General features: G+C 57.0%; 39 protein-coding genes, 3 pseudogenes and 1 riboswitch (1 of these 43 running past the window's edge). Of the genes and pseudogenes, 24 read left to right on the top strand and 18 right to left on the bottom strand.

Annotation, left to right across the window (positions count from 1 at the left end; translation table 11 throughout):
• The first annotated feature begins 503 nt into the window (after positions 1–503).
• From A7P96_RS02725 to A7P96_RS02715, 3 genes are all read left to right on the top strand, one after another.
• On the top strand, positions 504–1,013 hold the full coding sequence (locus tag A7P96_RS02725; RefSeq protein ID WP_067439742.1) for a TIGR02594 family protein: 510 nt from the start codon (positions 504–506) through the stop codon (positions 1,011–1,013).
• A 28-nt stretch (positions 1,014–1,041) separates the two neighbouring features.
• Positions 1,042–1,539 (top strand): lysis system i-spanin subunit Rz, encoded by a 498-nt coding sequence (locus A7P96_RS02720; RefSeq protein WP_067524558.1) that lies wholly within the window; start codon positions 1,042–1,044, stop codon positions 1,537–1,539.
• A 174-nt stretch (positions 1,540–1,713) separates the two neighbouring features.
• On the top strand, positions 1,714–2,514 hold the full coding sequence (locus A7P96_RS02715) for a DNA adenine methylase (RefSeq protein WP_067439747.1): 801 nt from the start codon (positions 1,714–1,716) through the stop codon (positions 2,512–2,514).
• Positions 2,515–2,563: 49 nt separating this feature from the next.
• On the opposite strand, the gene A7P96_RS02710 is transcribed toward A7P96_RS02715, so the two are convergent.
• The 3 genes from A7P96_RS02710 to xerC form a co-directional block, all read right to left on the bottom strand.
• Complete coding sequence (locus tag A7P96_RS02710) at positions 2,564–2,989, bottom strand: type II toxin-antitoxin system HicB family antitoxin (RefSeq protein ID WP_067439751.1); 426 nt, start codon at positions 2,987–2,989, stop codon at positions 2,564–2,566.
• Positions 2,990–3,072: 83 nt separating this feature from the next.
• Positions 3,073–3,264 (bottom strand): type II toxin-antitoxin system HicA family toxin, encoded by a 192-nt coding sequence (locus A7P96_RS02705; protein WP_067439754.1) that lies wholly within the window; start codon positions 3,262–3,264, stop codon positions 3,073–3,075.
• 84 nt (positions 3,265–3,348) lie between these two features.
• A complete protein-coding gene (gene xerC / locus A7P96_RS02700; protein ID WP_346265216.1) occupies positions 3,349–4,296 on the bottom strand; it encodes a tyrosine-type recombinase/integrase in 948 nt (315 codons plus the stop codon).
• Positions 4,297–4,675: 379 nt separating this feature from the next.
• Here xerC and dusA point away from each other — a divergent pair, with 379 nt between their 5' ends.
• Complete coding sequence (gene dusA, locus A7P96_RS02695; protein WP_067524572.1) at positions 4,676–5,629, top strand: tRNA dihydrouridine(20/20a) synthase DusA; 954 nt, start codon at positions 4,676–4,678, stop codon at positions 5,627–5,629.
• Between the two features lie 326 nt (positions 5,630–5,955).
• On the opposite strand, the gene yccS is transcribed toward dusA, so the two are convergent.
• Complete coding sequence (gene yccS / locus A7P96_RS02690; protein ID WP_067524555.1) at positions 5,956–8,151, bottom strand: YccS family putative transporter; 2,196 nt, start codon at positions 8,149–8,151, stop codon at positions 5,956–5,958.
• Positions 8,152–8,602: 451 nt separating this feature from the next.
• Between yccS and pnp the strand changes: the two genes are divergently transcribed.
• Together pnp and A7P96_RS02680 are read left to right on the top strand one after the other, a co-directional pair.
• Positions 8,603–10,708 (top strand): polyribonucleotide nucleotidyltransferase, encoded by a 2,106-nt coding sequence (pnp, locus tag A7P96_RS02685; protein WP_067524553.1) that lies wholly within the window; start codon positions 8,603–8,605, stop codon positions 10,706–10,708.
• A gap of 360 nt (positions 10,709–11,068) precedes the next feature.
• A complete protein-coding gene (locus A7P96_RS02680; RefSeq protein WP_067448929.1) occupies positions 11,069–11,563 on the top strand; it encodes a winged helix-turn-helix transcriptional regulator in 495 nt (164 codons plus the stop codon).
• Between the two features lie 330 nt (positions 11,564–11,893).
• On the opposite strand, the gene ampD is transcribed toward A7P96_RS02680, so the two are convergent.
• From ampD to orn, 4 genes are all read right to left on the bottom strand, one after another.
• Positions 11,894–12,496 carry a 1,6-anhydro-N-acetylmuramyl-L-alanine amidase AmpD gene (gene ampD / locus A7P96_RS02675; protein ID WP_067524551.1) on the bottom strand — a complete coding sequence of 201 codons (603 nt, stop codon included), beginning with the start codon at positions 12,494–12,496 and terminating at the stop codon, positions 11,894–11,896.
• A 269-nt stretch (positions 12,497–12,765) separates the two neighbouring features.
• A complete protein-coding gene (gene pgi / locus A7P96_RS02670; RefSeq protein WP_067524549.1) occupies positions 12,766–14,415 on the bottom strand; it encodes a glucose-6-phosphate isomerase in 1,650 nt (549 codons plus the stop codon).
• 71 nt (positions 14,416–14,486) lie between these two features.
• A complete protein-coding gene (locus A7P96_RS02665) occupies positions 14,487–14,822 on the bottom strand; it encodes an energy transducer TonB (RefSeq protein WP_067524548.1) in 336 nt (111 codons plus the stop codon).
• 116 nt (positions 14,823–14,938) lie between these two features.
• Positions 14,939–15,526, bottom strand: coding sequence for an oligoribonuclease (gene orn / locus A7P96_RS02660; RefSeq protein WP_067524546.1), 588 nt, complete (start codon positions 15,524–15,526; stop codon positions 14,939–14,941).
• 129 nt (positions 15,527–15,655) lie between these two features.
• On the opposite strand from orn, the gene A7P96_RS02655 reads away from it, so the two are divergent.
• The 8 genes and pseudogenes from A7P96_RS02655 to A7P96_RS11130 all read left to right on the top strand — a co-directional run.
• Positions 15,656–16,294 carry an MBL fold metallo-hydrolase gene (locus A7P96_RS02655; protein ID WP_067524545.1) on the top strand — a complete coding sequence of 213 codons (639 nt, stop codon included), beginning with the start codon at positions 15,656–15,658 and terminating at the stop codon, positions 16,292–16,294.
• Between the two features lie 260 nt (positions 16,295–16,554).
• Complete coding sequence (locus A7P96_RS02650) at positions 16,555–16,992, top strand: MliC family protein (RefSeq protein WP_067524543.1); 438 nt, start codon at positions 16,555–16,557, stop codon at positions 16,990–16,992.
• 245 nt (positions 16,993–17,237) lie between these two features.
• Positions 17,238–17,933: a tRNA (N6-threonylcarbamoyladenosine(37)-N6)-methyltransferase TrmO gene (gene tsaA / locus A7P96_RS02645; RefSeq protein WP_067440278.1), complete on the top strand. Its 696-nt coding sequence runs from the start codon at positions 17,238–17,240 to the stop codon at positions 17,931–17,933.
• A gap of 325 nt (positions 17,934–18,258) precedes the next feature.
• Positions 18,259–18,936: a response regulator transcription factor gene (locus A7P96_RS02640; RefSeq protein WP_067439781.1), complete on the top strand. Its 678-nt coding sequence runs from the start codon at positions 18,259–18,261 to the stop codon at positions 18,934–18,936.
• Positions 18,937–19,119: 183 nt separating this feature from the next.
• The gene (locus tag A7P96_RS02635; protein ID WP_067524570.1) at positions 19,120–20,559 is read left to right on the top strand and encodes a cell wall metabolism sensor histidine kinase WalK; all 1,440 of its coding nucleotides are present in this window, start codon (positions 19,120–19,122) and stop codon (positions 20,557–20,559) included.
• Between the two features lie 189 nt (positions 20,560–20,748).
• Positions 20,749–21,999 carry a cell division protein ZipA C-terminal FtsZ-binding domain-containing protein gene (locus A7P96_RS02630; protein WP_067524541.1) on the top strand — a complete coding sequence of 417 codons (1,251 nt, stop codon included), beginning with the start codon at positions 20,749–20,751 and terminating at the stop codon, positions 21,997–21,999.
• Positions 22,000–22,106: 107 nt separating this feature from the next.
• Positions 22,107–23,189, top strand: coding sequence for an iron-sulfur cluster carrier protein ApbC (gene apbC, locus A7P96_RS02625; RefSeq protein ID WP_067524540.1), 1,083 nt, complete (start codon positions 22,107–22,109; stop codon positions 23,187–23,189).
• Between the two features lie 192 nt (positions 23,190–23,381).
• Positions 23,382–23,518, top strand: a pseudogene (locus tag A7P96_RS11130) (IS1595 family transposase); the annotation flags it as partial.
• 53 nt (positions 23,519–23,571) lie between these two features.
• Here A7P96_RS11130 and A7P96_RS02620 read toward each other — a convergent pair.
• From A7P96_RS02620 to A7P96_RS02610, 3 genes are all read right to left on the bottom strand, one after another.
• Positions 23,572–25,593 carry a UvrD-helicase domain-containing protein gene (locus A7P96_RS02620; RefSeq protein ID WP_067524538.1) on the bottom strand — a complete coding sequence of 674 codons (2,022 nt, stop codon included), beginning with the start codon at positions 25,591–25,593 and terminating at the stop codon, positions 23,572–23,574.
• Positions 25,594–25,775: 182 nt separating this feature from the next.
• Positions 25,776–26,069, bottom strand: a complete 294-nt coding sequence (locus A7P96_RS02615; RefSeq protein WP_067524536.1) for an RnfH family protein — start codon at positions 26,067–26,069, stop codon at positions 25,776–25,778.
• A complete protein-coding gene (locus A7P96_RS02610) occupies positions 26,062–26,499 on the bottom strand; it encodes a type II toxin-antitoxin system RatA family toxin (protein WP_067524534.1) in 438 nt (145 codons plus the stop codon). Before A7P96_RS02610 ends, A7P96_RS02615 begins: the two co-directional genes overlap by 8 nt.
• 224 nt (positions 26,500–26,723) lie before the next feature.
• Here A7P96_RS02610 and dprA point away from each other — a divergent pair, with 224 nt between their 5' ends.
• The 3 genes from dprA to topA all read left to right on the top strand — a co-directional run bounded on the left by dprA (position 26,724) and on the right by topA (position 30,921).
• Positions 26,724–27,965: a DNA-processing protein DprA gene (dprA, locus tag A7P96_RS02605; protein ID WP_067524532.1), complete on the top strand. Its 1,242-nt coding sequence runs from the start codon at positions 26,724–26,726 to the stop codon at positions 27,963–27,965.
• A complete protein-coding gene (locus tag A7P96_RS02600; RefSeq protein ID WP_067524530.1) occupies positions 27,962–28,432 on the top strand; it encodes a DUF494 family protein in 471 nt (156 codons plus the stop codon). The genes dprA and A7P96_RS02600 overlap by 4 nt, the downstream gene beginning before the upstream one ends.
• Before the next feature lie 188 nt (positions 28,433–28,620).
• Positions 28,621–30,921 (top strand): type I DNA topoisomerase, encoded by a 2,301-nt coding sequence (gene topA, locus A7P96_RS02595; RefSeq protein ID WP_067524528.1) that lies wholly within the window; start codon positions 28,621–28,623, stop codon positions 30,919–30,921.
• Between the two features lie 246 nt (positions 30,922–31,167).
• On the opposite strand, the pseudogene A7P96_RS02590 reads toward topA, so the two are convergent.
• The 6 genes and pseudogenes from A7P96_RS02590 to A7P96_RS02565 form a co-directional block, all read right to left on the bottom strand.
• Positions 31,168–31,405 (bottom strand): annotated as a pseudogene (locus A7P96_RS02590) (GlsB/YeaQ/YmgE family stress response membrane protein).
• Between the two features lie 158 nt (positions 31,406–31,563).
• On the bottom strand, positions 31,564–32,529 hold the full coding sequence (locus tag A7P96_RS02585; RefSeq protein WP_067524526.1) for a S49 family peptidase: 966 nt from the start codon (positions 32,527–32,529) through the stop codon (positions 31,564–31,566).
• A 244-nt stretch (positions 32,530–32,773) separates the two neighbouring features.
• On the bottom strand, positions 32,774–34,153 hold the full coding sequence (gene accC / locus A7P96_RS02580) for an acetyl-CoA carboxylase biotin carboxylase subunit (RefSeq protein WP_067524525.1): 1,380 nt from the start codon (positions 34,151–34,153) through the stop codon (positions 32,774–32,776).
• 60 nt (positions 34,154–34,213) lie between these two features.
• Positions 34,214–34,672 carry an acetyl-CoA carboxylase biotin carboxyl carrier protein gene (gene accB, locus A7P96_RS02575; protein ID WP_067524523.1) on the bottom strand — a complete coding sequence of 153 codons (459 nt, stop codon included), beginning with the start codon at positions 34,670–34,672 and terminating at the stop codon, positions 34,214–34,216.
• Positions 34,673–34,708: 36 nt separating this feature from the next.
• Positions 34,709–35,164 carry a type II 3-dehydroquinate dehydratase gene (gene aroQ, locus A7P96_RS02570; protein WP_067524568.1) on the bottom strand — a complete coding sequence of 152 codons (456 nt, stop codon included), beginning with the start codon at positions 35,162–35,164 and terminating at the stop codon, positions 34,709–34,711.
• A 264-nt stretch (positions 35,165–35,428) separates the two neighbouring features.
• Complete coding sequence (locus A7P96_RS02565) at positions 35,429–35,647, bottom strand: YdcH family protein (RefSeq protein WP_067439820.1); 219 nt, start codon at positions 35,645–35,647, stop codon at positions 35,429–35,431.
• A 141-nt stretch (positions 35,648–35,788) separates the two neighbouring features.
• Here A7P96_RS02565 and A7P96_RS02560 point away from each other — a divergent pair, with 141 nt between their 5' ends.
• The 4 genes and pseudogenes from A7P96_RS02560 (at position 35,789) to A7P96_RS02550 (ending at position 38,912) form a co-directional block, all read left to right on the top strand.
• Positions 35,789–36,373 (top strand): DNA glycosylase, encoded by a 585-nt coding sequence (locus tag A7P96_RS02560; protein WP_067524521.1) that lies wholly within the window; start codon positions 35,789–35,791, stop codon positions 36,371–36,373.
• Positions 36,374–36,535: 162 nt separating this feature from the next.
• Positions 36,536–36,630: riboswitch (TPP riboswitch) on the top strand.
• 213 nt (positions 36,631–36,843) lie between these two features.
• Complete coding sequence (locus A7P96_RS02555) at positions 36,844–37,782, top strand: DMT family transporter (RefSeq protein WP_067524519.1); 939 nt, start codon at positions 36,844–36,846, stop codon at positions 37,780–37,782.
• Positions 37,778–38,135, top strand: a pseudogene (locus A7P96_RS11125) (tryptophan synthase subunit beta); the annotation flags it as partial. The gene A7P96_RS02555 and the pseudogene A7P96_RS11125, both read left to right, overlap by 5 nt.
• Before the next feature lie 291 nt (positions 38,136–38,426).
• A complete protein-coding gene (locus A7P96_RS02550; protein ID WP_067524517.1) occupies positions 38,427–38,912 on the top strand; it encodes a hypothetical protein in 486 nt (161 codons plus the stop codon).
• A 78-nt stretch (positions 38,913–38,990) separates the two neighbouring features.
• On the opposite strand, the gene purB is transcribed toward A7P96_RS02550, so the two are convergent.
• On the bottom strand, positions 38,991–40,358 hold the full coding sequence (gene purB / locus A7P96_RS02545) for an adenylosuccinate lyase (protein ID WP_067524515.1): 1,368 nt from the start codon (positions 40,356–40,358) through the stop codon (positions 38,991–38,993).
• On the opposite strand from purB, the gene A7P96_RS02540 reads away from it, so the two are divergent.
• From A7P96_RS02540 to rmuC, 3 genes are all read left to right on the top strand, one after another.
• A complete protein-coding gene (locus A7P96_RS02540; RefSeq protein WP_067524513.1) occupies positions 40,357–40,794 on the top strand; it encodes a hypothetical protein in 438 nt (145 codons plus the stop codon). The two genes, purB and A7P96_RS02540, sit on opposite strands and share 2 nt — an antisense overlap.
• Before the next feature lie 66 nt (positions 40,795–40,860).
• Positions 40,861–41,205 carry a barstar family protein gene (locus tag A7P96_RS02535; RefSeq protein WP_067524512.1) on the top strand — a complete coding sequence of 115 codons (345 nt, stop codon included), beginning with the start codon at positions 40,861–40,863 and terminating at the stop codon, positions 41,203–41,205.
• A gap of 77 nt (positions 41,206–41,282) precedes the next feature.
• Positions 41,283–42,319, top strand: partial view of a DNA recombination protein RmuC gene (gene rmuC, locus A7P96_RS02530; RefSeq protein WP_067524510.1) — the 5' portion only. It continues 811 nt past the right edge of the window; only the first 1,037 of its 1,848 coding nucleotides appear in the window; the start codon lies at positions 41,283–41,285; its stop codon lies off the right edge, out of view.

Genomic DNA, 42,319 nt, shown 5'->3' with positions numbered 1-42,319 from the left:
TACCGGCCAAGACAAGGCCGTGGAACTGCTGACCCAATCCCTGCACACCGCCGCCGTGTACACCAAAAGGCTGGAAGAGTTTGCCGACAGCTGCCGCGCCAATCCCGCCTTCAAGGCACGCCGCTAGACGGCAGAATTTTAGGCTACCTGAAAGACTGCAGTCTGAAAGCTGAAATAAACCTTATAAACAGTAAATTGGAATTTAACCTGGTGTAAAACCACCAAATTAAAACGTTTCCAGGCAGCCTGGAAACCAGTTGTCAAAGGATTTTTGACAACTCTTAATTCCCCCGAATTCGTGGGTTTTAGGCTACCTGAAACCAGTTGTAAAGTAATCCTTTACAACTGAAACAAGGCTAGCTGAATCGCAAGAAATATCCTGTTTTAAAACAATGGGATATTTTTTAATTGGGTGTAAAAATACCCAATATGCGGCTAGCTGGAAAATCAATGACTTACATTTCTGCCCGCCATTGCGCGGGCTTTTTGTTTGGAGAAAGAAAATGGCATTGCAAGAATTGCCGTGGATTGACGAAGCCCGCAAGCATTTAGGCTTGGCGGAAATCCCGGGTAAGCAACACAACAAAATCATCATCAACTGGCTAATCGCTCTGGGCGCGTGGTGGCGGGACGATGAAACGCCTTGGTGCTCCACTTTTGTAGCGCATTGCTGCCGCACTGCCGGACGAGATTTGCCGAAACACTGGTATCGCGCCAAGGGATGGCTGGAAACCGGCACACGCTTATCGAAGCCGGCCTACGGCTGCATCGTGGTATTCGAGCGGCAGGGCGGCGGGCATGTGGGCTTCGTTATTGGCATTACCAAGGATGGCTGTCTGATTGTTATTGGCGGCAACCAAGGCAACCGCGTGAGCATTGCCAAATTCAGCCGCGACCGCGTGATTGCCTACCTGTGGCCGAACAAGGGCGGTAAACCTGCTTATCCGGTGGCGGAGCGCTATGTGCTGCCGGTGTTGTCCGCCAGTGGTCAAGTCAGCAGGAACGAAGCGTAATTATGGCAGACTGCAGAAAGAGTAAAAAATGTGGATTATGAAATACTGGAAACCACTTGCCCTTGCCGCGCTGTTGGCGGCGGTGGTAGGCGGGGAATATTGGTATGGTAGGCAACGCTACAGCGCGGGCTACCGTGCCGCCGAGACCAAGCTGAAGCAGCAGCAAACCGAGGCGCTGGCGAAACAAACCGGCGCAGTTTTGGAAAAAGAAAGGCAGGCGCAGGCAGAATTGGCCGCCGCGCAGGCCGAAGTGGAAAAGGAAAGAGAAAATGCAAAAATTGCTGTGGATAATCTGCGCGGCGAGCTTGAGCGCGTGCGCGCCTACGCCGCTGCCCGTAGTCGCCCCCTGCCCCAAGCCACCGGCCCCGCCGGCGCGGCTGATGAAGCCGCTGCCCGAGGCTGGCAGTTATTCGGCAACTGCGCGAAAGAATATGCAGGATTGGCAGAAATAGCCGACACCCAGCGCAACGACCTGGCCGAGTGGCAGGCATACGGGCGCGTGGTGGCCGGTACGGCAGATAAGTAAAACCCCGCCGATTTGTGCGTGCCCGGATACAGCGGGCAGAGGCATAGCGGGCGTATTGGGCAGATTATAGCCGATTTGCCGCCGCTTTGCGGCGGTTTCCTCGCCCTCCTTTGTGTGGGCATTATTTTTTAGCAGGCTTGCCCGCAAGCAGGCTTGCTGCTTTGGAGCCTGCAAATGAGTGATGCAACACAACCGATTATTCCGTGGATGGGTGGCAAACGCCGCCTTGCCGACCAATTATTACCGCTATTCCCGCCGCATGAGTGCTATGTGGAGCTGTTCACCGGTGGCGCGGCCTTGTTTTTTATGCGCGAGCAACCGGCAAAAACTGATGTGATTAACGACATCAATGGTGAGCTTGTTAATTTGTATCGGGTGGTGCGCTGTCATTTTGACGAGTTTTGCCGACATTTTGAGTTTATGCTTGGCAGCCGTGAGGATTGGGATTGGTTTCAGGCGATCAATTTAAAAACTTTGACCGATATCCAGCGCGCGGTACGTTTCTTTTTTTTACAGCAACACGCCTTCGGCGGCAAAATTGACGGGCAGAATTTTGGCTATGCCACCACTGGCCGGGCTTTTGATATTGCTATGGTGCACGAAAGACTGGCGGCGGCACACCGACGTTTGTCTGGTGCGTATATTGAGCATGGTGATTGGCTGACTTGTGTGGAGCGATACGACCGGCCGCACACGTTTTTTTATGCCGATCCGCCATATTGGGAGACAACCGGCTATGGCGTGGATTTTGAATGGTCGCAATTTGAGAGACTGGCGGCGGCTATGCGCAATATGAAGGGTAAGTTAATGTTGAGTATCAACGACCACCCGGATATAGCCGCGCTGTTTTCGGAGTTTTGGATGCGGCGGCTGGAGATTAAATACACGGTATCCAACAACACTGATTTAAAAACCAGCGGGGAATTAGTGATTTGCAACTTTACGCCAGTGGAAAAACAAGCAGCATTGTTTTGATTTCAGACTACCTGAAAAAGCTGCCTAAATTTTTGGGCAGCCCCCAATATTAAATCGCTGCTTTTGTTTTTCTTTCAATCTCTGCCAGCGCCGCCTTAGCTAAAAATCCGGAACGGGTATCATGATTTTCGGCGGCATATCTATCCACCTGGGCCAGCAGGTATTCCGGCCAGCTGACGTTAAAGCGGGTTTGCTTGGCGGATAGGTTGCTCTCGTCGATTTCGGCAATGCCCCATGCTATGGCATCGGCATAATCGGCATTGGCTCGTAATTCTTCAATCGAGTGCGTGGTTAAGTCTACTTCTAAATCGTTCTCCAGCATAAATTCAATATGCGCTTTGATGGCTGCCTTGCTGTCCTCAATGGCGGCCTCGATGGTGTCGCCGCAGGGATAACAGCCCGGCACATCCGGCACGACTACGCCGTAAGTGGGATTGTCTGCATCTTTATAGATGGCTAATGCAAATGCTTTCATTTTTTGCTCCTGTTTTTTTGAATTGGTGTAGCAGCTTAGACAATTTTGAGGCGGGTGCGACCGCCCCCTTCGGGGCAGTGCTATTATCTTAGTTTTAGTCCTGATTTCCTTTCTGCATCCTTTATCTGGCCTATCGATAGATTTTTATTTGGGTGGGATATGGTGATTGGGAATTTTTCGCCTGGTTTATAAAATATATGGTGGCTACCGTTTACTCTTTTCAGTTCCCACCCGTCGGCTTTCAGGGCTTTGATGATTTCGTGGCTGTTTTTCATTAAGTGCCTCCTGCTGTCTAAGTGTGTGTATTATTACACACGATAAATTATTTGTCAAGTATTTTATGTGTATTTGTGTGTATTTTACAGATATACCTTTTTCGCATTAGCGATTGCCTCGGCAAAGTCCAGCCTGTCGCCGCGCCGCCGCAAATTGACATAGCGTTGCAGGCTGCCCCACGAATCATGCAGGGTGTATTGCTGGATTTGCGGAATGGTTGCCCCATCCTCAGCTAGTCGTGTTGCTCCCTCATGTCGTAAATCGTGGAAGCGTAGGTCGTGGATGTCCAGCACTTTGCAGGCGCGGGTAAATTGGGCGCTGATGCTGGTGGCTTTGAGCGGCACAAGGCTGCCTGGCCGCTCAGTAATGCGTGCCATCCGTTGCTGCACGTCATCCTGCAGCAGCTCATCGATTACGGATAGTGCGGCCGGACTAACGGCAAAAGCTTTGTCGTTGCCACGGCTGCCATCCGGGTGTTTGATGTCACGGATCATCCACTCACCGGCAGCACGATCAAAATTAGCCAGCATCATGCGGCATATCTCATCTTGGCGGCGGCAGGTGTAAATCGCCAGCCACATAATCAAGTGCATGGGAATCACCGTGCTTTTGATAACGGCATACATCTTGTAAAAATAGTTGGTGAGCCGTTGCAGCTCGTCGCCTGTAGGCAGCCTGCTGCGGCGCGTTGCCTGCGCAATAATCCTACTTCTCCTCAGCCCCTCGAGGGCAAATTCAATTTCCTGCCAGCTAACTTTCAAATTCCACACATAAAACGCATGTTTTAAGACAATGCGGATATACTGTATATCCTGCATGATTGTGGGCGGTTGTACTGGCGGTAATCCCATTTCCGGTATACCGTTATGCCGCTGCTGTGCAAACAAGGCTACCTGATCGCGCGTGATTTTATCCAGCGGCAGCGCAGCAATCGGAAAACCACGTAGAAATAACAGCCCCTGCTTTTTACTGCGCCCAACTGCCGGCAGCTCGGCTAGGTAGCTATCAATGGCTGCGGCAAGTGTCGGCATCCGATTCTTTTTGATGCCAAGTATTAAATCTGGGTTTGCCTCAATCTCAGCTTCGCGCCGCTTGAGCCATTCGGCGGCTAGAGCTTTTTTCGTAAATGTTTTAGACTCGCTATAAGCGGGCGCATCCGCCTTTTTTATGCGGACTTGCGCCCGATACACCACAGCCCCGCTGGGGTTTGTGCGCCTTATGATCGTTCCCATGTTTGCACCATCGGTAAAAAATCAAAAAATGGTGCATTTATGGTACAACAAATAAACGGAAATAAGCAAAAATAAACCGAAATAATCCGAAATGATACAAACCGAAAACCCAGAAAAAGCAAATACAAACAAGCAATATACTGATTATATTGGTACACACCGCCTTTCGATTGCGCCGATGCTGGACTGGACAGACCGGCATTATCGCTACATGGCACGCCAAATCAGCCGCCATGCCTGGCTCTACACCGAAATGATTCATGCCGGCGCCATCATCCATGGCCAGGCCGAGCGTTTTTTAGGCAAAGACGAAAGCGAAAACCCGGTTGCCCTGCAGCTGGGCGGCAGCAACCCGGCCGATTTGGCCAAGGCCGCCGCCATCGCAGCAGGCTGGGGCTATGACGAAATCAACCTCAACTGCGGCTGCCCCAGCCCGCGCGTGCAAAAAGGCGCGTTCGGCGCCTGCTTGATGAACGAAGTGGATTTGGTGGCCGATTGCCTCAACGCCATGCAGGAAGCCGCGCCCGATTGCGCCGTAACCGTGAAACACCGCATCGGCATCGACCGCCAAACCGAATACCAAACCGTATGCGATTTTGTGGGCACGCTCGCAGACAAAACTGCTTGCCGCACCTATATCGTCCACGCCCGCAATGCCTGGCTGGAAGGCCTTTCGCCCAAAGAAAACCGCGACGTACCGCCCTTGAAATACGACTATGTTTACCGCCTCAAACAGGATTTTCCCCAGCTGGAAATCATCATCAACGGCGGCATCAAAACCAATGCCGAAATTGCCGAACACCTGCAACACGTCGACGGCGTGATGATTGGCCGCGAGGCCTATCACAACCCTATGCTGATGCAATCGTGGGACAGGCTGTTTTACGGCGAAAGGCTACCTGAAACCGATTTCGACACCCTGATTCACGCGCTCTACCACTATATGCAGCGCTCGCTCGCTGCCGACCCAGGCCTCACCATCCGCCACATGCTGCGCCACTACCTCGGTCTGCTGCACGGCCGCAACCATGCCCGGGTGTGGCGGCAGATGCTCTCCGATGCCAGCCTGCTGCAAAGCAACCGCCCCGAATTGATTTTGGAAGCATGGGAGAAAGTTTCCGCCGGGGTTTAACTGCATAAAAGGCTACCTGAAAATTCAGGTAGCCTTTTGCTTGGGCGAGTGTTTGAATAGCTGCATGATGCAAAACCGCATGGCTAGGCTGCCGGTTCAGGCTACCTGAAAACTCTATAACGTGGCCTCCGATGGAAGCCGCGTTTTAACTGCGTGGCAGCGGCACTTCGCTGTGCGGAAAATCTGCTGCGTTTTTGGCCTCGCAGAAACTCCGCTTCGCTCCGTTTTAACTCCGTTGAAGCTTACGCTTTAGCTTTGCAGAAACTCAGCCTTGGCTACGCCAAGACATCGTTTTCAGGTAGCCTTTTTAGGACACAAAGCATTGCCTAACCGCTGGTGTTCGCTGTGGCTGCCTCCTGCGTTTCGGTTTGGGTGTCATCCGCGTCTTGCAAGGCTTGGTAGGCGGGGAACAGGAGTTTAGCGATCAGGGAGAGCTGCTGCCAGAGGGTGTGGGCGTGGCGGCTGGCGCTGCTATCGGGACGCAGGGCGGTGAGTTGTTGGCGTAGGGCGCTGTAGGCTACCTGAAATTCGGCTTCGGTCAGGCCGGGCAGCTGTTCGAGCAGGCGGGCGGTTTCGTTAGCGGCCCGGGCGAAGGCGACTTTGAAATCGGGCTCGATTTGGTCGGGGCTGAGGCGGCTGCGGTAGGCGCCGAGGGCGGAGATGTAGCCGTTGACGGCGTAAACGGTTTTGAGCAGGGTGAAGCCGCCGGGCAGTTGGGCGGCATATTTTTTCGGTTCGCCGGACATATCGGAAAGGGTGCTGCTCAGTTGGGCGGCGCGTTCGTGGGCGCGGCGGCGTTCGACGCGGTAGGCGGCATCGTCGCAATGGCCGCCGTATTGGAGCTGGCCGGTGATGCTTTTCAGGTAGCCTGCGTTGCCGGCAAGGGCACGTTGGGCGGTGCGGGCAAGGGAAAGATAGCGCCAGTCGGGCCAGAGCATGGATACGGCCCACCAGGCCAGTGCGCAGCCGACGATGGTATCAAGCAGCCGCCAGGGCAGGGCGTCGGTGCCGTGCAGGCCGGCGATGTTGAGGTTGGTGAGGGCTTGGATGGTGATGAAGAAGGTGGAGTAGCTGTATTTGTTGGTGCGGAAGAAGAAAAACAGGGTGCTGGAAACAGCCACCACTGCCAGCTGGGTGGCAAGCGAGGGGGTGAAATAAGGCAACAGCGAGCCGACGGCCACGCCGGCCATCGTGCCGACCACGCGCTGGATAAGGCGGCTTTTGGTGGCGGAATAGTTGGGCTGGCACACGAATACGGCAGTGAGAAGCACCCAGTAGCCCATGGGCAGCTTGAGGCTTTCCACTAGGGCGATGCAGAGGAACACCACTATGGAAAGCCGCACGGCGTGGCGGAATACGCCGGATTCGAAGCTGAGGTGGCGGCGCAGGATATTGAGATGGCTGCGCCAACTGCCGGCATCTTCGCGCACGATGCGGGTTTGCTCGTTGGCTTCGGTGTAGTCTGCTTGCTCGCCGGCTAGGTGGGTGAGCTGGTAGTTGATGCCGTAGAGGTTGTCGATGAGGCGGCGCAGGCTGCGCGGGCTCTTATCGGCTTGGGCGGCTTGGTGGTGCTGGAGCGAGCGGCGGATGCCTGCGGCCAGTTTGTCTAATTTGGCATTGTCCGGCGCCGTGCTGCCGCGTTGCAGGCTGTGCGCCACGTCGCGGCAGGCCTGCGCCTGCCATTCGATCAGCCGCTGGATGCGGAAGATGAGGTCGCTGTGGCTGAGCTCGGCCACAAAACGGCGGTATTCGCCGATGTAGCTGGAGCTGGCGCGCTCGTGGATGTCTTGCGCGGCAAAGTAGTAGTGCAGCATGCGGGCGGTGCGCGGGTGGCGGTGCTGGCCGCGCATGCGGTAAAACAAGGCGCTGCGCACTTGGTTGAAGGCGGCGATTACTTTGCCGTTTTGCATGGCCAGCGCGATTTGCCGCTGCTCGAGCTGGTCGGGGTCGTCGGGGTCGAAAAATTGGGCTTTGATGTCGAGATAGCCCGCCAGCTCGGTATAGGCGGCGGCCATGCTGTCTTGCACGGGGCGGTGCGGCAAAATAAGATGCAGCAGCAGGGTGTTGCCGCTGTAGAGCAGCGTGCCGCACAAAATAAGCAGGGTGTTGGCATACCAAACCATGCTGTGGTTGATGGTGAGGATGGTGTAGAGCGCCACTACCAGCGTGCCGAAGGAGACGGTGCGGTAGCGCAGGCTGATGGCGCCGGACAGGGTAAACACGAAGGTGAGCAGCGTCATCGCGGGCAGAAACAGCAGCGGCTGGCCGAACGTAAATTGCACGGTGAGCGAGGAAACGCTGAAGGCGGCAATGGTGGAGAGCAGGTTTTGGATGCGGCCGGTGAGGCGGTTGTCTAAATCCACCAGGCCACCGGCAATCACACCGAGCACCAACGGCATACACATCAGCGGCTTCTGCCAATACCACACGGCCAGCACGGCCATGCATACGCTAACCAGCATCGGCAGCGCGGCCAGCACGCGCGCGGAAAGCCATTTGAGCCGAGATGGAATAAGGGGCATGGTGGAATAAATGAGGGATGAGTGGGAAAGGGCTGTATTTTAGCGCAGGGCGGATGATTTGGCTCGACAGAAGGGCTTGGATTTTAACTTCGTTGAAACTCTCGCTTTCAGGTAGCCTGTATGGTTGAGGCTACCTGAAAAACAGATTATCTTGACCGATAGCCCAAGTACTTTTTATTTACGCAGCTCTACCTCATCTTGCGGTATTACACGCTGCTTGCAACTCGTCGCTTGGCAAGAAAAAATAATTACTTTTAGCTATATACGGTGCAATCGTTCCGGCAGCGTGTTAGAATGCGCGCCGGTTTCGGGCTACGCTTTCAGGTAGCCTCAAACCTTTGTTTTATTTCCAACCTGCCCTGCCTGTCTGAAACCCTAACCATGCGCCTGCGCCCGTGCGGGCTTATGCTTAGTGTTTTAGCGGCAGCGGCCTTCTTCTAAAGGAATCTTAATGTTTAACAAACACGTCAAATCCTTCCAATACGGCCAGCACACCGTAACCATCGAAACCGGCGAAATCGCCCGCCAGGCTGCGGGTGCGGTGAAAGTATCCATGGGCGAAACCGTGGTGCTGGTGGCTGTTACTGCTAACAAAGAAGTGAAAGCCGGGCAGGATTTCTTCCCGCTCACCGTGGATTATCTGGAGCGCACCTATGCCGCAGGCAAAATCCCCGGCGGCTTCTTCAAGCGCGAAGGCAAACAGAGCGAAAAAGAAATCCTCACCAGCCGCCTGATCGACCGCCCCATCCGCCCGCTGTTCCCCGAAGGCTTCTTCCACGACATCCAAATCGTGGCCACGGTGGTATCGGTTGATCCGGAAATCGATTCCGACATCCCCGCCATGATTGGCGCTTCCGCCGCGCTGGTATTGAGCGGCGTGCCTTTCGCCGGCCCCATCGGTGCCACCCGCGTGGGCTACCTGAACGGCGAATACGTGCTGAACCCGACCAAAACCCAGCTGGCCAAATCGCAGCTGGATTTGGTGGTGGCCGGCACCGCACAAGCCGTGCTGATGGTGGAGTCCGAAGCCCAAATCCTGCCCGAAGACGTGATGCTCGGCGCCGTGGTATACGGCCATGAGCAGATGCAGGCCGTTATCCGCGCCATCAACGAGCTGGCCGATGCGGTCAACCCCGAAGTGTGGGACTGGAAAGCGCCCGAAACCGATGCCGCCCTGGTGGCCAAAGTGCAGGAAATTGCCGGGCAAACCGTGTCCGAAGCCTTCAAAATCCGCCAAAAACAGGCGCGCACCGCCAAGCTGGACGAAGCCTGGGCTGCCGTGGAAGCCGCGCTGATCACGGAAGACACCGACACGCTCGCCGCCAACCAAATCAAAGGCATTTTCAAACATTTGGAAGCCAATGTAGTGCGCAGCCAGATTCTGGCCGGCCAACCACGCATCGACGGCCGCGACACCCGCACCGTGCGCCCCATCAACATCCAAACCGGCGTGCTGCCGCGCACCCACGGTTCCGCCCTCTTCACACGCGGCGAAACCCAAGCCCTGGCCGTGGCCACCCTCGGCACCCAGCGCGACGAGCAAATCATTGATGCCTTGAGCGGCGAATACACCGACCGCTTCATGCTGCACTACAACTTCCCGCCCTATTCCACCGGCGAATGCGGCCGCATGGGTGCGCCCAAACGCCGCGAAATTGGCCACGGCCGCCTGGCCAAACGTGCCCTGCTCGGCGTGCTGCCCTCACCCGAAGAATTCAGCTACACCATGCGTGTGGTATCTGAAATTACCGAGTCCAACGGCTCTTCTTCCATGGCTTCCGTGTGCGGCGGCTGTTTGAGCCTGCTCTCCGCCGGTGTGCCGCTCAAAGCCCATGTGGCCGGTATCGCCATGGGCTTGATTCTGGAAGGCAACAAATTCGCCGTGCTCACCGACATCTTGGGCGACGAAGACCACCTCGGCGACATGGACTTCAAAGTGGCCGGTACCACCGAAGGCGTTACCGCCCTGCAGATGGACATCAAAATCCAAGGCATCACCAAAGAAATCATGCAGATTGCCCTGGCACAGGCCAAAGAAGCCCGCCTGCACATCCTCGAGCAGATGAAAGCCGCCGTGGCCGGCCCACAGGAGCTCTCGCAGCACGCGCCGCGCCTCTTCACCATGAAGATTAACCAAGACAAAATCCGCGACGTTATCGGCAAAGGCGGCGAAACCATCCGCGCCCTTACCGCCGAAACCGGCACCGAAATCAACATTGAAGACGACGGCACCATCACCATCGCCGCCGTGAATGTGGAAGCCGTGGAAGCCGCCCGCAAACGCATCGAAGAAATCACTGCCGAAGTGGAAGTGGGCCAGGTGTACAACGGCGTGGTGATTAAGATTTTGGACAACAACGTCGGCGCCATCGTATCCGTGATGCCCGGCAAAGACGGCCTGGTGCACATCAGCCAAATCGCCCACGAGCGCGTGAAAGACGTGAACGACTACCTCAAAGTCGGCCAAAACGTGCGCGTGAAAGCGCTGGAAGTGGACGACCGCGGTCGCGTTCGCCTTTCCATGAAAGCCCTGCTGGATCAAACCCGCGAGCAATAAGCGCAGGCTGCCCAGGGTCTGTCGGCATTCAATAGTTTCCGTGTCTTTTTGCCCCCAAGCCAGCATCTTCCACGTTGGAAATCCTCGCAAGGTATCCAACCTTGCTGCAGTTTCCGCCTTGAATCTGCCGCCTTGGGAGCAAAAATCTATTTGGAAAATTAAATGTCAACAGACCCTAGAGAAAGCAAAGGCTACCTGAAAACTTTTCAGGTAGCCTTTATTTGAAACTACAGAGAAGTGCTTTCATAAGCGAATTAAAATAAGAATGGGACGAGGCGACTGGCTGCAGACGAGGCCTATGTACGGCCAGGCAACGCAGCAGCATTCTTATTTCAATCACGATAATGATAGGAGAAGCCCATGCCCAACCGCCCCACTTTCAAAGAAGCCGACAGCATCGACCACCACATCCTCAAGCTCTTGCAGGAAAATGCCCGCCTGAGCATGACCGAGCTGGCCGAACGCGTCGGCCTGTCCGCCACCCCCGTAACCGAACGCGTACGCCGCTTGGAGCGCGACGGCTACATCAGCGGCTACCACGCCCGCCTCAACCCCGCCCGCTTGGGCTACGGCTTGCTGGTATTTGTGGAAATCAAACTGCATTCTAAATCCGGCGATATTTTTGAAGAATTCCGCCGCGAAGTGCTGAAAATCCCGCAAATCCTCGAATGCCACCTCGTGTCCGGCGAGTACGACTACCTCATCAAAGTGCGACTGCAAAATATGTCCGCCTACCGCGATATGCTCGGCAAAATCCTGCTGCAACTGCCCTCCGCCGTGGAAAGCCGCAGCTATGTGGTGATGGAGGAAGTAAAGGAAAACGGGCCGCTGGCCTTGGAAGATTGGGAAGGGTAAACCAAAGGCTACCTGAAAGCGTAAGCTTCAACGGAGTTAAAACGTAGCGCAGCGAAGTTTCTGCGTAGCTAAAATTTCAGGTAGCCTTTTTGAATGTCCGGGCCGGGGTGAAATGCCGGTAGGCACGGATAGGGAATCTGTGCGGACTTGGCATTCACGCCGATATTTAGGAGGGAATACGCGGCGGCACGGCAACGCAGCCCTGCGGCTAGGGTAGGGTGGTATTGGCATCCTGCCGTTTTGCCGTCCTATTTTGGCGAAATTCACTGCGTTCGTTTTCACTCCGTTGGCACAGCGGGCATCGTTTTAACTGCGTTGAAGCTTACGCTTTCAGGTAGCCTGTATTGCGGCTGCGGCTAGGGCGTTTTGTCCATCCGTTATCCCTTCCGCCAGCACCACGCCTGCGGCGGCTAGGCGCGGCCAGTCGAAGAAGTGGCCGGGGTCGCTTTTGCGGCCGGGGGCGATGTGTTGGTGGCCGGTTACGGCTTCGATGGGGTAGTACGCCGCCATGCTGTGCAGCAGCGGAATCAGGGCTTGGTATTGCGCCTCGGTGAAAGGTTCGAAATCGCAGCCTTCCAGTTCGATGCCGAGCGAAAAGGCGTTGCAGCCGCTGCGGCCGCGATATTGTGACACGCCGGCGTGGTGCGCCGCGTCGTTGCCCGACACAAACTGCACCACCTGCCCGCTGCGTTCAATTAGAAAATGGCTGGACACGCGCAAATCCACCAGCTGCGGGAAGAAGGGGTGCGCCTGTGGGTTGATGCGGTTGGTGAACAAATCGCGGATGGCGCTGCCGCCGTATTCGAAGGGCGGCAGGGAGATGTTGTGCAGCACCACCAGCGAAACGGTTTCGCCGGCGGGGCGGGGCGAGAAGTTGGGCGAAGGGCAATGCACCGCGCCCTGCCACCAGCCGTTGTGCCAAGTTGTGGTCATGATGGGGTTCCGAAGGGGAGAGAAGGGGATTATAGCGGGTTGGCGGGGAAGGCTACCTGAAAAATGTGTTGGTATGTGCAGGTATGGCGGATTGACTGAATGTCCGATATGGCGTTGGCTCGCCTTGCTGTATGTGTGAACGGCATTCGGTTCGCCAGCCTGCATTTTGATTGGCCGCAAACACAACAGAGGGCAGTATTCGCCCGCAGCAAAGAAAAAGGCTACCTGAAAATGCCCGCTTGGCTTTCAGGTAGCCTTCTCTTTGGCTGTTATGGCTGTTTGTTGCCCATCTGCTGCCGGTAGCGTTGGATCAGGGCGGCGGTGGAGGCGTCGTGCCCGGCGGGTTCGGCGCCTTGCAGTTCGGGCAGGATGGTTTGGGCGAGTTCTTTGCCGTATTCCACGCCCCATTGGTCGAAGGAATTAATGCCCCACACGGCACCTTGCATGAAGACTTTATGTTCGTACATGGCGAGAATCAGGCCGAGGGTGTAGGGCGTGATGCGTTCGACGAGGATGGTGTTGCTGGGGCGGTTGCCGAGGAAGCTGCGCTGGCTGGCAAGGGCGGCTTGTTCGCTTTCAGGTAGCCCTTTCCCGGCTGTTTCGGCGCGGGCTTCGGCTTCGCTTTTGCCGCGCATGAGGGCTTCGGCTTGGGCGAAGGCGTTGGCCACGAGCCGGAGGTGGCGGCCGTCGTCTGCCCCTTCGCCGTTGAGGGGGGCGATGAAATCGACGGGAATCACCTGCGTGCCTTGGTGGATAAGCTGGAAGAAGGCGTGCTGGCAGTTGACGCCGGCTTCGCCCCAAATGGCGGCGCCGGTGGCGAAATCCACGGGCTTGCCGTGGCGGTTGCAGCTTTTGCCGTTGCTTTCCATATCGAGCTGCTGGAGGTGGGCAGGCAGGCGGCGCAGGCCGTGGCTGTAGGGGATAACGATATGGCTGGTGCTGCCGCAGAAGTTTTGCTGCCAGATGCCGATGAGGGCGAGCAGGGCGGGGATGTTGCGCCGCCACGGGGCGTGCAGGAAGTGCTCGTCCATATCGTACCCGCCGCGCAGAAATTCGTGGAAATGTTCGCGGCCAATGGCGCACATCACGGGCAGGCCGATGGCCGACCACACGGAATAGCGCCCGCCCACCCAGTCGAACATGCCGAACACGTTTTGCGGGGCGATGCCGAATTCGGCAGCGGCTTCCACATTGGCCGATACGGCGGCGAAGTGCCGGGCGATGTCGGCTTCGCTGCGGCCGGATTGCAGAAACCAGCGGCGCGCGGCTTGGGCGTTGAGCAGGGTTTCGGGGGTGCGGAAGGATTTGCTGGCCACGATAAACAGCGTGGTTTCGGGCGCTACGCGGCGCAGGATGCCGTCTAAATCGGCACTGTCGAGATTGGCGGCGAAGTGTACGTTTAGGTTTTGCCGATAGGGCGCAAGGGCTTGCGCCACCATGCGCGGGCCCAAATCCGAACCGCCGATGCCGATGTTCACCACGTCGCGGATAGGCAATCCAGTGCAGCCCGTGTGCGTGCCGTTTTGTAGGCGTTCGGCGAAATCGAGGGCGCGGTTTAGTTCGGCGTGTACCTGCGGCACGATATTGATATCGTCCACATACACGGGGGCGGCATTTTCAGGTAGCCTCAGGGCGGTGTGCAGCACGGCGCGGTGTTCGCTCAGATTGATTTTCCCGCCGGCATACATTTGGCGGCGCAGTTCGGCCGCGCCGGATTCGTCGGCCAAGCGGCAGAGCAAATCCAAGGTGTCTTCGCCGATGAGGTTTTTGCTGTAGTCGAGCAGGAGGCCGTTGAGTTCGGCGTGCATGCGCTCGAAACGGTTCGGCTCGGCGGCGAAGCGCTCGCGCAGGTGGAGGTGCGCAGTGGCGCGGCGGTGTTCGGCCAGGGCTTGCCAGGCGGGGAGGGAGGTGGGGAGCATGGTGGGATTAGCGTGTGGGAAGGGGTGTTTAGATCGGATTGTGGAGTGTTTTCTGGAAGTATCGGTCTGTTTTACGGGCTGCGGAATAAAAAGGTCTGATAAATATTAGATTCTATTGTTTTCCCGTTGTGTTTGGCGGGGGTAAAGCGATATTGTTCGGCGGCACGGGCGGCGGCGTGACCGAATAATTGGTGGGAGGCGGAGAGTACCCGTACATTACTGACGCTACCTTGGGTGTTGACACGCATTTGCACGCGGGCAATGCCGTTGACACCTATTTCTTCCAGCTGCGGCGGGTAAACCGGTTGCACAGAGTGGACGAGCATGGCCGGTTCAAACGAAGGCTTGGCGGCGCAGGCAGCCAGCAGCAGGGCGGCGAGGGCGGGAAGGAGGAGTTTGCGGGGCATGGTCTTCTTAAATAGGGATGGATGGGCTACCTGAAAACATGGGGGAAGGCTACCTGAAAGCGCAGGCTTCAACGGAATCCAAACGGGCGGGCTGTTGCGGCTTCGCCGCGTCTGTTTCAGCTAGCCTCTTGGTTTGTTCCGTTGGCCTCGGGCAGGCGCAGGAAGGTTTGGCGGTAGTGGCGCAACTCTTCGATGCTCTCCAAAATGTCGTCCAGCGCGCGGTGCGAGCCTTTTTTGCTGAAGCTTTTGTAAGCAGCGGGATGCCAGCGGCGGGCGAGCTCTTTGAGGGTGGATACGTCGAGGTTGCGGTAGTGGAACCAGGCTTCCAGGCGGGGCATGTAGCGCTGCATGAAGCGGCGGTCTTGGTGCACGGTGTTGCCGCACAAGGGGCTGGCGCCCTGCGGAATCCATTGGGCAATAAAGTCGAGCAGGCGTTGCTCCACTTCGGCTTCGGAAAGCGTGGAATCTTTCACGCGCCGGGTGAGGCCGGTGCGCTCGTGGGTGCTGGTGTTCCAGGCATCCATGCCTTTGAGCAGTTCGTCGCTTTGGTGGATGGCGTAGGATTCGGATTGGGCGAGGATGTTTAAATCGGCATCGGTAACCACCACGGCGGCTTCGATGATGCGGTCGTGCTCGGGGTTGAGGCCGGTCATTTCCATATCGAGCCAGCAGAGGTTGGCGGGGTCGGGTTTGGGCGTGTGCATGAACTTGCTCGCAAAGGGGATAAATGATGCATTGTAGCGGATACACCAAACCTTAAAAAGGTTTACCTTTGGCGCGCGCGGCGGCACAATGCTGGCTACCTGAAAACTTTATCTATAGAAAGCCTGCTCATGCCGCTCAACCTTACCGTGTTCGCCGTTACCCCCTTCCACCAAAATTGCTCACTTTTGTGGGATGAAGAAAGCAAAGAAGCCGCGTGGATAGACGTGGGCGGCGATGTGCCATGGCTGTTGGAAGAAGCTGCCAAGCTCGGCGTGCAGCCCAAGGCAATCTGGCTCACCCACGGCCACCTCGACCATGCCGGCGGCGTGGCCGAGATGATTCAGCATACCCCGTTGCCCGTAATCGGCCCGCACCGAGACGACCAATGGCTGCTCGACAACCTGCCCGAAATCACCGCCAACTTCGGTTTCCCCGTGTCTGCGCCGGTGAGCCCGAGCCGCTGGCTGGAAGAGGGCGACGAGTTGAACGTGGGCGCATACCGCTTCCAAGTGCTGCACATACCCGGCCACACGCCCGGCCATGTGGTGTTTTACTGCGCCGAACAAAACCTGCTAATTGCCGGCGACGTGTTGTTCTATGAATCCATCGGCCGCACCGATTTCGAACGCAGCAGCCATGCCGATTTGCTGCGCAATATCCGCGAGAAACTGCTGGTGTTGCCTGAAGATACCATAGTGTTGCCCGGCCACGGCCGCAGCACCACCATCGGCCACGAAAAACAACACAATCCGTTTTTGCAGGATTAAAACAGCAGGCGGCAGGGCAATCGATACATACAGCCTGTCTTATAAAGAGGCTACCTGAAAAACACAAAAACCAAAGCTTAGGCTTGCCAAAACAAAGGCTACCTGAAAGCGGCCAAACACTTTCAGGTAGCCTTTTCGCCAGAATAAGGGGATATTGCCGTAAATCTTGGTTAACCCCCCTTTTTATGCCGCACACTTTGGGCTAAGATGTTCTCGCCGCCGGCTATGGCGGTATTTTCTCATTTTATAGGAAATACACAATGAAAGTACGTACTTGGGCTGTACCGGCCTCTTTGGCTTTGTTGCTGACCGCCTGCGTGGCGCCTGCCCCGCAAGACGACGGCCATCGTCATCACCATCACCAACGCCATGAAAACAGCATGCAAGACCAGGGCAACGAGCCCGCTCCGCGTCACGAGCGCCGTGGCGAGCGCCGCACAAGTGTTGAGCGTTTCAGCTGTGAAAACGGCCTGTCTGTAACCGTGCGCCAGCAAGGTACCGACCGCGTGAGCCTGCAACTGGACGACAAACGTGCCGTGCTCAACCGCGCCACTTCCGGCTCCGGCGAGCGCTACACCTCTAACCGCGGCCTGTTCGGCAGCGGCGCCGAGTGGCACCGTAAGGGCAATGAAGCCGCGTTCAGCTTCAAAGACCCCTATGGCAACAGCGTAGAAACCGCTTGCCAACGCCAGCAGTAAGCTGATTTAAATTCAACGCCGCATTAGTGAAATCAGGCCGGCAGCCCGAGAATTCCGAGGTTGCCGGTTTTCATTGGGGGGCAGAACATGGAGGACGCAGTAAGGCGGCGTTGTGATGCCATCACCTTGCTGCTTTGCCAAAACTTAATTTCAGCTTCGCAGAAACTCAGCTCCAGCTTTGTTGAAGTTGGCGTTTTCAGGTAGCCTTTTATCTCACTCTATGCTCATATTGATTGCTCCAAGCCATGCCAGCCACCCATATCCTGCAAGCCATCGCCTACGTTCGCTCTCCTTATAAACAGAAATTCGGTGTGCCGCGCCAGCCCGGCTTGGTGCCTTCCGCCCAGGTGTATATCGAGCTGCTGCCCGAGTTTCCTGCCGATTGCGTGCGCGGGTTGGGAAGCTTCAGCCATATTTGGGTGCAGTTCGTGTTTCACGGCGTGGCCGGGGCAGGCTGGCAGCCTTTGGTGCGGCCGCCGCGTTTGGGCGGTAACCGGAAAATGGGCGTATTTGCCACGCGCAGCCCGTTCCGGCCCAACCCGTTGGGGCTTTCCCTACTCAAGCTGGAGCGCATTGAAACCGATGGTGGAGTACGGCTATGGTGTGGCGGAGCGGATTTGCTCGATGGCACGCCGGTGTTAGATATCAAGCCCTATCTGCCCTTTGTGGAGGCTCAGCCCGATGCTGCTTCAGGCTTCGCCACCGTTCCGCCCGTGCCGCTCGAAGTAGCTTGGCTAGATGAGGAAACAGCTGCCACCTTGCCATCAACTATCCGCCTGTTGCTTGAACAAAGCATCGCTCAAGACCCGCGCCCGGCTTATCAGGATACGCCGCAGCGTGTATATAAGATGGCAGTGGAAGATTGGGAAGTGGCGTTTCGAATTGAAAACGGAACAGCTTTAATTGAAGCAGTGATGGAGGCAGAAGGCAAGGCTACCTGAAAGTGTCAGCTTCAACGTAGTTCAAACGATGTCTTGGCACAGCCAAGGCTGAGTTTCTGTGAACTAAAATAAAGCTCAATCCCCTGCCAGGCTTAAATAAGCATAACATCCGTGATATCCCGTCCGGCTTACGCAAAGATTCGCAAAAGAATTTGGCTTGTTCGCCTGTATCAGGCAAAGTGTTAAGACGCTTGAAATTCAACAGTCAACCAGCCTAATTCCGGCTGCTGAGATTGAAAAATCACGTTAGTTGGTCATATTGCCGGGTTTGCCCCGGCGGCAAAATTCCGTGCTGCAACGGCACATAAAATACTAAGGAGTAAGTATGAACCGTGTTTTATTGGTAGACGATGACGCCCTGCTCACCGAGCTCTTAACCGAATACCTGAGCGCCGAAGGGCTGGAAGTTAGCAGCGTGCCGGACGGCGAAGCCGGCGTAACCGAAATCCTCACCGGCAACTACAACGTGGTGGTGCTGGATTCCATGATGCCCAAGCTCAGCGGGCTGGATGTGCTCAAAACCGTGCGCCAGCAGAGCAAAATCCCCATCATCATGCTCACTGCCAAAGGTGATGACATCGATCGCATCATCGGCCTGGAAATGGGCGCAGACGACTATGTGCCCAAACCCTGCCAGCCGCGCGAACTCTTGGCGCGCATCAATGCTATTCTGCGCCGCACCCGCCTGGCCGAGCCGGACAACAGCACGCCCAATGTGATTTCCGTGAGCGGTGTAACCCTCTACCCAGCCAAACGCCAAGCCACCATTAACGAAGCCCCGCTGGAACTTACCAGCACCGAGTTCAACCTGCTGGAAGTGCTGATGCGTCACGCCGGCCAGGTGGTAAACAAAGAAACCCTCTCTCTCGAAGCACTCGACCGCAAGCTAGCCAAGTTCGACCGCAGCATCGACGTGCATATTTCCAGCATCCGCCATAAACTGGGCGATGCCTCACTCATCCAAACCGTGCGCGGCCTAGGTTATTTGTTTGTGAAAAACTGATGTTTTGATTTTAACTTGTGTTGAAGCTTACGCTTTCAAGTAGCCTCCATCGAACGAGATAAAGGCTACTTGAAATACCGCTTCTTCATTTGCGCCATTCACCCAACGGCCGCCGCCAAGCCCAAACCGACTGATGGCGGCATTGTTTTGTGGCCTGCCAAACCTTCCCGCCAAAGCATATTCATGAAACTGTTCCAGCGGATTTTCCTCACCTTTTTTTTCGTCATCATCGCCGCCATTTTCGTGGCCAGCTTCTCCTTCTGGCTGGTGCAAGACAAAATGGCTGAAAGCCGTTTCAAACAGCAGCGCGCCTTTGAAACCGGCCTGCTCAACAGCACTGTAACCGTGTTCCAAACCCGCGGCCTCTCCGGTGTACGCGAAACCCTGCAAGACTGGAACAATACCCCCACCTTCGACAATATCCTAGTAATTTCCGGCGACAGCAAAACCGATATTTTTCAGCGTCAGATTGAGCCCTCGCGCATCCTCGCCGCACGCAAATTCGCCTCTGAATATCCCAACTCCCGCGCAGTGCGCGTGGCCTACGACCCCTTGGGCGAAGAATATATCTTCATGTTGGCCGACTGGGACAAACAGCAGCCTACCCGCCCGCCTTCCCCGCTGATGATTCCCGGCATGGAAATGGCGCCCGTGTGGCACGAGCTCATCATCCTCAGCTTCATCATCATCGTCGGCCTGCTCTTAGCCTACATCCTCGCCCGCAATATCTCTCAACCCATCCGCACGCTGGAACGCGGCATGAGCCGTCTGGCCGAAGGCGACCTTGAAACCCGCATTTCCCACCAGCTGCTCGGTCGGCGCGACGAGCTGGCCAAACTCGCCGTCCAGTTCGACCACATGGCCAGCCGCCTGCAAAAACTGGTGGAACGCGAACGCCATCTGCTACACCACGTTTCACACGAAATGCGCTCCCCGCTGGCGCGTATGCAGGCGCTGCTTGCCCTGCTGCAAGTGCAGCCGCACAAACAGGAGCAAAACATCAAGCGCCTCGAATCCGAGCTCACCCGCATGGACAAACTCGTGGGCGAGTTGCTCACCCTCTCCCGTTTGGAAACTGCCAACGTGGAAATGGAAAAAGACCCGCTCAAGCTCGTGCCCTTTTTGGAAAACCTAGTAGAAGACTGTCGCGCCATCGCCTGCCAAAACAATCAGCAAATCGATTTCCATTACGACCCCGCCGATACCGACGCCACCGTTTCCGCCAATGAGGGCTACCTCTACCGCGCTTTCGACAACGTCTTGCGCAATGCTATGGCCTACAGCCCCGAAGGCAGCAAAATCCACATCCGCCTCTCCGGCCACAAACACCATTGGCACATCGACATTGCCGACAACGGCCCCGGTGTGGACGAACGCCAGCTGCCGCACATCTTCACCGCCTTCTACCGCGCCGACAGCGGCGCACACAAACCCGGCACTGGCCTCGGTTTGGCCATTGCCCGCCACGTTATCGGCAAACACCACGGCCGCATCAGTGCCGCCAACGTGCAGCCCAACGGCCTGAACATCCACTTTGAGCTGCCTGAGCTCACCGCCAAGCAGCAGAAGCAGGAAGAAAAAGAACGCGAAGGAAAAGAGCACGGGCAGGATGAGGACAAATAAACAGGAAGCCGTTGCCGTTGTATAGCACGTATCTTTCAGGTAGCCTTACTCCTCCCGCGCTCCAATAATCGTTTCAAATCAAACCAAGCCAACACAATATGGCTTTATTTGAAATGGCCGTCTATGGGAAAGAAAGTCTTTTCGCTATATAATTCCGCTGTTTCGACAGCACCCCATTCGGAAGTATCAATGAGCACCAACACCATTCTAATTATCGCCATCCTCATTTTCGCCCCCGTGTTCGGCGTATTGCTGTACAACACCTATCAGGAAAAGAAATACCGCGATTCCATCCGCGCCCAGTTCGGCCATGCCGATAAAGACGCGCTGATGGAAAGCTACACCCATTCCGTGCGCGACGGCCAGCAGCAAGCCCTCGCCGCCGAAACAGAGGCTGCCCCGCGCCTGCAGCCAGCCTTCATCAAATTCAGCCGCTCGGGCAAACAGGCCGACGAAATCCCCGTTGCCGAAACGCCTGCCGAACCCGACAACACCCCGGCCGAGCCCATATTGCAGGCCGAGCCCGCCGTTAAAGCCCCTGCTTTCAACTTCCAACCCATACCAGCCGCCGCGCCCTCGCAAACCCAAGAGCCCGCCAAACGCAAGCTGCTGCTCGATTTGCAGGATTTGGCCAAACAGCAACTGCCCTGGTTCGACAGCCGCTTCGACTACCTCTGCTACATCTCCCTAAAAGAGCCGCAGGAATTGCACGCCATGCCGCGCCTTTCCAGCCGCCACCGCTTCCATATCGCCGGCTGCACCATGGACGACCGTTTCCAAATTGCTGAGCCGATTCCCAGCGTGTACTACCAAGGCTTCGTGATCGGTCTGCAAGCCATCAGCCGCAACGGCTTGGCCAGCATTGCCGATTTGGAACAATTCGGCGAACAGGCCAACGCCTTTGCCGAGAAAATGGACGGCGGCCTGCTGCTCACCGACATCGACACCTTCCTCTCCATCGCCCGCCCGCTGGACGATCTATGCGCCCGCGTGGATCAAACCATCGCCATTCATTTGGTGTCCCGCAACAACGTGAGTGGCGTGGAATTGCGCAACGCCATAGAGCGCCAAGGCTTCGAGCTTTCCCACGACGGCATGTTCTACCTGAACGACGCCAAAGGCGAGCCGCTATTTGCCATCTCCACCCTCGACAACAGCGCCTTCACCGCCACCCTGCTCTCCACCCAAAACTACCGCGGCATCAGCATGCTGTTTGATGCCCCGCACATCCCCGACGGCGAGAAAAACTTCAACCGCTTCATGGATATCGCGGTTAAGCTTTCCAGCATGCTCGGCCTGGATTTGGTAAACGACAAACTCGAAGAGCTTTCCACCCAATGGCTGAAAGAAATCCGCAGCTATGTGGTGGCGCGGCAAGACGAAATGAAACGGGTGGGCATCGAGCCCGGCAGCGAACTGGCCAAACGGCTATTCTCGTAGCCAACCCGCTAAAACACCCGGCCAACCAAACAGGCTACCTGAAATGGCATTTCCCGTTTTCAGGTAGCCTGTTTCCCCAATCCACACACACCTCAAGGAAAAACATCATGCATAACGATAACGCCCTGCGCGCCGCCGTCGAAGCGGTCGCCATTCCCCGCAGCAGCCTCACCATCGGCAGCAGCCATGCCCTGAAAATCATCGTGCAAACCGCCGGCGGCCTGCAAATCGAACTTTGCTTCGGCTTTCCCGTTGGCCACATTGCCGACCAGCTCAAGCAAAACATCGCCGCCGCGCTGGCCCAAGCTGGGGTTACCACAAACGTGCAAACCAATATCCGCAGCGAAATCACTGCCCGCAAAGTCCAGCCTGGCGTGCGCACCATCAACGGCGTGAAAAACATCATCGCTGTGGCTTCCGGCAAAGGCGGCGTGGGCAAATCCACCACCGCCGCCAACCTTGCCGTGGCACTGCACAACATGGGCGCGCGCGTGGGCATTCTTGATGCCGACCTCTACGGCCCCAGCCAGCCCACCATGCTCGGCGTGCCCGCCGGCAAACCGCAGCAGGAAAACAAGCACTTCATCCCCGTGCGCTCGACCGAAGGCATCCAAGTGATGTCTATCGGCTTTCTGGTGGACACCGACCAAGCCGTGGTGTGGCGCGGCCCCATGGTGAGCCGAGCCCTGCAGCAGCTGCTGTTTCAAAGCGAATGGGACAATGTAGACTACCTGTTTGTCGATCTGCCGCCCGGCACCGGCGACATCCAGCTCACCCTGTCACAGAAAATCCCCGTTACTGGCTCTATCGTGGTAACCACCCCGCAAGACATCGCCCTCATCGACGCGCGCAAAGCCGTGGACATGTTCGGCAAAGTAAACATCCCCATTTTCGGCGTGCTGGAAAACATGTCGGTGCACATCTGCAGCCACTGCGGCCACCACGAGCCCATTTTCGGCCAAGACGGCGGCAAAGCGCTGGCCGAACGCCTCGGTGTGCCGCTGCTTGGCCAGCTGCCCCTGAGCCTGCCCGTGCGCGAAGCCATGGATAGCGGCAGCGCCGCCCAAATGCAGGCCGCCCACCCCGCCATCGCCCAAATCTACACCGAAGCCGCCTGGCAAACCGCCCTGGCCGTGGCCGCCAAAGGCAAAGACTTCAGCAACCGTTTCCCGCAGATTGTGGTGGAATAAACTTTGCAGCTGGAATACGAAAAGGCTACCTGAAAACCATTCCCCGTCCGATGTGGGCTAACAGGGGAACGGGTGGCAAACCGCAGCTTGGTTTTCACGTCGCTGAAGCTGATGCTTTCAGGTAGCCTTACTAGGCGGAGGCCGTTGGCAACATGCCGGGCTGACCGTACGAGCCGGTTTACAGACTGCGGGAACTGCATCAACGGCATCGAAAATTTTTGTAATCAGGCAAAGCACGTCTTACATAAATACAACGGAATCGACTGCAATATTTCCTATTCTTGAAAAGGTGCGAATTTCGATTTAACTTCAATACACCATCCCGGTAGCTTAAAATCCTGCGGGGATTGTGTGGAATTTAAGGCTAATCTACGTCAGTCCCTTATTTTTTCTGCCCCATTTTGGCGTTGAGCATATCGAGCATGCTGCGCAGGTTGGCTTTACCTTCTTCGTGGCTCACGATGGGTTCGCCGCCTTTGCGTCCGAGGATTTTGAGGTCGGCTTGGGGCATTTCGCCGATAAAGCGGCTGGGCTCAGGGAATTGCCAGCCGCCTTGGCGGCGGCGTTTGACGCAGTGGGTGAGGGTGAGGCTGTGTTTGGCGCGGGTGATGCCGACGTACATGAGGCGGCGTTCTTCGTCGAGGTTGCCTTCTTCTACGCTGTCGGCGTGGGGGAAGAGGCCTTCTTCGCAACCGGCGAGGATGACGTGGGGGTATTCGAGGCCTTTGGAGGCGTGCAGAGTGGAGAGGGTGACGGTGTCGGTTTCTTCTTTGCTGCGGCTGTCGAGCAGGTTCATCAGGGCGATGGTTTGGGAGAGTTCGATCAGGGTTTTGCCGTCTTGTTCGCCTTTCCTGTCCAGCCAGGCGCATAAATCTTGCACGTTGCGCCATTTGATTTCGCCGCTTTTGCCTTCTTCGTGTTCGAGCAGGTAGGTTTCGTAGCGGATGTCGGCCAGGAGCTCTTGGATGAGGCTGCCGGCGGGCTCGCTTTGGGCGCGGCTTTGGTAGCTTTGCATGAGGGCGGTGAACTGCCGCAGGGATTCGCGGCCGGCGGCGGGAAGCTGGGATAGGGCTTCGGCAGTGTTGGCGGCGGCGTAGAGGCTGCAGGAGGCTGCGGCGGCGTAGCGGTTGAGGCTGCTGAGGGTGGCGTCGCCGATGCCGCGTTTGGGGGTGGTGGCGGCGCGCAGGAAGGCGGGGTCGTCGTCAGGGTTGGCGAGCAGGCGCAGGTAGGCGAGGATGTCTTTGATTTCGGCTTTGTCAAAGAAGCTTTGGCCACCGGAAACGCGGTAGGGGATGTGGGCGCTGCGCAGGGCTTCTTCAAACAGGCGGGCTTGGTGGTTGCTGCGGTAGAGGATGGCGAAGTCGGCGTAGTTGAGGCTGCCGCCGCTTTGGTTGCGTCGGCGGATGATGCTGCCGGCGGCGTATTCGGCTTCGTGTTGTTCGTTTTGGCAGGCGATGATGCGCACGGGTTCGCCTTCGCCGTATTGGCTCCAGAGGGTTTTGGGGAAGAGTTTGGGGTTGTTGGCGATAACTTGGTTGGCCACGCGCAGGATGCGGGCGGAGGAGCGGTAGTTTTGCTCGAGCTTGATGATTTTGAGGGCGGGGTAGTCTTGTTGGAGCAGGCGGAGGTTTTCCATGTTGGCGCCGCGCCAGGCGTAGATGCTTTGGTCGTCGTCGCCCACGGCGGTGAAGCGGCCTTCGGCGCCGGTGAGCAGCTTCATGAGGGTGTATTGGCAGGTGTTGGTGTCTTGGCATTCGTCCACCAAAAGGTGCAGCAGGCGCATCTGCCATTTGATTCGGATGCCGGCTTCGTTTTGCAGCAGGCGGGAGGGCAGGAGGATGAGGTCGTCGAAATCGACGGCTTGGTAGCTGTGCAGGGTTTCCTGATAGCCTGCGTAGAGTTGGGCGGTTTGGCGTTCCCATTCGTTGGAGGCTACCTGAAAGGCTTGCTCGGGGGTGAGCAGGTCGTTTTTCCACAGGGAGATTCTGTGCTGGGCGCGGAAGACGGCGTCGCGGCCGCTGCTGCCGAGCAGCTCGGCAATGATTTTGCCGCTATCGGAGCCGTCGAACACGGAGAAGTTTTGTTTGTAGCCGATGTGTTGGGCTTCTTCGCGCAAGAGGCGCATGCCCAGCGAGTGGAAGGTGCAGACGGTAAGCCCGCGGGTTTGGCGGCTGCCGAGCATGGCGGCGGTGCGCTCCTGCATTTCGGCGGCGGCTTTGTTGGTGAAGGTGATGGCGGCGATGTTGTGCGGGGCGTAGCCCACTTCGCGGATGAGGTGGGCGATTTTTTCGGTGATCACGCGGGTTTTGCCGCTGCCGGCACCGGCCAGCACAAACAGGGGGCCACCGAGATAGTGCACGGCTTCGAGCTGCTGGGGGTTGAGTTGGAAGGGTGGTGTGGACATGGGGAGGTGGGTAAGGCTGCTTGGGTTTTGGCGAAACTCGCTATACTCGTTTTTACTACATAGAAACTCGCTGCGCTCGTTTTAACTCCGTTGAAGCTTACGCTTTCAGGTAGCCTTTGGGTGGTTTGGGGAATGGATGCAGGCTACCTGAAAATAGTTTTCCTGATTTTCAGGTAGCCTCTTTATTTCTGTTTGGCGGCGGCTTTGCGGCGGCGGTTTTCTTTCGAGTCGACGAGCAGGGCGCGGTACACTTCCACGCGGTCGCCTGTGCGCAGCGGGGTGCTGTCTTTCACTTTTTTGCCAAAGATACCGATGGGTACGGCGGCAAAATCAACGTGCGGAAATTCGGTTGGCAATGCGGATTGCAGCACGGCCTGCCGCGCGGTGGTGCCGCAGGCTACCTGAAAAGCCAGCAGGCGTTGTTTGCCCGGCTCGGCATAGGCCACTTCGATATTGAGCGGGGTATTGCTAGGCATAGCGGCGGCCTGCCTCTTTCACGAAAGCGTCCACCAGCGTGCCGCTGATGTGGCTGAACACGAGGCTGATGAGCGCGGAAAGCACGCGACTGGAAAATTCGTAGTGCAGCTCGAATTCCACTTTGCAGGCATCGTCGCCCAAGGGCAGGAAGTGCCAAGTTCCGTTCAGGCTTTTAAACGGGCCTTCGAGCAACACCATGCGGATTTCGCGGCCGGGGATGTTGCGGTTGTGCGTGGCAAACGATTGGCGCACGCCCATATAGTCCATAAACAACCGTGCTTTCAATTCGTTGCCGCTGCGCTCGATGATTTCGGTGCGGCTGTACCACGGCAGAAACTGCGGATAATCCTCCGCTTTGTCCACCAGCTCGAACATCTGCTCGGCAGAATGCGGCACGAGCAGGGATTTCTTCACGGTTTTGAGCGACATACAAACGGCCTTGGCAATGCAAAGTGCGCATTATATAGCGAAACGCTAAACCGCCCCACCGCCAAGCACACATGTGACGCATAAAACACAGATTATCAATTTGAAACAATAGATTATTTATAACCTGCCATTCTTGGCTCGAAACTTGCTTGAAGTTTGTTCGATACCGCTCGGCAGCCGCCGACCTACTTCCCTAACTCCCTTCCCCCGCACACGTAAAACACATGGAAAACTCCGCAGAACGTTTGGCTTGGATACAGCTTGCGCTGATGCCGTATATCGGCGCGGAAACGTTTTACGAATTGTGCCGCCACTACGGCTCGGCCGGCGCCGTGTGGGCTGCCGAGCAGGAAGTGGGCGCCATTCTGCCCAGCCGCCTGGCGCAGGAAGCCTGGCGCAGCCGCCGCCACGAGGCCGAGGCTGCCGCCGAAGCCGCGCTGGCATGGGAGCAGCAGGAAAACTGCCGTTTATTGTTGGCTTGCGACGCAGATTTCCCGCCGCAATTGGGCGAAGGCATCACCGCCCCGCCCTTATTGTTTGCCCGCGGCAACACTGAATGGCTGCATCGGCCTTCAGTAGCCATCGTGGGCAGCCGGCATGCCACGCCGCAGGCGATGCGGATTGCCGGTGAGTTCGGCGAAGCCTTGGCTGCAGCCGGCATCGTAACCGTATCCGGCATGGCCGCCGGCATTGACAGCGCCGCCCACGAAGGCGCATTGCGCAGGCAGGGCGGCACGGTGGCGGTGTGGGGCACGGGCATCGACCGCGTGTATCCTGTGGCCAATAAAGCCTTGGCGCACAGCATTGCCGAACAAGGCTGTGTGCTCTCCGAGTTCCCCTTGGGCACGCGTCCGCTGGCCGGTAACTTCCCGCGCCGCAACCGCTTGATTGCCGCCCTCTCCTCCGCGGTGCTGGTGGTGGAAGCCGCTTTTGAATCCGGCTCGCTGATTACCGCGCGGCTGGCAGCAGACATGGGGCGCGAAGTGTTTGCCGTGCCCGGCTCCATCGACAACCCGCACAGCAAAGGCTGTCACGCGCTGATTAAGCAAGGCGCGAAGCTCACCGAAACGCTGGCCGATATTTTGGAAGAATGCCCGCAGCTGCCGCAGTCCATATCGCCTAACCGCCAAACATCAGCCCAAGCCAAAAGGCTACCTGAAAACGAGCGTAGCGAGTTTCTGCGAAACAAAAATGAAGCTGGCGAGCATCGCGAAACTGAATCGCTTCCAAGCGAACAGCCCGTCTTGGCCGATACCGCGCCGGAGCCGGCAGAAACGGAAACCTCGCTGCTGCTGCTGCAAGCCATGGGCTACGACGCAGTACACCCCGACAGCCTGGCCGAGCGGCTCAAACTGCCCGCTGCCGATGTGTATGCCGAACTGACTTTATTAGAAATCAACGGCCAAATTGCCCCGCTCTCTGGCGGCCGTTACCAACGTATTGCTCCAAATAGGAATACCAAATGATTGACGTAATTGCCTTTTTGATAAACAACTTCCAAGACTTCGACACCTGCCCGCCCAGCGAGGCCTTGGGCAACCTCTTGGAGCAGGTGGGTTTCCAGGATGAGGAAATTCGTGATACGCTATTATTCATGAACGTGCTCCAAGAACGCAGCCGCTCGCTACACCGCAATTTCCGCGAAGAGCAGGCGATGCGCGTGTATCTGCCCGAAGAGCTTGCCGCTTTGCCGCCCGAGGCTTTGGGTTTGCTGCACTTTTTGGTGCAAAATGGCGCGCTCTCCGTGGAACAGCGGGAATTTGTGCTGCTTGCGCTGATGCACCTTTCGGCCAAAGCAGACGAGCCGCTCACCGATGCACACGTGAAAGTGCTGTCGCTCTTGGTGTTGTGGGCAGACAAATCCGAGCTGCCCATGCTCATCAGCGACGATTTGGTCAATGCCCTGCTGCATGGCCGAGCAGTGATGAATTGAGAAAAGTCACTGCTCTTATAATATAAGGCTACCTGAAAGATTGAGATTTTCAGGTAGCCTTTGATTGAATACGGCGCTCTTGCACCAAGATGGATTAAGGCTACCTGATACCTTGCTTTTATTGGCTAAAGCACTATATTTCCTTAGCTACAGCGTGGCTAAAAACAAAAGTATTTTGCGAGGAAACTATGTCGAAAAACCTGCTGATTGTGGAATCTCCCAACAAAATCAAATCTATTAAAAAATACCTGGGCAGCGATTTTGAAGTATTGGCCTCCTTCGGCCATGTACGCGATTTGGTGCCGAAAAACGGCGCCGTCGATCCCGAGCACGATTTCACCATGAAATACGAAGTGCCGGCCAAGAGCAAAAAGTATATCGATGCCATCGTGGCGGCCGCCAAAGAAGCCAATACCCTCTATCTGGCCACCGACCCGGACCGCGAAGGCGAAGCCATTTCCTGGCATATCTACGAAATCCTCAAAACCAAACGCGGCATCAAAAATCTGGACGAGCGCACCCTGCGTGTGGTGTTCCACGAGGTTACTAAAAAAGGCGTGCAGGAAGCCCTCAAGCAGCCGCGCAAGCTCGATATGGGCTTGGTGGACGCGCAACAGGCACGCCGTGCCTTGGATTACCTGGTCGGCTTCAACCTCTCCCCGCTGTTGTGGAAAAAAATCCGGCGCGGCCTGAGCGCCGGCCGCGTGCAAAGCCCCGCCCTGCGCCTGATTTGCGAACGCGAAAACGAAATCCGCGCCTTTGAAACGCAGGAATACTGGAGCGTGCACCTCGATAGCCACAAAGGCCGCCAAAAATTTGCCGCCAAGCTCACCCAATGGCAGGGCAGCAAACTGGAGCAGTTCTCCCTACCCAATGAAGCCGCCCAAGCCGCCGTGCTGGCCGCCATGCAGGGCAAACCGGCGCAAGTGCTCGATGTGGTGAAGAAAAAAGCCACCCGCAAGCCTGCCGCGCCCTACACCACCTCCACCATGCAGCAAGACGCCGTACGCAAGCTCAGCTTCACCACCGACCGCACTATGCGCACCGCCCAACAGCTGTTTGAAGGCGTGGACGTAGGCCAAGGCTCGGTCGGCCTGATTACTTACATGCGTACCGACAGCGTAACCCTGTCGCAAGACGCGATAGCCGAAATCCGCCACTACATCGATAACAAAATCGGCGCCGATTTCCTGCCCAAATCGCCGCGCATGTACCGCACCAAATCCAAAAACGCCCAAGAGGCGCACGAAGCCATCCGCCCCACTTCGGTGTACCGCACGCCCGAGAGCGTGAAGCCCTTCCTGTCCGCCGACCAATTCAAGCTTTACCAAATGATTTGGCAGCGCACCATGGCCTGCCAGATGGTGGAAGCCAAATTCGACGCCACCACTGTGGACATCGGCGTGGGCGAAGGTGTGTTCCGCGCTACCGGCCAAGTACTTGTATTTGCCGGCTTCTTGAGCGTGTATCAGGAGGGCCACGATGACGACGACGAGGATGAAGACAACAAAAAACTGCCCGAATTGGCCGTGGGCGACGCTCTGCCTGTGGACAAACTCTATGGCGAGCAGCATTTCACTCAGCCCCCGCCCCGCTTCAACGAAGCCACGCTGGTAAAAGCCTTAGAGGAGTTCGGCATCGGCCGCCCCTCCACCTACGCCAGCATCATCAAAACCTTAAAAGACCGCGAATACGTAACCATCGACCAGCGCCGCTTCCTGCCCACAGACACCGGCGAAATCGTGAACAAATTCCTCACCGAACACTTCACCCAATACGTGGACTACGATTTCACCGCCAAGCTCGAAGACCAGCTCGACGACATTGCCAGCGGCAAGCGGCAGTGGATTCCCGTGATGGACAAATTCTGGAAAGGCTTCCACAAACAGATTGAGGAAAAAGCCGGCATCGAGCGCGCCAAAATCACCACCGAAGAGCTGGAAGAAACCTGCCCCAAATGCGGCCAGCACAAGCTGCAAATCAAATTCGGCAAACGCGGCCGCTTCATCGCCTGCTCCGGCTACCCCGACTGCGACTACACCCGCAACCTCAACGAAACCGCCGAAGAAGCCGCCAAAGCCGCCGAAGAGCCCACCATTGTAGAAGGGCGCGAATGCCCCAAATGCGGCGGCCAGCTCGTGTATAAAAAAGGCCGTTTCGGCAAATTCATCGGCTGCGCCAACTACCCCAAGTGCAAACACATCGAGCCCTTGGAAAAACCCAAAGACACCGGCGTGGCCTGTCCCAAATGCGGCAAAGGCAGCCTGATCGAGCGCAAATCGCGCTACGGCAAGCTGTTCTACAGCTGCAACACCTACCCCGACTGCGACTACGCCACTTGGAACCCGCCCGTGGCCGAAGAATGCCCCAAGTGCCACTGGCCAGTGCTCACCATCAAAACCACCAAACGCTGGGGCGTGGAAAAAGTCTGCCCACAGAAAGAGTGCGGCTGGAAAGAGCAAATTGAACCGCCCGCCCTGAAAGGCTAAAGCCGTAAATAAACGAAAGGCTACCTGAAAATGAGCAATATTTTTCAGGTAGCCTTTATTGAGCAAATATATAAATCAAATTTAAATTAGGACAAAGCAGCTAGCCGCAGAAGTGTAGTTAAGTACAGCAAACCCGGCCAACGTTATCCTGGATGCAAATAGATTTACCGTACAACGCTAGAACATAAAAAAGCAGCCATCAACCGCTATCGGTTGAGGCTGCTTTCGGTTGTCAGTAGGGGGACATTATTTCCGCAGGTTCGCGAAAATAGCCAAAATAGCCACGGCGCCCAGCGTGGACGCAACCCAGCCTGCTGGCTGCCCGATGGCATACCAGCCCATCATCTGCCCAACCAAGCTGACCAGCACCGAGCCACCGATGCCGAGCAGCGTAGTCATATGATACCCAAGCGTTGCCCGCCCGGATACAGGAATTTGGCCAAAACACCGATGATGAAGCCGATGTGATGATGGTACCGATCATGGTTGGTTTTCCTCTTATGGTGTGATTAGATGGCATACATATCAGGCAAACGGCCGGCTTTTCAAGATAAAGGCTACCTGAATTTTAGCTTCGCAGAAACTCGCGGAGCTCGTTTTCAGGTAGCCTTTCCTATTTAACCAAAGCAACAAACTAAATTCCTACCATGGCTGTTCCTGCACCGCTTCCTGCAAGCTTTGGCGCACGCTGGTGCCTACTCCTTTGCTGAACAGGCGACTGATGTCATCGGCAGGGGTGTAGTCCACCAGCTCAGGGGCTTTGATGATATCGCGTGATACGCTATAGATGTCGCCCAAGCCGTCGATGAGGCCGGTTTTGAGCGCTTCGTTGCCGGTGTACACTCGGCCGCTGAACAGGTCGGGATTATCCGCTTCGTTCAGGCGTTTGCCGCGCCCGTCGCGCACGGCTTTGATGAATTGCTGGTGAATGTCGTCCAGCATGCCTTGCCAGATGGCGGTTTGCTCGGGGGTTTCCGGGCTGAAGGGGTCGCCCATGCCTTTGTTGCTGCCAGCGGTGCGCTGGCGGCGCTGGATGCCCATATTGTGCATCAGGCCAGTGAGGTCGAAGCTGCTGCCAACCACGCCGATGCTGCCGACGATGCTGGATTGGTCGGCATAGATTTTGTCGGCGGCAGCAGCAATGTAGTAGCAGCCGGAAGCGCACATGTCTTCAGCAACCACATACACGGGGATGTTGGGATGCTCGGCGCGCAGGCGGCGGATTTCACGATAGGCCACGCCGGATACCACGGGCGAGCCGCCGGGGCTGTTGGCGCGGATGATGATGCCGCGCACCTGTTTGTTTTTATAGGCGGCTTCCAGGCCTTGTCGCAGTTTGCCGGCCTGGTTTTCGCCGGCGGTAATCGCGCCTTCCAAGCGGATCACTGCGGTATGCGGCCCGGCAGCGGCAGGATTGAGGCTGCCTATATTGCCGAAAATGGCAAACAGATAGAGAGCCAGGAAGGCGATGAGCAACAGACGGAAAATGAGCTTCCAAATGCGGGCACGGCGTTGCTCGCGGTAAGCTTCGAGCAGGAGTTTTTCCAGGGTGTCGCGCTCCCAGTTGCCACTGTTCGGCTCGCTATTGCGGCGAATGATGTGTTTCATGGCGGGTAACTTTCTTGGAATGATGTGGAATGCCGGAAGGGCATACCTGAAAACGGTATGCGCCTGATTCCGACGGGAAAGGGCGACTATTGTAACACGCGGCGGCAGCAGCGGTTTCAAGTAGCCCTTATGGTTACCTACCAAAGATGTCTAGGGCCGGCTAACCCACTGACTACCTGAAAACAAAAGCTACCTGAAAAGCAGAAACACTTTTCAGGTAGCCTTTTATTCATCTGACAACAAACTATTTTTCAGCCTGCTTTTCAGCTTGCAGCTGGGCTTTGCGCTCTTCCAGCCAGTGCTCCAGATAGTGGATGCTCACGCCGCCTTTGGTGAAGCCGGGGTCGCGGAATAGGTCGTCGTGCAGCAGGGCATTGGTTTTGATGCCGCTCACGGTAAGCTCGGAGAGGGCAACGTGCATTTTGGCGATGGCCTGCTCGCGATCGTTGCCATACACGCAGATTTTGCCGATGAGGCTGTCGTAGTTCGGCGGAATGCGGTAGCCCTGATAAATGTGGCTGTCCACGCGCACGCCGAAGCCGCCGGGCAGATGGCAGCTGGTGATGCAGCCCGGACTGGGGATGAAGCTGTAGGGGTCTTCGGCGTTGATGCGGCACTCAAAAGCATGGCCTTGGATCACCACGTCTTTCTGCTTGTATTGCAGCGGCAGCCCGGCGGCGATGCGCAGCTGCTCCTGCACGATGTCGATGCCGGTAATCAGCTCGGTTACGGGGTGTTCTACCTGCACGCGGGTGTTCATTTCGATGAAGAAGAATTCTCCGTCCTCGTACAGAAATTCAAATGTGCCGGCACCGCGGTAACCAATGCGTTTGCAGGCAGCCACGCAGGCTTTGCCGATTTTCTCGCGCTCTTTAGCGGTGATGCCGGGCGCAGGGGCTTCTTCGATCACCTTTTGGTGGCGGCGCTGCATGGAGCAGTCGCGCTCGCCCAGATAAATGGCGTTGCCGTGCTCGTCGGCCAGCACCTGCACTTCCACGTGGCGCGGGCGTTGCAGGAAGCGTTCCATATACACCATCGGATTGCCGAAAGCGGCTTCAGCTTCGGCCTTGGTCATTTCCACGGCCTTAATCAGGTCTTCGCGTTTTTCCACCACGCGCATGCCGCGCCCGCCGCCGCCGCCGGAAGCTTTGATGATCACGGGGTAGCCTACGCGCTCGGCGGTTTTCAGGATTTCGTCGGGGTCGTCGGAAAGTGCGCCGTCCGAGCCGGGCACGCAGGGCACGCCGGATTCGAGCATGGCTTTCTTGGCAGACACTTTGTCGCCCATCAGGCGGATGGTGTCGGCACGCGGGCCAATGAAGATGAAGCCGGATTCTTCCACCTGCTCGGCAAAACGGTCGTTTTCAGCCAGGAAGCCGTAGCCGGGGTGGATGGCGTCGGCGCCGGTTACTTCGGCGGCGGCGATGATGGAGGGAATGTGCAGATAGCTCTGCGCAGAGGGGGCGGGGCCGATGCAGACAGATTCGTCGGCCAGCTTAACGTGCAGGCTGTCGTTGTCGGCAGTGGAATGCACGGCCACGGTGGCGATGCCCATTTCGCGGCAGGCGCGCAATACGCGCAGGGCGATTTCGCCACGGTTGGCGATGAGGACTTTTTTCAGCATAATCTTTGCCTTATGGTTTTCAGGTAGCCTTTATGCCGCAGCAGGAGGCTACCTGAAAAATTATTCGATGATAAACAGCGGCTCGCCAAACTCCACCGGCTGGCCGTTTTCCACCAGAATTTCTTTCACCACGCCGCTGCGTTCGGCTTCGATTTCGTTCATCAGCTTCATGGCTTCGATGATGCACAAGGTGTCGCCGGCGTTCACGCTCTGGCCCACTTCCACAAACACCGGCGCGTTCGGGCCGGGGGCGCGGTAGAAAGTGCCCACCATGGGCGAGGTTTGCGCTTTGCTCAAATCGCGGGCGGGGGCGGCAGGCGCGCCTGCGGAGGCTACGGGCGCGGCAGCAGCGGCAGGAGCCGGAGCGGCGGCCACGGCAGGCGCGGCGGCATACACGGGCTGCGGCGCAGCCAGCGAGCGGGTGATGCGCACTTTTTCTTCGCCTTCGGTTACTTCAATCTCGGCAATGCCGGATTCTTCCACCAAGTCGATGAGTTTTTTGAGTTTGCGTAAATCCATAATGAGAGGTCCTTTTAAGGGATTCGGAGCCGGGCTTTAGCCGGCCTGTTTTTGTTGCAAGTATTCAATGGCGAAATCCAGCGCGACGGAATAGCCGTGCGCACCCAGCCCGCAAATCACGCCCTGCGCCAAATCGGAAAAATAGGAATGGCGGCGGAAGGGCTCGCGGGCGTGCACGTTGGAGAGGTGGACTTCGATAAAGGGTTTGCCGGCGGCAGCAAGCGCATCGCGCAGGGCGACGCTGGTGTGGGTGTAGGCTGCCGGGTTGATGATGATAAAGGCAGTATGGTCGGCCATGGCCGCCTGGGCACGCTCCACCAGCACGGCTTCGGCATTGCTCTGCACGGCTTCAAAGGCAAAACCGGCAGCTTCAGCGCGCGCCTGCAGGCCGGCATTGATGTCGGCAAGGGTGGTGCAGCCGTAGATTTCCGGTTCACGCTGCCCCAAAAGATTGAGGTTGGGGCCGTGCATAACGAGGATGGCGGGTTTCATGCTGGAGGGCAGTTTAAATTCGGTTGAAATGAATAATTGCGCCTGAAAACGCAGTTTGCTGCTAGCGGGCAAGATGTACATTTTCGGCGATAGTGGGGGAAATGTCCAGTTTTTGTATTTATCTGTATGGAAACGGCAGGATTTGTTAAGCAGCAGCTTCAACCGTATTTAAAGCGGCGAAGGCTACCTGAAAACGCAGCGCAGCTAAGTTTCTGCGAAGCTAAACTTCCAGGTAGCCTTCTGTGCCCTTTGCCAGGCAAGTATTTATTTCTTGTCGTGCTGTCTCAGAATTTGATAGAGCTGGTCTTTCAAATGCAGCTTCTGTTTTTTCAGAACTTCCACTTCGTCCAAATTGCCGGTAACCGGGTTTTTAACCATATTGGCGATTTTTTCGTCCAGCTCGTTGTGTTCGTCAAACAGGCGGGCAAAGCGCTTGTCAGATTGTTTGAGCTGGCTGATGAGGTCGCGGTATTCGGGGAACATTGTTTTCTCGCTTTCAAGTGGGCAAGGGTTGAACAAACTTTTTATCTTGACTGTACTTTATCATAGCCGGCGGGAAAAATCGAACGGCTCCTGCTTTTATTCGCTTTATAATGAAACCCTCCAAATTATTGCACTGCCGCCATGCCCGAAATCGAAAGCCACCCCTTCCCCGCCCTACTGCCGCCCGAAGCCACCGTGATGATGATGGGCACCTTCCCGCCCAAGGCGGAAAAGCACGCCATGTTGTTTCACTATCCCAATTTCATCAATGATATGTGGCGCGTGTACGGGCTCGTGTTCTTCAACGATACCGCGCACTTCCAAAAAATAGGCGAAAAAGCGTTTGACGCGGAAAAAATCAAAGCCTTCCTGCGCGAGCGCGGCATCGCTTCCTGCCCCACCGTGCTCAAAGCCGTGCGTGAACAAGATAATGCCTCCGACAAATTCCTGCGTGTGGTGGAAACCGTGGATTTGCCCGCCGTACTCACCCAGCTGCCACGCTGCCGCCATATATGTACCACCGGCGGCAAGGCCACCGAAGTGCTGCTCTCCCTGCTGCCCGATGCGCCGAAAATGCCGAAAACCGGCGAAACGCTGCCCTTCACTTTAGCCAATCGGCATCTCACCCTCACCCGCCTGCCTTCCACCTCGCGGGCATATCCGCTGAGTTTGCAGAAAAAAGCAGCGGCATATCGGGCGTTTTTCGAGATGGCGGGATTGGTATAGTTTTCAGGTAGCCTTTCAAGGCGGCTTGAGGCTACCTGAAAATTGGAAAGGTTTGGCACTTCAAACGGCTGTGTGCAACCCTACCCTACTCAAATATGCAGCAGCAATACAGCTAGGCGCACCACGCCATAGCAGCGGATTGGGAATTCCACTATAATCCGGCCCCTTGAGTCGGGGTGCTGCCTTGCGCGGCTGAGAACATACCCGTTGCACCTGAACCGGTTAATGCCGGCGGAGGGAACTCATGGCCGATTTGGGCGGGATGCTGCCCGGTTTGATTGGCCGCAGGCGGCAGAGCGGATTCTGCCGCGGCAACGTGATGATGCGCTCCGATTTATCGGGACGTTTTTGTTGCCTGTTGTCCTGAGCATGGCATGCAATCTTCGCCCGTAAGTAACTGTGTTTTCGCAGTAAATATTTTTCAGGTAGCCTTCCGCCAGCGGCAGCGGGCTGTTGCAAGAGGATAAACCATGCGTTTCCGTATTTGGCAGGCAAACGGCCTGCCGCACCCTTATGTGATGCTGTTTTTGGCACCGGCGTTCTGGGCCACGAGCAATGTGGCGGGCAAGCTGGGCAAAGCTTGGCTTTCGCCTTATGAGTTTACGTTTTGGCGCTGGGTGCTGGCGGCTTTGCTGCTTTCGTGGCTGTTCCGCGTGCGGATTCGGGAGGATCTGCCTGTGCTCAAGCCGCGTGCGTTGTGGCTGTTGCTGGTGGGCGGCAGCGGGTTTGCGCTGTTTAATATTGTGCTCTACAGCGCGTTCGCGCGCGGGGCGGCGGTGGTGAATGTGTCGATTATCACGGCGCTGATTCCGGTGATGGTGTTGCTCGCGGAGGTGCTGTTTTGGCGCACGTGGGAGCATTGGCTGCAATGGCTGGGGGTAGGGTTGTCGTTTGCGGGCGTGGTGTGGGTGGTGGGCCGAGGCAATCCGGCCGCACTGCTGGAAACAGGTTTGTCGCAAGGGGATGCGCTGGCACTGGTAACTTCTTTGATTTATGCCGGCTATTCGTTGGCACTGCGTTCTGCGCCGAAGGTGCACTGGGCAAGCCTGCTGTGGGCGATGTGTGTGGCGGCGGTGGTGGTGAGTGCACCGTTTTATGTATGGGAAGGGGTGGAGAAAGGCTTCCGAATGCCGCTGTGGCAGGCTTGGCTGCTGCTGCTTTATGTTTCTGTGTTTATTGCGATTTTGTCCAAGCTGTTTTATATGGAAAGCGTGATTGCGATTGGCGCGGGTCGGGCGGCGCTCACGATGAATCTGCTGCCGGTGTTCGGGGCGCTGGTGGGCGCGGCGGCCTTCCCAGACGAACGGCTGGGCGGCTATGTGCTCACAGCCTTAATCTTGGTGGCGGCGGGGATTGCGGCTTCAGAATGGGGTGCGGCAAGAAAACGGGCTTTGGAAAGCGTGGAATAGTGGCAGCCGTACGCTCAAAGACACGATGAACGAAGCCATGCTAGAATGAACCACCCGCATGGACGACGATGACACCGAAGTCAAAGCACAGACGCAGGAAGCGATTGGGCGGCAATCCAACGTGGCCATGGCCTGTGTGGGTGGCAGCAACAACGCCATCAGCCTGTTTCCCGTATACTGGAAGCAGTATACGCCTCATCGGTGTGCTGCACGGTTTCCGCAGCTATTAATTGCGGGACGACAACAGCCAAGTGCTCGGCACACATTCCGTTTCCGCCAGCATCAACTATCCCAGCATCAACTCGGAACACCTCCCTTTGGCCAACATCGGCCGCGTGGAATACACGGCAAGCTGAAAGCGGGCGTGAAAAATTCCGCGACAGAGTAAAACGCCAGTGGCTGGAACAATTATTCAAAGCCGAACTCAAAACACGCAGATTCCAGGTAGCCTCATACGACAGGGAAAGCAGGCATTTCTCCATATCGAAAAATATAGTGGTTCAGCAAAAATCAGAGCGAGGCGGCAAGCCGCAGATAGTACAAGTAGTACAACAAGACGAGCCAACGCTGCACTAGTTTAAATTTAACCCACTATAATGTTATCCATTATATAATTTTGTTTAATCATACTTTCAGGAAACGCCATGTCTGCTTCACGTCTGCTTGCCGCTGCCGTATCCGCCGCCCTGCTGCTGAACCTGGGCGGCTGCGCCAACAGTTCCGCCTTGCAATACACCACCTCCCAAGCACAAAACACAGCACGGGTTTACTACGGTGAAGTGCTGTCGGTAACACCCACCACCATACGTGGCGAAGACAACCCGCTGCTCACCACTGCCGGCTCTCTGCTGGGCGGCATCGGCGGCAGCAATTTCGGCGAAGGCCGGGGTAAAGCGGTGAGCGCAATTTTGGGCGCGATTGTAGGTGGCTTGGGCACGCAGTCGCTCACACGCGGACTCGACAGCCAGCGCGGCTATGAAATCGTGGTGCAGCTCGAAGGCTCACACGATGCAATTTCCGTGGTACAAAAAAGCGATATCCAATTCCAGCCCGGCCAGCGCGTGCGCGTGCTGCGAAGCGCCAATGGTATAACCCGCGTGCTACCGGCGGGGCAGTCTCCGGTTTATTAATCGGCTGTATGGCTAAAGATGAAAGGCTACCTGAAATTCTTAGGTAGCTTTTTGTTGTTTACAGGCAAGCAATCGGCGTTAAATTCGCTTGGCCAGCTCCTCCGCTTTGCCTACATACAGCGCGGGAGTGAGCGCGAGCAGGCGCGCTTTGGCTTCTTCGGGGATGGCAAGGCCGCGGATGAAGGACTGGAGGGTGGCGGGCGTGATGCCGTCTTGACCGCGGGTGAGGGCTTTGAGCTGCTCATAGGCCTGCGGCACGGCGTGGCGGCGCATCACGGTTTGGATGGGCTCGGCTAAAAGCTCCCAGGTGGCGTCGAGGTCGGCCTGCATGGCGGCGGGGTTGGCTTCGAGTTTGTTCAGGCCGCGCAGGTGGGCGGCCCAGCCGAGCAGGGTGTAGCCTGCGCCCACGCCCATGTTGCGCAGCACGGTGCTGTCGGTCAGGTCGCGCTGCCAGCGGGATACGGGCAGTTTCTCGGCCATGAAGCCGAGTATGGCGTTGGCGGTGCCGAGGTTGCCTTCGGAGTTTTCAAAGTCGATGGGGTTCACTTTGTGCGGCATGGTGGAGGAGCCGACTTCGCCGGCCTTCACTTTTTGTTTGAAATAGCCAAGGGAAATATAGCCCCATACGTCGCGGTTGAAATCGATGAGGATGGTGTTGATACGACTGAGGGTTTGGAAGAACTCGGCCATGTAGTCGTGCGGCTCGATTTGAATGGTGTAGGGGTTGAAGGTGAGCCCAAGCGACTGTTCGACAAAGCGGCGGCAATGCGCTTCCCAATCCATATCGGGGTAGGCGGAAAGATGGGCGTTGTAGTTGCCCACGGCGCCGTTGATTTTGCCCAAGAATTCCTGTTTCTCCAGCTGGACGGTTTGGCGCTGCAAACGGGCGAGCACGTTGGCGATTTCCTTGCCCAGGGTGGTGGGGGTGGCGGGCTGGCCGTGGGTGCGGCTCATCATGGGTTGGGCGGCTAGGCTGTGTGCCATTTGGCGCAGCTTGGCGGCGATTTCGGCCAGCTTGGGCAGCAGCACGCTATCGCGGGCTTCGCGCAGCATCAGGGCGTGGGAAAGGTTGTTGATGTCTTCGCTGGTGCAGGCAAAGTGGATGAATTCGTTTGCCTTTTGGATTTCAGGTAGCCTCTCGAAGCGCTGTTTGAGCCAGTATTCCACGGCTTTCACGTCGTGGTTGGTGGTGGCTTCGATGGCTTTCACTTCGGCAGCGTGTTCGGGCGAAAAGCCGGCAATCACGGCATCGATTTCGGCCAAGGTAGCGGCGGAAAAGGGCGGCACTTCGCTAATTTCGGGCGCGGCAGCCAGTGATTTGAGCCATTCCAACTCCACGCGCACGCGGGCGCGGATCAGGCCGTATTCGGAAAAAACGGGGCGCAGGGCTTCAACAGCGGCGGCATAGCGGCCGTCGAGCGGGGAAAGGGCAAGCAGGGCAGACATGTGGTTTCCTATGAAAAAAGGCCAACAAAACGGCGGTATTCTACCCGAAAAGCGGGAAGGCTACCTGAAAGCGGTAGAATTCATAATTCGTAGATTGATGAACTTTCCCGATAACCAAACACGGAAGATAGGGGTACGAACAGTTGCCGCAACGCCCTCTCTGCTGGCGCAGCCGAACGGAGTGCGGTTTTTCGGGGAACAAGGGCTTGCATGCCCGAAGCGGCGCAGCCGCAAGTTGCGAGCTAATCCAATTTCTCTTTGCGCCCGAAAAACCGCGCGGAGTGAGGGAAGTTTGGCGAAACCAAACCTGCAACCGCAGTCGCCTTTCTTTTGCTTTCTTTTCTTTGGCGAAGCAAAGAAAAGAAAGTGCCTGCGCCGGCATGAGGCGCAAAGGCGAGCAGGCAGGAAATGGCAAAGGCTACCTGAAATTTGGTAAGCTGCCGAAATCCAATGTATACCTCACAAAATTCGTTTACTCTCAGATAGCTCACAATAAACTTCCATGAGCCGCTTTATCCGCCAAACCCTAATCCGCCCGGACACCCTCGCCATCAGCGTGGATTTATCCCGCATCAAAACCCCGCACAGCCTGATGCAGCGCATGCAGGAAGCCTTCGAGCTGCCCGCCTGTTTCAGCGGCGGCCTCAATTCGCTCAACGACTGTATGCGCGACTTGGGCTGGCTGCCGCAACGCGAAATCCACATCGCCTTTTGCGGCCTGGCCGACCTCAAACAACGCCGGCCCAAACTGTTTGCCGATATTGCCGACTGCCTAGCGCTATACCGCGATTATTGGCACAGCAACCCGCAGGAGCATAAAATCGTGCGGATTTCGATAGCCGATTAAACCGCCAACCGTTCCTCATTTACACTTTGCTGAAGCTCACGCTTTAGCGCCCAAACACCGTTTTCAGGTAGCCTCTTATGACCTTCACCCTCCCCATCCTGCTTGCCGCCTGCTTTGCCGCCGCCCTACTCTGCGCACTCATCGTCTGGCTGTGGCAAAACGCCCGCAACCAAGCCGCGCAACACCGCCACCGGCAGGAAGCCGACCGCCTGCAACACCAGCTCGCCCTGCAACAGCAGGCCTGGCAGCAAAGCGAACAGCAACTCGGCCACACCGCCCAAAGCCTGGCCGATAGCCAGCAGCAGCTTTCCGCCGCCCGCCAAGCCGCACAGGATTACCAAACCCGCGCCGCCGCCGCCGAGCAATCGGTGCAACACTTCACCAACCGCCTGGCCGAGGCTGCCGAACGGCAGCAGCAGCTGTTGCGCGAGCTCGCCGCCGCCAAGCAGCAATCCGCCGCCGAACAGGAAGCAAGCCAAAGCTGGCAAACCCGTGCCGTGGCTGCCGAACAATCCAAGCAACACCTCGACCGCAGCTTGGCCGAAGCCGCCGAGCGCCAACAGCAACAGCAGCAAGAGCTGGCCGCCGCCAAACAGCAGCTCGCTGCCGAACAGGAAGCAAGCCAAAGCTGGCAAACCCGTGCCGCCACCGCCGAAAAATCCGTGCAGCACCTCAACAGCCAACTGGCCGAAGCCGCCGAACAGCAGCAGCAGCTCCAACAGCGCTACGAAACTGCCCGCCAAGAGCTGGCCGCCAGCCGCCTGCAACACGAGCGCGTGCAAACCCAAATCGAACAGCAGCAGCAAGCCCATGCCGAGCAAATCGCCCTGCTCAACCAAGCCCGCCAAAACTTGGGGGAACAATTCCAAAACCTCGCCAACCAAATCCTCGAAGAAAAAAGCCGCCGTTTTTCCGAGCAAAACCGCCAAGAGCTCGACCAACTGCTCAATCCCTTGAGCGAAAAACTGCAAGGCTTCAGCCAACTCGTACAAAACACCTACGAAAAAGAAGCCAAAGAGCGGCTCACGCTGGAAAACGAGCTCAAACGCCTACAACAGCTCAACGCTCGGCTGCACCAAGACGCCCAAGCCCTCACCCAAGCCCTCACCGGCAG

Origin of the sequence: Eikenella sp. NML03-A-027 (assembly GCF_001648395.1) — a bacterium.
In the GTDB taxonomy this organism is placed as follows: Bacteria; Pseudomonadota; Gammaproteobacteria; order Burkholderiales; family Neisseriaceae; genus Eikenella; species Eikenella exigua.
This window is presented reverse-complemented; position numbering and strand designations above follow the sequence as displayed.

What these genes read in the sequence shown, in the direction of transcription:
- A7P96_RS02725 (WP_067439742.1), top strand. Translation starts at nt 504, where the DNA reads ATGGCATTGCAAGAATTGCCGTGGATTGACGAAGCCCGCAAGCATTTA.
- A7P96_RS02720 (WP_067524558.1), top strand. Translation starts at nt 1,042, where the DNA reads ATGTGGATTATGAAATACTGGAAACCACTTGCCCTTGCCGCGCTGTTG.
- A7P96_RS02715 (WP_067439747.1), top strand. Translation starts at nt 1,714, where the DNA reads ATGAGTGATGCAACACAACCGATTATTCCGTGGATGGGTGGCAAACGC.
- A7P96_RS02710 (WP_067439751.1), bottom strand. Translation starts at nt 2,989, where the DNA reads ATGAAAGCATTTGCATTAGCCATCTATAAAGATGCAGACAATCCCACT.
- A7P96_RS02705 (WP_067439754.1), bottom strand. Translation starts at nt 3,264, where the DNA reads ATGAAAAACAGCCACGAAATCATCAAAGCCCTGAAAGCCGACGGGTGG.
- xerC (WP_346265216.1), bottom strand. Translation starts at nt 4,296, where the DNA reads ATGCCGACACTTGCCGCAGCCATTGATAGCTACCTAGCCGAGCTGCCG.
- dusA (WP_067524572.1), top strand. Translation starts at nt 4,676, where the DNA reads ATGCTGGACTGGACAGACCGGCATTATCGCTACATGGCACGCCAAATC.
- yccS (WP_067524555.1), bottom strand. Translation starts at nt 8,151, where the DNA reads ATGCCCCTTATTCCATCTCGGCTCAAATGGCTTTCCGCGCGCGTGCTG.
- pnp (WP_067524553.1), top strand. Translation starts at nt 8,603, where the DNA reads ATGTTTAACAAACACGTCAAATCCTTCCAATACGGCCAGCACACCGTA.
- A7P96_RS02680 (WP_067448929.1), top strand. Translation starts at nt 11,069, where the DNA reads ATGCCCAACCGCCCCACTTTCAAAGAAGCCGACAGCATCGACCACCAC.
- ampD (WP_067524551.1), bottom strand. Translation starts at nt 12,496, where the DNA reads ATGACCACAACTTGGCACAACGGCTGGTGGCAGGGCGCGGTGCATTGC.
- pgi (WP_067524549.1), bottom strand. Translation starts at nt 14,415, where the DNA reads ATGCTCCCCACCTCCCTCCCCGCCTGGCAAGCCCTGGCCGAACACCGC.
- A7P96_RS02665 (WP_067524548.1), bottom strand. Translation starts at nt 14,822, where the DNA reads ATGCCCCGCAAACTCCTCCTTCCCGCCCTCGCCGCCCTGCTGCTGGCT.
- orn (WP_067524546.1), bottom strand. Translation starts at nt 15,526, where the DNA reads ATGCACACGCCCAAACCCGACCCCGCCAACCTCTGCTGGCTCGATATG.
- A7P96_RS02655 (WP_067524545.1), top strand. Translation starts at nt 15,656, where the DNA reads ATGCCGCTCAACCTTACCGTGTTCGCCGTTACCCCCTTCCACCAAAAT.
- A7P96_RS02650 (WP_067524543.1), top strand. Translation starts at nt 16,555, where the DNA reads ATGAAAGTACGTACTTGGGCTGTACCGGCCTCTTTGGCTTTGTTGCTG.
- tsaA (WP_067440278.1), top strand. Translation starts at nt 17,238, where the DNA reads ATGCCAGCCACCCATATCCTGCAAGCCATCGCCTACGTTCGCTCTCCT.
- A7P96_RS02640 (WP_067439781.1), top strand. Translation starts at nt 18,259, where the DNA reads ATGAACCGTGTTTTATTGGTAGACGATGACGCCCTGCTCACCGAGCTC.
- A7P96_RS02635 (WP_067524570.1), top strand. Translation starts at nt 19,120, where the DNA reads ATGAAACTGTTCCAGCGGATTTTCCTCACCTTTTTTTTCGTCATCATC.
- A7P96_RS02630 (WP_067524541.1), top strand. Translation starts at nt 20,749, where the DNA reads ATGAGCACCAACACCATTCTAATTATCGCCATCCTCATTTTCGCCCCC.
- apbC (WP_067524540.1), top strand. Translation starts at nt 22,107, where the DNA reads ATGCATAACGATAACGCCCTGCGCGCCGCCGTCGAAGCGGTCGCCATT.
- A7P96_RS02620 (WP_067524538.1), bottom strand. Translation starts at nt 25,593, where the DNA reads ATGTCCACACCACCCTTCCAACTCAACCCCCAGCAGCTCGAAGCCGTG.
- A7P96_RS02615 (WP_067524536.1), bottom strand. Translation starts at nt 26,069, where the DNA reads ATGCCTAGCAATACCCCGCTCAATATCGAAGTGGCCTATGCCGAGCCG.
- A7P96_RS02610 (WP_067524534.1), bottom strand. Translation starts at nt 26,499, where the DNA reads ATGTCGCTCAAAACCGTGAAGAAATCCCTGCTCGTGCCGCATTCTGCC.
- dprA (WP_067524532.1), top strand. Translation starts at nt 26,724, where the DNA reads ATGGAAAACTCCGCAGAACGTTTGGCTTGGATACAGCTTGCGCTGATG.
- A7P96_RS02600 (WP_067524530.1), top strand. Translation starts at nt 27,962, where the DNA reads ATGATTGACGTAATTGCCTTTTTGATAAACAACTTCCAAGACTTCGAC.
- topA (WP_067524528.1), top strand. Translation starts at nt 28,621, where the DNA reads ATGTCGAAAAACCTGCTGATTGTGGAATCTCCCAACAAAATCAAATCT.
- A7P96_RS02585 (WP_067524526.1), bottom strand. Translation starts at nt 32,529, where the DNA reads ATGAAACACATCATTCGCCGCAATAGCGAGCCGAACAGTGGCAACTGG.
- accC (WP_067524525.1), bottom strand. Translation starts at nt 34,153, where the DNA reads ATGCTGAAAAAAGTCCTCATCGCCAACCGTGGCGAAATCGCCCTGCGC.
- accB (WP_067524523.1), bottom strand. Translation starts at nt 34,672, where the DNA reads ATGGATTTACGCAAACTCAAAAAACTCATCGACTTGGTGGAAGAATCC.
- aroQ (WP_067524568.1), bottom strand. Translation starts at nt 35,164, where the DNA reads ATGAAACCCGCCATCCTCGTTATGCACGGCCCCAACCTCAATCTTTTG.
- A7P96_RS02565 (WP_067439820.1), bottom strand. Translation starts at nt 35,647, where the DNA reads ATGTTCCCCGAATACCGCGACCTCATCAGCCAGCTCAAACAATCTGAC.
- A7P96_RS02560 (WP_067524521.1), top strand. Translation starts at nt 35,789, where the DNA reads ATGCCCGAAATCGAAAGCCACCCCTTCCCCGCCCTACTGCCGCCCGAA.
- A7P96_RS02555 (WP_067524519.1), top strand. Translation starts at nt 36,844, where the DNA reads ATGCGTTTCCGTATTTGGCAGGCAAACGGCCTGCCGCACCCTTATGTG.
- A7P96_RS02550 (WP_067524517.1), top strand. Translation starts at nt 38,427, where the DNA reads ATGTCTGCTTCACGTCTGCTTGCCGCTGCCGTATCCGCCGCCCTGCTG.
- A7P96_RS02540 (WP_067524513.1), top strand. Translation starts at nt 40,357, where the DNA reads ATGTGGTTTCCTATGAAAAAAGGCCAACAAAACGGCGGTATTCTACCC.
- purB (WP_067524515.1), bottom strand. Translation starts at nt 40,358, where the DNA reads ATGTCTGCCCTGCTTGCCCTTTCCCCGCTCGACGGCCGCTATGCCGCC.
- A7P96_RS02535 (WP_067524512.1), top strand. Translation starts at nt 40,861, where the DNA reads ATGAGCCGCTTTATCCGCCAAACCCTAATCCGCCCGGACACCCTCGCC.